This window comes from Streptomyces sp. NPDC054841 (assembly GCF_053611045.1).
Map to the genome: position 1 here is coordinate 1 of NZ_JBSGZO010000030.1, position 41,449 is coordinate 41,449.

Annotated in this window: 28 protein-coding genes; 25 read left to right on the forward strand and 3 right to left on the reverse strand. The window is 71.9% G+C overall.

Annotated features, from left to right (window positions below; genetic code table 11):
• Positions 1–58: 58 nt before the first annotated feature.
• From ACWGI8_RS06955 to ACWGI8_RS06970, 4 genes are all read left to right on the forward strand, one after another.
• The gene (locus ACWGI8_RS06955) at positions 59–1,504 is read left to right on the forward strand and encodes an amino acid permease (RefSeq protein ID WP_453659069.1); all 1,446 of its coding nucleotides are present in this window, start codon (positions 59–61) and stop codon (positions 1,502–1,504) included.
• 58 nt (positions 1,505–1,562) lie between these two features.
• On the forward strand, positions 1,563–5,744 hold the full coding sequence (locus ACWGI8_RS06960) for a trypsin-like peptidase domain-containing protein (protein WP_453659070.1): 4,182 nt from the start codon (positions 1,563–1,565) through the stop codon (positions 5,742–5,744).
• A gap of 319 nt (positions 5,745–6,063) precedes the next feature.
• A complete protein-coding gene (locus tag ACWGI8_RS06965; RefSeq protein ID WP_453659071.1) occupies positions 6,064–6,891 on the forward strand; it encodes an enoyl-CoA hydratase family protein in 828 nt (275 codons plus the stop codon).
• Positions 6,888–9,260, forward strand: a complete 2,373-nt coding sequence (locus ACWGI8_RS06970) for a bifunctional salicylyl-CoA 5-hydroxylase/oxidoreductase (protein WP_453659072.1) — start codon at positions 6,888–6,890, stop codon at positions 9,258–9,260. Before ACWGI8_RS06965 ends, ACWGI8_RS06970 begins: the two co-directional genes overlap by 4 nt.
• On the opposite strand, the gene ACWGI8_RS06975 is transcribed toward ACWGI8_RS06970, so the two are convergent.
• The gene (locus ACWGI8_RS06975) at positions 9,244–10,053 is read right to left on the reverse strand and encodes a PaaX family transcriptional regulator (protein ID WP_453659073.1); all 810 of its coding nucleotides are present in this window, start codon (positions 10,051–10,053) and stop codon (positions 9,244–9,246) included. The two genes, ACWGI8_RS06970 and ACWGI8_RS06975, sit on opposite strands and share 17 nt — an antisense overlap.
• A gap of 4 nt (positions 10,054–10,057) precedes the next feature.
• Complete coding sequence (locus ACWGI8_RS06980; protein ID WP_453659074.1) at positions 10,058–11,683, reverse strand: AMP-binding protein; 1,626 nt, start codon at positions 11,681–11,683, stop codon at positions 10,058–10,060.
• Between the two features lie 154 nt (positions 11,684–11,837).
• Between ACWGI8_RS06980 and ACWGI8_RS06985 the strand changes: the two genes are divergently transcribed.
• Positions 11,838–13,004 (forward strand): acyl-CoA dehydrogenase family protein, encoded by a 1,167-nt coding sequence (locus ACWGI8_RS06985; protein WP_453659075.1) that lies wholly within the window; start codon positions 11,838–11,840, stop codon positions 13,002–13,004.
• Positions 13,001–13,399, forward strand: a complete 399-nt coding sequence (locus ACWGI8_RS06990) for a RidA family protein (protein WP_453659076.1) — start codon at positions 13,001–13,003, stop codon at positions 13,397–13,399. The genes ACWGI8_RS06985 and ACWGI8_RS06990 overlap by 4 nt, the downstream gene beginning before the upstream one ends.
• A gap of 75 nt (positions 13,400–13,474) precedes the next feature.
• Here the strand turns inward: ACWGI8_RS06990 and ACWGI8_RS06995 are convergent, their stop codons facing one another.
• Positions 13,475–14,851, reverse strand: a complete 1,377-nt coding sequence (locus ACWGI8_RS06995) for an aminopeptidase P family protein (protein ID WP_453659077.1) — start codon at positions 14,849–14,851, stop codon at positions 13,475–13,477.
• Between the two features lie 182 nt (positions 14,852–15,033).
• Here ACWGI8_RS06995 and ACWGI8_RS07000 point away from each other — a divergent pair, with 182 nt between their 5' ends.
• The 19 genes from ACWGI8_RS07000 to ACWGI8_RS07090 all read left to right on the forward strand — a co-directional run bounded on the left by ACWGI8_RS07000 (position 15,034) and on the right by ACWGI8_RS07090 (position 41,317).
• Positions 15,034–17,424 (forward strand): collagenase, encoded by a 2,391-nt coding sequence (locus tag ACWGI8_RS07000; protein ID WP_453659078.1) that lies wholly within the window; start codon positions 15,034–15,036, stop codon positions 17,422–17,424.
• A gap of 57 nt (positions 17,425–17,481) precedes the next feature.
• The gene (locus ACWGI8_RS07005) at positions 17,482–18,678 is read left to right on the forward strand and encodes an NAD(P)/FAD-dependent oxidoreductase (RefSeq protein ID WP_453659079.1); all 1,197 of its coding nucleotides are present in this window, start codon (positions 17,482–17,484) and stop codon (positions 18,676–18,678) included.
• Complete coding sequence (locus ACWGI8_RS07010; protein ID WP_453659080.1) at positions 18,675–18,989, forward strand: (2Fe-2S)-binding protein; 315 nt, start codon at positions 18,675–18,677, stop codon at positions 18,987–18,989. The genes ACWGI8_RS07005 and ACWGI8_RS07010 overlap by 4 nt, the downstream gene beginning before the upstream one ends.
• The gene (locus tag ACWGI8_RS07015) at positions 18,970–20,481 is read left to right on the forward strand and encodes an FAD/NAD(P)-dependent oxidoreductase (RefSeq protein ID WP_453659081.1); all 1,512 of its coding nucleotides are present in this window, start codon (positions 18,970–18,972) and stop codon (positions 20,479–20,481) included. The genes ACWGI8_RS07010 and ACWGI8_RS07015 overlap by 20 nt, the downstream gene beginning before the upstream one ends.
• 129 nt (positions 20,482–20,610) lie before the next feature.
• Positions 20,611–21,513 (forward strand): dihydrodipicolinate synthase family protein, encoded by a 903-nt coding sequence (locus ACWGI8_RS07020; protein WP_453659082.1) that lies wholly within the window; start codon positions 20,611–20,613, stop codon positions 21,511–21,513.
• 171 nt (positions 21,514–21,684) lie between these two features.
• A complete protein-coding gene (locus ACWGI8_RS07025) occupies positions 21,685–22,686 on the forward strand; it encodes a proline racemase family protein (RefSeq protein WP_453659083.1) in 1,002 nt (333 codons plus the stop codon).
• Entirely contained in the window at positions 22,683–23,801 is a 1,119-nt protein-coding gene (locus ACWGI8_RS07030; RefSeq protein WP_453659084.1) for a proline racemase family protein, read from the forward strand. Before ACWGI8_RS07025 ends, ACWGI8_RS07030 begins: the two co-directional genes overlap by 4 nt.
• Positions 23,798–24,757 (forward strand): ornithine cyclodeaminase family protein, encoded by a 960-nt coding sequence (locus ACWGI8_RS07035; RefSeq protein WP_453659085.1) that lies wholly within the window; start codon positions 23,798–23,800, stop codon positions 24,755–24,757. Before ACWGI8_RS07030 ends, ACWGI8_RS07035 begins: the two co-directional genes overlap by 4 nt.
• 41 nt (positions 24,758–24,798) lie before the next feature.
• Entirely contained in the window at positions 24,799–25,509 is a 711-nt protein-coding gene (locus ACWGI8_RS07040) for a GntR family transcriptional regulator (RefSeq protein ID WP_453659086.1), read from the forward strand.
• A gap of 237 nt (positions 25,510–25,746) precedes the next feature.
• Positions 25,747–26,613: an alpha/beta fold hydrolase gene (locus ACWGI8_RS07045; protein WP_453659087.1), complete on the forward strand. Its 867-nt coding sequence runs from the start codon at positions 25,747–25,749 to the stop codon at positions 26,611–26,613.
• A 237-nt stretch (positions 26,614–26,850) separates the two neighbouring features.
• Complete coding sequence (locus ACWGI8_RS07050; protein WP_453659088.1) at positions 26,851–28,416, forward strand: MFS transporter; 1,566 nt, start codon at positions 26,851–26,853, stop codon at positions 28,414–28,416.
• Between the two features lie 199 nt (positions 28,417–28,615).
• Positions 28,616–29,599: an SAM-dependent methyltransferase gene (locus tag ACWGI8_RS07055; protein WP_453659089.1), complete on the forward strand. Its 984-nt coding sequence runs from the start codon at positions 28,616–28,618 to the stop codon at positions 29,597–29,599.
• Positions 29,600–29,791: 192 nt separating this feature from the next.
• Entirely contained in the window at positions 29,792–32,194 is a 2,403-nt protein-coding gene (locus ACWGI8_RS07060; protein ID WP_453659090.1) for a SpoIIE family protein phosphatase, read from the forward strand.
• 222 nt (positions 32,195–32,416) lie between these two features.
• On the forward strand, positions 32,417–32,959 hold the full coding sequence (locus ACWGI8_RS07065; protein WP_453659091.1) for a hypothetical protein: 543 nt from the start codon (positions 32,417–32,419) through the stop codon (positions 32,957–32,959).
• A 98-nt stretch (positions 32,960–33,057) separates the two neighbouring features.
• On the forward strand, positions 33,058–36,600 hold the full coding sequence (locus ACWGI8_RS07070; protein ID WP_453659092.1) for a CHAT domain-containing protein: 3,543 nt from the start codon (positions 33,058–33,060) through the stop codon (positions 36,598–36,600).
• A complete protein-coding gene (locus tag ACWGI8_RS07075) occupies positions 36,578–37,270 on the forward strand; it encodes a hypothetical protein (protein ID WP_453659093.1) in 693 nt (230 codons plus the stop codon). Before ACWGI8_RS07070 ends, ACWGI8_RS07075 begins: the two co-directional genes overlap by 23 nt.
• A complete protein-coding gene (locus ACWGI8_RS07080) occupies positions 37,270–37,941 on the forward strand; it encodes an RES family NAD+ phosphorylase (protein WP_453659096.1) in 672 nt (223 codons plus the stop codon). The genes ACWGI8_RS07075 and ACWGI8_RS07080 overlap by 1 nt, the downstream gene beginning before the upstream one ends.
• A gap of 63 nt (positions 37,942–38,004) precedes the next feature.
• Positions 38,005–39,114 carry a macro domain-containing protein gene (locus ACWGI8_RS07085; protein WP_453659094.1) on the forward strand — a complete coding sequence of 370 codons (1,110 nt, stop codon included), beginning with the start codon at positions 38,005–38,007 and terminating at the stop codon, positions 39,112–39,114.
• A gap of 412 nt (positions 39,115–39,526) precedes the next feature.
• Positions 39,527–41,317: a hypothetical protein gene (locus tag ACWGI8_RS07090; RefSeq protein WP_453659095.1), complete on the forward strand. Its 1,791-nt coding sequence runs from the start codon at positions 39,527–39,529 to the stop codon at positions 41,315–41,317.
• The last annotated feature ends 132 nt before the right edge of the window (positions 41,318–41,449 follow it).

Below are 41,449 nucleotides of genomic sequence, written 5' to 3' on the forward strand. Positions count from 1 at the left end.
ACTTCGTTGTGTGCACGACCTGACGAACCTGGCAAGACCCCGGAAAGAGAACCACCCCATGCGCATCAAAAGCCCAGCCCAGCTCGTCGCCGAAGCCGGCGCAGACCGCGAGGGCCACGGCCTCAAACGCACCATGGGCCTCTTCCAGCTGGTCTGCTTCGGCGTCGGCGCCATCGTCGGCACCGGCATCTTCGTCGGCCTCTCCGACAGCGTCGCCGAAGCCGGCCCGGCCGTCGTCGTCTCCTTCGTCCTCGCCGCGATCACCTGCGTCTTCACCGCGTTCTCCTTCGCCGAGCTGGGCAGCGCGATCCCGGTGTCCGGCTCCTCCTACTCCTTCGCCTACGCCACCCTCGGCGAACGCGTCGCCTTCCTCACCGGCTGGTGCCTGCTCCTGGAGTACGGCGTGTCCGTCTCCGCCGTCTCCGTCGGCTGGGGCCAGTACCTGAACGAACTCCTCGGCAGCCTCACCGGCCATCAGCTGCCCGCCGCCCTCTCCAGCCCGCCCGGCGACGGCGGCATCGTCAACATCCCCGCCGTCGTCGTGATCCTGCTCGCCGCCCTGCTGCTCGTCCGCGGCATCCGCGAGTCCGCCCGCGCCACCGCCGTCATGGCCGTCGTCAAACTCGCGGTCCTCGTCCTCTTCTGCGCCGTCGCGTTCACCGCGTACCGGTCGGACAACCTCTCCCCGTTCGCCCCGCACGAGCTGACCGGCATCACCTCCGGCGCCTCCCTCGCCTTCTTCTCCTACATCGGCTTCGACGCCATCACCACCGCCGGCGAAGAGGTGAAGAACCCGCGCCGCACCATCCCCCTCGCGATCATGACCTGCATCGGCATCGTCACCCTGCTCTACTGCACCGTCGCGCTCGCCGCCATCGGCGCCATGTCCGCCGACGACGTCGCCGACCGGCCCGCCGCCCTCTCCCTCATCGTCGACAAGGTCACCGGCTCCGCCGTCGGCGGCGCAGCCATCGCCTTCGGCGCGGTCGTCGCCATCGCCTCGGTCGTCCTCGCCGTGATGTACGGGCAGACCCGGATCCTGATGTCGATGTCCCGCGACGGACTCGTTCCGCGCACCTTCCAGCGGATCTCCCCGCGCACCGCGACCCCCGTCGCCAACACCTGGATCGTCGCCGCCGTCTTCGCCGTCCCGGCCGCCGTCGTCCCCCTCGACGTCGTGATGAACCTGACGACCATCGGCACGCTCGCCGTCATGGCCGTCGTCAACATCGCCGTGATCGCCCTGCGCCGCCGCCACCCCGGTACCAAGACCGCGTTCCGCGTGCCGCTGTTCCCCGTCAGCCCCGTCCTGGGCGTGCTGTTCTGCCTCTACCTGATGTGGGGCACCGGGTGGACGACATGGGTCCAGTTCGCGGTCTTCCTGACCGCCGGCGCGGCCGTGTACGCGCTCTACGGCCGCCGCAATTCGCGCCTCGCGGGCACGGACGGCGCGGGCAGCCCCTCGGACAGCCCCCGCGACACAGCCGCCGAGCTTGTACGCTGACATTTCCTGACGGGCCAAGGCCCTTCGACGGAACTGCCCAGGGGGGAGCAGAGGCGTCATGCACGGCCGGGGTGGTCTGGCCGCCGGACGCGTCGCGGAGATCATCGTGACGCAGCGGACCGGCGGCCGGCGGCGGGGGAGCGGCTACCTCGTGCGTAGCGGAGTCGTCCTCACAGCGGCACACGTCATCGACGAGGCGGCCGACGTCCTCGTACGCTTCGACGCCGACCAGCCGGGCGAGCGGACCCGCACAGCCCGCATCCTCTGGTCCCACACCCCGTCGGACATGGCGCTGCTCGGTGTCGCGGGCGAAGACACCGACGAGACGGTCCTCCTGGGCCGGATCGCGGAGCGCGACGCGGTCCTGCGCTGCACGACACTGGGATTTCCCCGGTTCAAGCTCCGCGACGACACCGACGGCAGCGGCACCACGTACCGCGACACCTGCCACGCCGAGGGCACGGCACCCGTGCTGTCCAACCGGCGCGAGGGCACCCTCGAACTCATCGTGGCGCCACCCGAGCACGAGCAGGACACCGCGCACTCACCGTGGGAGGGCATGTCCGGAGCACCCGTGTGCAGCGGCGGCCGGCTCATCGGCATCGTCGGCCTCCACCACGCCTGCGACGGCCCCGGCCGGCTCGCCGTGCTCCGCGCCGACCGCTGGGCGGACGGGCTCGGCGAGGACGACCTGAACCGGCTCCAGGAGCTGCTGGGGCAGCCCGTCCGCCCCCAGGCCCTCCACGACGTACTCCCCGCAGGCCCGGGCGATGTCGTCCGCAACGCCTACCGGGCGCAGGTCAAGGACATCGCCCCTCCCGAACTCATCGGGAGACAGGACGAGTTCGCCGAGATCGTCGCGTTCTGCGCCGGGGACGACCCCTACCAGTGGTGGCAGGCCCCACCCTGGGCAGGGAAGACCGCACTCGCCGCATGGCTCGCCCTGCATCCTCCGGCCGGCGTCGTCCCCGTGTCGTTCTTCGTCACCCGCCGGCTCGCCGGCCAGGCCGACAGCGACGCCTTCTCCGACGCGCTGATCGACCAGCTGGCGCCGCTGGCCGAATCGCCCGCCACCACCGTCGGCAGCCGTGACACCTATCGCCGCCTGCTGATCGAGGAGGCCGCCCAGCGGCTCGACGAACGCGGCGAGCGGCTGCTGCTCGTCGTCGACGGACTGGACGAGGACGAGTCGGCCTCGACCGGCAGCGGCTGCCCCAGCATCGCCTCACTCCTGCCCCCTCGGCCCCCGGACAACCTCCGCGTACTGCTGACGAGCCGCCCGCACCCCGGAGTGCCGTCCGACGTCCCGGCCTCGCACCCACTGCGCCACTGCACCACCCGCGCCCTGGAGACCAGCGCGTTCGCCCAGCACACGCGCAACGAGGCCCGCGAAGAGCTGTACCGGGCGCTGCGCGGCGGCGACGACGTCCAGCGCGAGATCGTCGGCTTCGTCACGGCCGCGCAGGGCGGTCTGACCCTGCGTGACCTGGAAGAGCTCACCCGACGTCTCCCGTACGAACTGCAGATGTGCCTCGGCGGCACCTTCGGCAGAAGCCTCGCCACCCGGTCCAGAGGTCCGGGCGCCGCCGGCGGATCCGACCGGGACGACCGCGGCTATCTCTTCGCCCACGAGACGCTGCGCGAGGAGGCCGACCAGGCTCTCGGGACGGGAGTCGACGAGTATCTGGAGCGGCTGCACACCTGGGCCGACGGCTACCGCGACCGGGGATGGCCGCGGCAGACCCCCCGGTATCTGCTCCAGGCGTACGGGCGGGTCGTGGAGCAGAAGTGCCCGGGCGCCCGCCGGCATGTGGACCTCGTCGTCGACACCCGGCGCCAGGCACGACTGCGCGAAGCCACCGGCGCCGACGGGGCCGCCCTCAGGGAGATCACCTCGGCCCGTGCCGCGGTGGCCGGCTCGGACCGGGACGACGACCTGTGGTCCGCCGCGCTGCTCGCCTTCTCCGACACCTGCCTGACGGCCCGCAACGCCGCGCTGCCACCCGGATTACCGGTGCTGTGGGCCGCACTGGGCAAGAGCGGCAAGGCCGTCGCGCAGGCCCGGTGCATCCCGGACGACCACGACCGGGGCCGGGCGCTGGCGGGTGTCGCCCGGCACCTGCTGAGTACCGACCTCGATCGCGCGCTCGAACTCGCCGATGAGGCCGGCCGGCTGCTCGGCGAAGCGGACCCGCCCGGCCGCGGATCACCGGCGGAGTACCGGGACCCGGCGGAGTACCGGGACCTGGCGGTGGTCCGGGCCGTCGCCGGTGAGTATGCCCAGGCACTCAACACGGCCCTCGGGATTCTGGACCCCCGTGAACGGGCCGTCGCCCTGATCCAGGCCCTCAGACATGTGCCGTTGGACGAACGAGGCACCTTCGCGGGGGTGGCGGAGCGGCTCGCGGCGGCCCAGACCGGGGACGGAGCCGACCGGGCCGCACTCCTCGCGGTCAGCGGTCTCGCCTGGTGGGGGACCGACCGAGCGCGGTGCGAAGCACTGCTGGGACGGGCGGTCCGGTGGAACGGCCAGGGCGATCCGGCGCTCGCACCCGCCGCGGCCATGGTCGCCCTGCTGCTTGCGAGAGTGCGGCCGAAGTACGCCCGGAACCTGGCGAAGCGTGCGGCAGCCGCGGCGACAACGGGGTGGTTCGCCGCCAGGGACGAACTCATGGCCGCGCAGGCGCTCGCGCGTTGTGGTGACTTCGACGAAGCGTGGGCGGTCGCCAGGCGCATGAACTACTTCACACAGGCGGCAGTGCAGGGGGCGCTGGTCAGGGAGTCGGCGGCGCAAGGCAGAGCATTCCTCGGCCCCGTGACGGCTGCGCTCGCGTACGACGTGATGAACATGGAGCGGACCCGTGGGCTCGTCGAACACGGAAAGCCGGAGGAGGCCCTGGCAGCGCTCGCCGTCCTCCCGCGGCCGCTGCGGCGTGAAGCGGAGGCATTGTGCGGCCTCGCCCTGGTGCACCGGGACCCCGAGGCGGCCGAGGGCATCGCCCTGGAGCTGGAGCGCAGCACATACGCCAGCTCCGACCTGCCGGAGAAGGAGCACGCGGTGGCTGCCATCTCGATGATGCTGGCCGACAGCGGCGACCTGGCCCCGGCGGAGCGGCTCGCTCACTCCCTGCCGGCCAGGGACGCCAAGGCCGCCGTGCTGAACCACCTGGCACTGGCGGTGGCCGGCAACGATCCGCGGCAGGCCGTGGCGCTCGCGCAGGACGCCCGGCGCACGATCGAATACGGCGCAGAGCGCGATGTGGACGGAACGGTCTCGCGCTACGACACGGGGTACTGGCACCGGCTCATCGGGGCCGTCCAGGCGCTGACCTGTGCGGGGGACGTGCAGTCCGCGTGGGACATAGCCCACGACTTCCAGGACAGGAGGCACCGGGCCGACGCGTTCTCCGTGCTGGCGGCGGTGGTGGCCGGCAGCGGGCCGGACGGGCGGCACTGGCATGACCGGGCCATGCTCCAGATCCAGGACCTGGCCGAGGAGATCAAGCGGGACGACGACCCCTGGCTGACGTACCACTACGAGGACCTGGCCGATCTCGGCAGCCCCGACGGGCTGTTCCTCCAGCTCTCGGAGGCGATCGCACACGGTGGGCAACTGCCGGACGGTGAGCGCGAGGCACTGGCGGAGCTCGCCGTACCGCTGGCCGACGAGGGCCTGCTGGAGGCCGAACTCGGGGCCGCGGCTCTGGTGGCTCTGCGAGACGGCGATCCGGGCGCCTCGGCCGGCCTGCAGGCATCCATCGTGAAGTGGGAGGGCGAGTGCGCCGAACTGGCCTGCGCGTTCGCCGCGCTCGGGGATCTCGGTGAAGGCATGCGACTGGCCCGGGGACAGGGCGGGCCGGGGGCTCGTGACGGCAAGCGGCGCAAGGCGGTAGCCCAGGACGAGGCGCTCGCGGTGATCGCCGCGCTCGCCGCGGGAGTCGATCTGTCGAGAACGGAAGTACTCGGCAGCGCTCCGGGCGAGGGGGAACTCCAGGGACTGCGTCGCATTCTGGCCTGCGGGCCGGGCCGGTGGGATCCGCGGCAGACGTGCGCTCAGGACCGTCCCACCGCTCGGGCCGCGGTGCGCGAGGTACTGGGAACCGGCGCCTGGTTCCTCGTCCTGCGCGCCCTGGCCGTACTCGCCCCGGACGGCGCGAGCCGGCTGGGGAGGCTGGCCCTGACCCAGGTGGAGGCCGAGCAGCCCGCCGGCTCCGCGCAGGACGTCGCGCGGGAAGCGTGAACCGGACCGCCTTGCCGTGAGCGGTGGGGCGGTGGGGCGGTGGCCACAAGCGGAGCCGAGGGCGCGGACCAGCAGCGGTCGGTAGCAGTCCGTGCCGTGCTCCCGCCCACGGGTCCGGTGGGCGGTCGCCGGGGGCGGGGGCGGGGGCGGCGGGAAGGGCCCCGTGGGCTCCGGGCACGGCAGGTTCCGTTCTCGCGGGTCCCCCCACAGCGCCCGCACCAGCCAGGCCACCCGTATCGCGCACTCGTGACGGAAGTCACGCACAAGTGATAACTTCGTAAGGGAGGCATTAGCCGGCAGGCTGAAGGAGGCCGCGCCCATGAGCCCCTTTACCAGCTCCGCACCCCACACCGAGCAATGGCGCCACATCCGGCTGACCAGGCAGGACGGCGTCGCCACCGTCACCCTCGACCGGCCGGAGAAACTCAACGCGCTCACCTTCGGCGCCTACGCCGACCTGCGCGACCTGCTCGCCGAACTGTCCCGGGAACGGTCCGTACGGGCACTCGTCCTCGGCGGAGAAGGCCGCGGCTTCTGCTCCGGCGGCGACGTCGACGACATCATCGGCGCCACACTCGCCATGGACACCGCCCAGCTCCTCGACTTCAACCGGATGACCGGACAAGTCGTACGCGCCCTGCGCGAATGCCCCTTCCCGGTGATCGCCGCCGTACACGGCGTCGCCGCCGGAGCAGGCGCCGTACTCGCCCTCGCGGCCGACTTCCGCATCGCCGACCCCTCCGCCCGGTTCGCGTTCCTCTTCACCAAAGTGGGACTCTCCGGCGGCGACATGGGCGCGGCATACCTGCTGCCGCGCGTCGTCGGCCTCGGCCACGCCACCCGGCTGCTCATGCTCGGCGAACCCGTCCGGGCCACCGAAGCCGAACGCATCGGCCTCATCAGCGAACTGACCGAGGAAGGCCAGGCCCACACCGCGGCCGCCGCCCTCGCCCGCCGACTCGCCGCAGGCCCCGCCCTCGCCTACGCCCAGACGAAGGCCCTGCTCACCGCCGAACTGGACATGCCGCTCGCCGCCTCCGTCGAACTCGACGCCGCGACGCAGGCCCTGCTCATGAACGGCGAGGACTACGCGGAGTTCCATGCCGCGTTCACCGAAAAGCGCACCCCGAAATGGCAAGGGCGATGACCATGCCGGCCCACCCCGGGGAGTCTCCCGGCCCCCTCCACCCCCTGCCCGCACAGGCCCCCCGCACCCCCAGCACCGCCCGCGCCCCCCGCACCCCGCTTCGTATTGCCGTCATCGGCGGCGGCCCCGGCGGCCTGTACGCCGCCGCGCTGCTCAAACGGCTCGACCCCACACGTGACATTGCACTGTGGGAGCGCAATGCCCCGGACGACACCTTCGGCTTCGGAGTCGTCCTCTCCGACGAAACCCTCGGCGGCATCGAGCACGCCGACCCCACCGTCTACCGCGCCCTCCAGGACGAGTTCGTCCGCTGGGACGACATCGACATCGTCCACCGCGGCCACACCCTCACCTCCGGCGGCCACGGCTTCGCCGCACTCGGCCGCCGCCGCCTCCTGGAAATCCTCCACGACCGCTGCGCCTCCCTCGGCGTACGGCTCCACTTCCGCACACCGGCCCCGCCCGCAGCCGAACTCAACGCCACCCACGACCTCGTCATCGCCGCCGACGGCGTACACAGCCCCACCCGCGCCGCACACGCCGACGTCTTCGCGCCCCGCATCACCACCCACCGCTGCCGCTACATCTGGCTCGCCGCCGACTTCGCCTTCGACGCCTTCCGCTTCGAGATCGCCGAAACCGAGCACGGTGTGATGCAACTCCACGGCTACCCCTACTCACCCGACGCCTCCACCGTCATCGTCGAGATGCGGGAGGAGGTCTGGCGGGCCGCCGGGCTCGACGAGTGCGACGAACAGCAGTCGGCCGAACGCTGCGCCAAGATCTTCGCCGACGCCCTCGGCGGCCGGCCGCTGCGCGGCAACACCTCCGCCTGGACCGCCTTCCGCACCGTCGTCAACGACCACTGGGCGCACGGAAACACCGTGCTCCTCGGCGACGCCGCGCACACCGCCCACTTCTCCATCGGCTCCGGCACCAAACTCGCCGTCGAGGACGCGCTCGCCCTCGCCGCCTGCATCGAGGAGCAGCCCACGCTCCCCGAGGCCCTCGCGGCGTACGAGACCGAGCGCCGGCCCGTCGTCGAGTCGACGCAGCGCGCGGCCTCCGCCAGCCTGCGCTGGTTCGAAGAGCTGGCCACCTACCTCGACCAGCCCCCACGCCAGTTCGCCTTCAACCTCCTCACCCGCAGCCGCCGTGTCACCCACGACAATCTGCGGCTGCGCGACCCCGCGTTCACCGCGTCCGTCGAACAGGACTTCGGCTGCCCGGCCGGCACCCCGCCGATGTTCACACCCCTGAAGCTGCGCGGACTGACCCTGCGCAACCGCGTCGTCGTCTCACCCATGGACATGTACCGTGCCGACGACGGAATCCCCGGCGACTTCCACCTCGTCCACCTCGGCGCCCGCGCCCTCGGCGGAGCCGGGCTCGTCATGACCGAGATGGTCTGCGTCAGCGCCGAAGGCCGTATCACCCCCGGCTGCACCGGCCTCTACACCACCCAACAGGCCGACGCCTGGCGCCGCATCACCGACTTCGTCCACACCCAGGCACCCGGCACCGCCATAGGCGTCCAACTCGGCCACTCCGGCCGCAAAGGCTCCACCCGCCTCATGTGGGAAGGCATCGACCAGCCCCTGCCCGACGGCAACTGGCCCCTCGTCGCCGCCTCACCACTCCCGTACCGGCCCGGCATCAACCAGATCCCCCACCAACTCGACCAGGCCGGACTCCGCACCATCCGCGAACAGTTCGCCGCCGCGGCACACCGCGCCGTGCACAGCGGATTCGACCTCCTCGAACTCCACTGCGCCCACGGCTACCTCCTCTCCGGCTTCCTCTCCCCCCTCACCAACCACCGCACCGACGCGTACGGAGGCACCCTCGCCGCCCGGCTGCGCTTCCCCCTCGAGGTGTTCGACACCGTCCGCGACATCTGGCCCGCCGACAAGCCGATGACCGTCCGGATCTCCGCCACCGACTGGGCCCCCGGCGGCACCACCGCCGAGGACGCCATCGACATCGCCCGCGCCTTCGCCGCACACGGCGCCGACGCCATCGACGTCTCCACCGGGCAGGTCGTCCCCGACGAACACCCCGAATACGGCCGCTCCTACCAGACCCCCTACGCCGACCGGATCCGCAACACCCTCCACATCCCCGTCATCGCCGTCGGCGCCATCTCCTCCTGGGACGACGTCAACTCCCTGCTCCTCGCGGGCCGCGCCGACCTCTGCGCCCTCGCCCGCCCCCACCTCTACGACCCCCACTGGACCCTCCACGCCGCCGCCGACCAGAACTACACCGGCCCCGCCGCCCCCTGGCCCCCGCCCTACCGCGCCGGCAGCCGCACACCACCCACCGGCCGCACCGACGCACCCCGACCACGGCTCACTCTTCCGTCATGAACCCCGCACCCGCGTCCCGCAGCCGCTTGTGCAGCCCCGCGAACACCGCCGCCGAACGACCACCCGGCCACCCGGCCGGAAGCAGCTCCTGCGGCAGACCCGGATCCGCATACGGCAGCCGCCGCCACGAATCCAGCGCCAGCAGATAGTCACGGTAGGCCTCCTCGGCCGGAGTGCCGGCGCGCGACTCCCACGACCGCAGGACCGGGCCGTGCACGTCCAGGAACTCCTCGTGCTGCTTCGCGATCGCCGCCAGATCCCACCAGCGCGCCACCGCCTCCGCCGTCGCGACGAACCCCAGATGCTCACCCCGGAAAAGATCCACATACGGATCCAGCTGCAGCCGCTGCAACGTATGACGGGTCTCCTCGTAAAAGCGAGCCGGAGCGATCCACACACCGGGCGCGGCCGTACCGAAACCCAGCCGACCCAGCCGCGAGCGCAGCAGATGACGCTTGTGCCGCTCCGCCTCCGGCACCGAGAACACCGCCAGCACCCAGCCGTCCGACAGCCTCGACGCCCGGTGGCCGTAGATACGCTCGTCACCGTCGTCGAGGAGCTGACGCGCATCGGCCGACAGGGCGTAACCCGCCGCCCCCGACGCCGTACGCTCCGGAACCAGCAGCCCACGACGCTTCAGCCGGGAAACCGACGAGCGCACCGACGGCGCGTCCACACCGACCGCACCCAGCAGACGGATCAGCTCCGCCACCGCAAGCGAACCTGCCCTCTCGCGTCCGTACGCGCCGTACAGGGTGACAATCAGGGAACGGGGAGTGTGCTGCTCGGCCACGTGATCACTCTAGGGCCCGCAACCTGAACCGCTGGAGCTTGCCCGTCGGGGTACGGGGCAGCGCGTCGACGAAGACGATCACACGCGGGCACTTGTACGGCACCAGACGCGACGTGACGAAGTCCCGCAGCACCCCGGCCGTCCGCTCACCACGCACCACACCGTCGCGCACCACGACATACGCCGCCACGATCTGGCCACGCAACTCGTCGGGGCGGCCGACCACCGCCGCCTCCATCACATCGGGATGATCCAGCAGCGCGTCCTCCACCTCCGGACCCGCGATGTTGTACCCCGCCGAGATGATCATGTCGTCGGCCCGGGCGACATAACGGAACCACCCGTCCGGCTCGCGTACATACGTGTCACCCGTGAAATTCCAGCCGCCCCGCACATACACGCCCTGCCGCGGATCCGACAGATAGCGACAGCCCACCGGCCCGCGCACAGCCAGCAGCCCCGGCTCACCGTCGGGCACCGGCTCCCCGGACCCCCCGTCGACCACCCGCGCCTCCCACCCCGGCACCGGCACCCCCGTCGTCCCCGGCCGGATCTCCTCATCGGCGGCCGAGATGAAAATGTGCAGCAGCTCCGTCGCGCCGATGCCGTTGATCAGACGCAGCCCGGTCCGCTCGAACCACGCCCGCCAGGTCGCCGCCGGCAGATTCTCCCCCGCCGACACACACCGCCGCAGCGACGTCACGTCGTACCCGGCCACATCGTCCAGCATCACCCGGTACGCCGTCGGCGCGGTGAACAGCACCGACACACGATGCTCGGCGATCGCCGGCAGCAACTGCTTGGGGCCCGCCTGCTCCAGCAGCAGCGCCGACGCGCCCGCCCGCAACGGAAAGATCACCAGCCCGCCCAGCCCGAAAGTGAAACCGAGCGGCGGACTGCCCGCGAAGACATCGTCGGGCGTCGGCCGCAGCACCATCGCCGAGAACGTGTCGGCAACGGCCAGCACGTCCCGGTGGAAATGCATGCACCCCTTGGGCCGCCCCGTCGTACCGCTCGTGAAGGCGATCAGCGCAACATCGTCGGCCGCCGTCTCCACCGCCCGGAACGACGACGGCGCCCCCTCCATGAGCCGCACCAGGTCGTCCGGCGCATCCCCGCCGAACACCGTGATCCGCAGCCCGGCCACCTCCGCCTTCACCAGATCGTCCACCGTGCGGACGTCACACAGAGCATGTGTGACCCGTGCCATGTCACACATGACGGCGAGCTCCCGGGCACGCTGCTGCGCAAGGACGGTCACCGCCACCGCGCCCGCCTTCATCACCGCCAGCCAGCACGCCGCCAGCCATGGCGTGGTCGGCCCACGCAACAGCACCCGATTGCCGGGCACCACACCCAGCTCGCCGGTCAGTACATGCGCGATCCGGTCGACCCGCTCACGCAGCTCGCCGTACGTCCACACGCCACCCGACCCGTCACGGAACGCGGCCCGGTCGGGTCCGTACCGCCCGACCGTCCCGTCCAGCAGCTCCGCCCCGCAGTTGAGCCGCTCCGGATAGCGCAGCCCGGGCAGCCCGGGCACATCGAAAAGCAACTCGGGCCACTGCTCCACGGGCGGCAGATGGTCGCGCGTGAACGTGTCGCGGTGAGCCGAAGGTGTCAGCTCCATGTTCGCCCCCTAGTCGTGGTGGGGTCGCGCATCGAGCGTATCGCCAAGGTGACGACAGTCAACACTCCGCGATACCCTGCCTTCCCGGGGACACCTGCACGTGCGGCTCCTCCGCACGACCCCGAACCCCCGACCGCAGGAAATGGGGGCACGGATGCCCGTATTCTCGCTCGATCCGGCACAAACCGCCTGGTGCTCAGAACTGCGCACCCTGGCCGCCGAACGGCTGCGCCCCCTCGCGGAAAAGGGCGAACCCGGCCGCGTCAACCGCCCCCTCGTCGCCGCCCTCGGCGAACTCGGCCTGCTCAAACGGCTCTTCGACGCCGGAGCGCTCGACCTGTGCCTGCTACGGGAATCCCTCGCCTACGGCTGCACGGAAGCCGAAACCGCACTCGCACTCCAGGGCCTCGGCACCTACCCACTCGTCCAGGCGGGCACCGGCGCACAGCGCACCCGATGGCTCCCCGAAGTCATCACCGGCCGGGCCGTCGCCGCCTTCGCACTCAGCGAGCCCGACGCCGGCTCCGACGCGGCCGCCCTCACCCTCGAAGCCGCACCGGACAGCGACGGCTGGCGCCTCACCGGCGAGAAACGCTGGATCTCCAACGCCCCCGAAGCCGACTTCTGCACCGTCTTCGCCCGAACGGGTGAGGCCCCCGGAGCCCGGGGCATCACCGCCTTCCTCGTCCCCGCCGACCGCCCCGGCCTCACCGGCAGCCCCCTGGAGATGCTCTCCCCGCACCCCATCGGCGCGCTCACCTTCGACGCGGTGCCCGTCACCCGCGACGACGTCCTCGGCGAACCTGGCAGCGGCTTCCGGGTCGCCATGAACACCCTCAACCTCTTCCGCCCCAGCGTCGGCGCCTTCGCCATCGGCATGGCACAGGCCGCACTCGACGCCACACTCGCCCACACGACCCGCCGCACCGCCTTCGGCGGGCCGCTGAAGAACCTCCAGGCCGTCTCCCACCAGGCCGCCGAAATGGCCACCAGGACCGAGGCCGCACGGCTACTCGTCTACGCCGCGGCCTGCGCCTACGACAACGACGCCCCGGACGTGCCGCAACGCTCCGCCATGGCCAAACTGTTCGCCACCGAAACCGCCCAGTACGTCGTCGACACAGCAGTTCAACTGCACGGGGCCCGCGCCCTCCAGCGCGGCCATCTCCTCGAACACCTCTACCGCGAGGTCCGCGCCCCACGCATCTACGAAGGCGCCAGCGAGGTGCAGCGCAGCATCATCGCCAAGGAGCTGTACGCCCGGACCGGCACCGAGACTCAGAAGGACGCCGACATGCGGAAGGACGCCGACACCCGATGAGCCTGGAACGCATCAACCCGCCCGGGCTGTCCCCGGCCAGCGGCTTCTCGCACGCCGTCGCCGCGACCGGATCCAGGCTGGTCTTCCTGGCCGGACAGACCGCGCTCGACGCCGACGGCAAGGTGACCGGGACCGGGCTCGTCGACCAGTTCGAGACAGCCCTCGCCAATCTCCTCGCCGCCCTCGCCGCGACCGGCGGCACCCCCCACGACCTCGCCCGCGTCACCGTCTACGCCACCGACATCGCCGACTACCGGGCCCACACCGCCGAACTCGGCCGCATCTGGCGCCGGCTCGCAGGCCGCGACTACCCCGCGATGGCGGTCATCGGCGCCGTACGCCTCTGGGACGAACAGGCACTCGTCGAACTGGACGGGATCGCCGTACTGCCGTGACACATCTGCACGGACACGTGACATTGCACGCCTGCACGGACACGTGACATTGCACGGGCATGCGGCACTGCACGCTCACCCGTCCAGCAGCGCGCCCATCCACTCCTCGATGGCATCCGGCGTACGCGGCAGCGCATCCGACATCAGCCGCGCGCCGTCCGCCGTGACGACCAGGTCGTCCTCGATCCGTACGCCGATACCGCGCAGCTCCGCGGGGAGCGTCTCGTCGTCGGGCTGGAGGTAGAGGCCCGGCTCGACGGTCAGGACCTGGCCCTCCTCCAGCACACCGTCGAGGTACGTCTCGGCGCGGGCCTTCGAGCAGTCGTGCACGTCGAGGCCGAGCATATGGCCGCTGCTGCACAGGGTGTAGCGGCGGTGGAGGTCGCCCTCGGCGTTCTTGAGGACCCCCCAGCCGGCCAGTCCTTCGGCGATCACCCGCATGCCGGCCCGGTGGAAGTCCCGGAAGCTCGCGCCTGGCCTGAGCGCCGCCATCCCCGCCTCCTGGGCGGCGAGAACGAGTTCGTACACCTGGCGCTGCACGGGGGAGAAGCGGCCGGAGAGCGGCAGGGTGCGGGTGATGTCGGCGGTGTAGAGGGTGTCGGTCTCCACGCCGGCGTCGAGCAGCAGCAGCTCCGACGGGTCGAGGCGGCCGTCGTTGCGTATCCAGTGCAGTACGCAGGCGTGCGCGCCGGACGCGGCGATCGTCTCGTAGCCGGTGCCGTTGCCCTCCAGCCGGGCGCGCAGCCCGAAGACGCCCTCGATGCAGCGCTCGCCGCGCGGGTGGGCGAGGGCGCGGGGGAGAGCGCGTACGACGTCCTCGAAGCCGGCGGTGGTGTGGTCGACGGCGAGCTGCAGCTGCTCGACCTCCCAGGAGTCCTTCACGAGACGCAGCTCGGACAGGGCCGTGGCCAGCTCGGGGTCGGTCGCGGCATTGCGACCCGGCGGCAACCGGCCGAGGTCGTCGAGGTGTGCGCAGCGGATGCCGGTCAGTTGCTCGGCCTCGGCGACATCGGGGCGGCGGCCGACCCAGAACTCGCCGTAGCGACGGTCCCGGTAGAACTCGTCGTCACCGCCGCTGCCACGGACCGACCTCGGCCGTAGATAGAGCACGGGCTCATGGCCGCCCGGCCCCGACGGCTCCAGGACGAGCACATGGCCCGGTTGGTCCTCGCCGGTCAGCCCGGTCAGCCAAGCGTAGGCGCTGTGCGGCCGGAAGCGGTGGTCGCAGTCGTTCGAGCGGACCTTCAACTCCCCGGCGGGGACGAGCAGTCGCTCACCGGGGAAGCGCGCCGACAGACGGGCGCGACGGGCCGGAGTGACGGCATGGGCCGGGACGCGGGCATCGGCGGGCAGGGGAGAGGCCGCCCAGCCGCTGCCCATGAACGCGGCCAGCTCCGCTGAGACGGGGAGGTCATGACTTCCGGTGTTGAGGCGCGGCGGGGTGCCGGACATCGCGACTCCTTGGTGACGGATATGCGTTGAGGGGTTGTCAGTGCAATTTCACATTACTATGTTACGGGTCACATCGCGCCCGCCGATACGGCCAAACGGCCAATCCCCATACACACCACGGCGCTTCGCGATGACCGCACCGCTGCCACACCTCAGCCACCTCCCACACACAGGAGCTTTCGGTGTCCCAGCCCAGATCCGTGCTGTCCAGATCCGCGCGTACACCCCTGCTCGCCGCAGCCGTCGCCGTCACCCTCCTCGCCCCGCTCGGGCAGACCGCCCGGGCGTCCGGTACGCAAGCGACGACGCCCACGTCCTCCACCGTCCCCGCCGCCTTCGCCGCCCGGCCGGGCCAGGCCGCCGCCGCAACCACGGGCGCTCCGCACGCCGAGAATCCCTTCGACGAGGTCGAGCGCCTCGCCAGGGCTCCCAAGCCGACCGCCGGACCGGCCCCGGCCCCCGGCGAGTTGGCCGAAGGCCGTACCCCCGGCCGGCAGGGCCCCAGGAAGAGCGATGCCGCCCGCGATGCCGCTCTTCGCGCCGCCGGAGTCCCCTGCACCCTCGACGGCGTCACCCGTCTCGGCCCGGAGCAGCTCGCCGACTTCCTCGCCGACCCGGCCGTCACCGCCGACGGCTGTCTCAGCGGCCTCATATGGACCTGGGACGCCCGGCTCGCGCCGATCATGTCGGACGACCACGTCCAGGCCGTCGGCCGGCGGATCTCCTCGCTCGCCGCCCGCCACGACGGCCGCAACAGCACGCACCTGCTGGAGATGTTCACCTATCTCCACGCCGTCGCGTACCACGACTTCTCGCGCCCCGAGATCGACATCACCGACGTCCCGACCACCGAGGTACTGCGCCGGGCCATCAACGACTTCGGCACCGCCGCCCGTACCTTCGACGTCACCCGCACCAACGCCGAGACCCTGCGCGAGGCGCTCTACACCGCCAGCGCTCCCGGCCTGCGGCACAGCCAGCTCAGGCTCATCCAGAAGGTCCTGGCCACGATGGACAGGTACCACCCGGGCCAGTACGACAACGCCTCCTGGGGCGGCGCGGCCCTGGCCGCCCTCTCCGTCAACTACCTCGGCATCTACCCCGGCAACCGCGACACCGCGTTCCACAACGTGGTCACGCAGAACGCCTCGTACCGGGCCGCCTTCAGGGCGTTCGCCGGCCACACCCACCTCAAGGGCACCGTCAACGAATGGGTCGTGCGCGACGCGCTCAGCGAGTACGGCCGCTTCGGCCAGGTCGACGCCCTCAAGGCGCAGACCGTGCCTGACCTCGGCGCCCTGCTGCCCGTCACGCGCACCAACTTCGGCAACGGCAGCCGCCCCTGGGCCTCGCTCGTCTCCTGGCTGAACTTCTACGAGGCCTGCAAGCCGTACGCAGTGTGCAAGGACGACATCGAGCGGCAGATCTTCCCGTACATGTACACCTACGACAAGGGCGCCATCAAGGTCCGCACCGCACTGGACCGCGCCACCGTCGACCAGCTCTACTACGCGAGCAAGCAGGTCAAGGCGCAGTTCCACCGGGTACTCGGCGCCGAGCAGCCACTCGCCGGCGACACCAACACCTCACTGAACATCGTGCTGTACGCCTCCCGCGCCGACTACGAGGTCTACCACCCGATCCTCACCGGCATGGGCACCAACAACGGCGGCATCTACATCGAGCGCGGCGCCACCTTCTACACCTATCAGCGCCGCGTTCCGCAGGACTCCTCGCTCACCCTCGAGGAACTCTTCCGGCACGAGTACGTCCACTACCTCAACGGCCGCTGGGCGGTGCCCGGATACTTCGGCGAAGGTCCCTGGTACACCGGCGACCGCACCACCGCGATGGACGAGGGCACCGCGGAGTTCTTCGACGGCGCCACCCGCGACGACGGTATCGCCGTCCGCAAGTCCCTGGTCAAGGGGATCATCAGGGACACCGCGGGCGGCGGTCCGCGGATGACCGTGAACCAGCTGCTGCACGCCACCTATGACGGGGACGGCTTCCGCTTCTACAACTACGCGGGCACGTTCTTCGAGTTCCTGTGGACGCAGCGGCCCTCCCTGCTCCGCGAGATGTACGGCTATCTGCGGGCCGACGACCCGGCGGGCTTCGACGCCTGGCGCAGCCGGCTCGGCGGCGATGCGGGGCTTCAGCGCGCGTACGACACGTTCCTCGACGCGCAGATCGCCAAGGCCGACGAGCTGTTCGTGCCCAACACGACGTACACACCCAACGCCCAGCTCAAGGACGCCTCGCTGGACGCCGTCCGCTCGTCCTTCTTCTCCGCGACGCACTCCGACCCGGCCTGTGCGGAGGGCGGCGAACCGGGCAAGCGGCGTTTCACCTGCACCGGCAGGATCACCGCGAACCTCTCCGACGCCGGCAGCCCGGACCTCGTCTTCAAGGACATGTCCGAGACGGTCGACTACTTCATCCTCGACCGGGCCGGCGCCGCGTCCAACAACCTCGCCGACATGAACTGCTCCTTCGGGCCGGTCGAGATCTGGACCAACGGCCGGGCCGGCACCTCGTCCTACAGCTGTGAGGGACCGCTGCGCAGCTGACTGTGGTTTCCGGCGATTCCCTTCCCCGGACACATGGCAATGTGACATATTACTGCCGTGCCCAACAGACACCCCGTGGATGCCGTCATCGTCGGCGCCGGCGTTGTCGGAGCGGCTTGCGCCTACTACGCGAGCCGGGCCGGACTCGCCGTCGCCGTCGTCGACCGCGGCTCCGTCGCCGGCGGCACCACCGGTGCCGGGGAAGGCAATCTGCTCGTCTCCGACAAGGAGGCGGGGCCCGAGCTCGATCTCGCGCTGCTGTCCACCCGACTCTGGCGCGAACTCGCCCAAGCGCTCCCACCGGAGACCGAGTACGAGCCCAAGGGCGGTCTCGTCGTGGCGCCCGACGAGGCCGCCCTCACCGCACTGCGCGACTTCGCCGCACGGCAGCGGAAAGCGGGCGTCGAGGCGCACGACATCCCCGCCGACCGGCTCCACGACCTCGAACCCCACCTCGCGCACGGCCTCGCCGGCGGCTTCCACTACCCACAGGACGCCCAGGTCCAGCCCGCCCAGGCAGCCGCCCAACTACTACGAGCAGCACAAAGATCGGGCGCCATCGTCAGACTCGGCGAGGAGGTCACCGGCATCCTCACCGCACCGCACGGCGCCATCCGCGGCATCCGCACCCCCCGCGGCGAGCTCCTCGCCCCCGCCGTCGTCAACGCCACCGGCACCTGGGGCGCCGCCCTCGCCCGCCTCGCCGGCACCGAACTGCCCGTCCTCCCGCGCCGCGGCTTCGTCCTGGTCACCGAGCCGCTGCCACGCGTCGTACGCCACAAGGTGTACGCCGCCGACTACATCGCCGACGTCGCCAGCGGCTCCGCCGCCCTCCAGTCCTCCGCCGTCGTCGAGGGCACACCCTCGGGCCCCGTCCTGATCGGCGCGACCCGCGAACGCGTCGGCTTCGACCGGCGCCTGTCCACCGACGCACTGCGCCGGCTCGCCGGCCAGGCCGTCGCCCTCTTCCCCGCCCTGGCGGACGTACGGGTGATGCGCACCTACCACGGCTTCCGGCCCTACCTTCCTGATCACCTTCCCGCCATCGGGCCCGACCCACGAGTCCCCGGGCTCTTCCACGCCTGCGGCCACGAAGGCGCGGGCATCGGACTCGCCCCGGCAACCGGACTGCTGATCGCCGCCGCGCTGTCCGGTCAACAGCCGGCCCTGGACCCGCGGCCGTTCGGACCGGAACGCTTCGACACGCCACGCCCCGGCGTACCAGGCCCCGACGAGGCAGGAGCAGCGCAGTGACGAGAACACCGGCTTCCCTGGTACGGGCGGAGCCCGGCCCCCCGTACGAGATCACCTTCGACGGACGCCCGATCAGCGCGCTGCCCGGACAGAGCATCGCCGCCGCACTCTGGTCCGCGGGCATCCTCGCCTGGCGCACCACCCGCGACACGGGCGAGCCCCGCGGAGCGTTCTGCGGCATCGGAGCCTGCTACGACTGCCTCGCCACCGTCAACGGCCGCCCCAACCAACGCGCCTGTATGGTCCCGGCCCGCCCGGGCGACGCGATCACCACCCAGAAGGGCACCGGTCATGACGAACTCGCCGTCTGACCCTGCGGCGCCGGCCTGCTCCGAGCTGGCCGTCGTCGGGGCCGGCCCCGCCGGGCTCGCGGCCGCCGTCACCGCCGCGGATCTCGGGCTGTATGTGACATTGCTCGACGCGGGGGAGCAGCCCGGCGGACAGTACTACCGGCATCCCGCACCCGGCCTGCGGGCCACGCGCCCCGAAGCCCTGCACCACCGCTGGCGGTCGTTCACCGACCGGGTACGCAGGCTCCGCGCCCATGAGGAGACGGGCCGCATCCGGCACCTGCCCGGGCACCACGTCTGGACGGTCCTGCCGCAGGAGGCGCCCGACGCCCGGGAACCGGACGCCACGCCCGGCTTCCGCCTGCACGCCGTCGCAGGAGCCGACGAGCACGCGGTCACCGTCCGGGCCCGCGCGGTACTCCTGGCCACCGGAGCATACGAGCGCCAACTGCCTTTCCCTGGCTGGACCCTGCCGGGAGTCGTGGGGGCCGGCGGTGCGCAGGCCATGCTCAAGGCCGGTCTCGTGCTCCCCGGCAGCCGAGTCGTCGTCGCGGGCAGCGGCCCCCTGCTGCTCGCCGTCGCCGGATCGCTCGCATCCGCCGGGGCCACGGTGCCCGCAGTCGTCGAAGCCGCTGCCTACACGGCGTACGCACGTCAACTCCAGGCCCTCGTACGCAACCCCGGCAAGCTCACCGAGGGCGCCGTGCACGGCGGCACGCTGCTCAGGCACGGCGTACGGCTGCTCACCCGGCACGCGGTCACCGCAGCCCACGGCGCGAGCCGCGTCGAAGCCGTGACCGTCGCCCGGCTCGACCACGACTGGCGGCCCGTACCCGGCAGCGGGCGGCGCATCCCGTGCGACGCGCTCGCCGTCGGCCACGGACTCGTCCCGCAGCTGGAACTCGCCACCGGCCTCGGCTGCGCCACCCGCCGGTCGTCCGACGGCACCCTCGCCCTCGATCTCGACGGCGAGCAGCGCACCTCCGTCCCCGGTGTCTGGTCGGCGGGGGAGACCGGGGGAATCGGCGGAGCCGAACTCGCTCTGGCGGAAGGCGAACTGGCCGCGGCATCCATCGCGCACACCATCCAGGGCACTGCGCCGCCCCGGCGCCGCACGGGGATGCTGACCGCCCGTCGCGACCGGCTGCGCGCCTTCGCCGACGCGATGGCGGCCGCCCACCGCCCGGGACCGGGCTGGGCCGACTGGCTCGACGACTCCACTCCCGTGTGCCGGTGCGAGGAGGTACCGGCCGGGCGGATCCGGGAGGCTGTCGGCGAGCTCGGCGCGCACGACGCCCGCACCGTCAAGCTGCTGACCCGCGCCGGAATGGGCTGGTGCCAGGGGCGGATGTGCGGGCCCGCCGTGGCATGCCTGGCCGGCGAGGAGCCCGCCCCGGACCGGCGGCCCCTGTCCTGCCCGGTGCCGCTGAACCTCCTCGCCCACCTGCCGGCCCCGGTGCACGGCCCGGCCGGACCGCCCGATTCGACAGGACCGCACGGCCCGGCCGCATAGCCGCCGGCTCGCCGGCCCGCCCGAGCGGTCACCGACGACCCGTCAGGCGCCCGCTCCCGTGGCAAGGTCTGCCCTTGTCGCGACAGCACACCGGCTAGTAAAATGTCACACCGCACTCTAGGAGTCTTTATGGCACCCGCATCCCGCACGCGCCCCTGGCACGGCATCATGGTCGCCACCGCCCTGCCCCTGCGTGACGACCTCTCCATCGACTACGACGCCTATGCCGGCCATGTCGCCTGGCTTATCGAGAACGGCTGCGACGGCGTCGTCCCCAACGGTTCCCTCGGCGAGTACCAGACCCTCACCGACGAAGAGCGCGCCCGCGTCGTCCGTACCGCCGTCGAGGCCGCGGGCGACGGAGACCGGGTGATGCCGGGCGTCGCGGCCTACGGCAGCGCCGATGCCCGCCGCTGGGCCGACCAGGCCGCCGAGGCCGGCGCCGGATCCGTCCTCCTCCTGCCGCCCAACGCCTACCGGGCCGACGACGACACCGTCGCCGCCCATTACGCCGAGGTCGCACGCGCCGGCCTGCCGGTCGTCGCCTACAACAACCCGTACGACACCAAGGTCGACCTCACCCCCGCCCTGCTCGCCCGCCTCCACAGCGAGCACAGCATCGTCGCCGTCAAGGAGTTCAGCGGCGATGTCCGCCGTGCGTACGAGATTGCCGAACTCTCTCCGGGACTGGACCTGCTGATCGGCGCCGACGACGTCCTGCTCGAACTCGCCGTGGCCGGCGCCGTCGGCTGGATCGCCGGCTACCCGAACGCCCTGCCCGAGTCGTGCGTCACGCTCTACCGGGCCGCGGCAGCCGGCGACCTGGAGACCGCGCTGCCGCTCTACAAGTCCCTGCATCCGCTGCTGCGCTGGGACTCGAAGGCCGAGTTCGTGCAGGCCATCAAGCTGTCCATGGACCTGGCCGGCCGCCCCGGCGGTCCGACCCGCCCGCCGCGCTCCCCGCTCACCGCGGCCCAGGAGGCAACCGTGCGCGCCGCCACCGAGAAGGCACTCGCCGACGGCCACAGGTAAGGGGCACACGCAACGACCGCACGAGGCGCGGCACAGCAACGGCCGCACGCAGCGGCCACAGGAAACGGTCACAGGCAACGGTCACAGGAAACGGTCACAAGTGGCGGGCCACACATCACGAGCCACAAGTGGACCGAGGGCACCAAGTACACAGCAGCGAGAAGGGGAATCATGCGTACCCGCCACGTCTACCACGCCGTCGACTCGCACACCGAAGGCATGCCGACCCGAGTCATCACCGGCGGCGTCGGAGTGATTCCCGGTGCCACCATGGCCGAACGCCGGCTGTACTTCATCGAGCACCTCGACCACATCCGGACCCTGCTGATGTACGAGCCGCGTGGCCACTCCGCCATGAGCGGGGCGATCCTTCAACCGCCCACCCGGCCGGACGCCGACTACGGCGTGCTGTACATCGAGGTGTCCGGGCTGCTGCCGATGTGCGGCCACGGCACGATCGGCGTCGCCACCGTGCTCGTCGAGACCGGCATGGTGCCCGTGACCGAACCCGTGACGACGGTCCGGCTCGACACCCCGGCCGGGCTGGTGAGCGTGGACGTCCAGGTCGACGACGGGCAGGCCACGTCCGTCACGCTCACCAACGTCCCGTCCTTCTGCCTCGCGCTGGACCGCAAGGCCGAGGTACCCGGACATGGCACGGTCACCTATGACATGGCATACGGCGGCAACTTCTACGCCATCGTCTCCCTGGACGCCCTCGGCCTGCCCTTCGACCGCGCCCGCAAGGACGACCTGCTCACCGCCGGACTCGCCGTCATGGACGCCGTCAACGCCACCGACCTGCCCGTCCACCCCGAGAACCCCGGCATCCGCGGCTGCAAGCACGTCTACCTCACAGCCCCGGGCTCCGACGCCGTACGCTCCCGGCACGCCATGGCCATCCACCCGGGCTGGTTCGACCGCTCCCCGTGCGGCACGGGCACCAGCGCCCGGATGGCCCAGCTCCACGCCCGCGGCGAACTCCCCGTCGGCCGGGACTTCGTCAACGAGTCCTTCATCGGTACGGAGTTCACCGGCCGGCTCACCGAGGAGACCACGGTCGGCGGACTGCCCGCCGTCGTCCCCACCGTCACCGGCCGCGCCTGGATCACCGGGACCGCGCAGTACTTCCTGGACCCGTCCGACCCGTTCCCCGGAGGCTTCCTCCTATGACTGCCCCGACTCCCCCGAGCCCCCCGAGTCCCCAGACTCCGCCGCCCCCGGCGTCCCTGCCGACACCGCAGGCTCCGCCGGCACCGCCCGCCGACACCCGTATCCACACCGTCGACTACCACACCGCCGGTGAGCCCTTCCGTATCGTCACCGACGGGCTGCCCCCCGTCCCCGGCGACACCGTGGCCGAGCGCTGCGCCAACGCCATCGGCGCGGGAGGCTCCGCCACCGCACCCCGCCCCGGCCCGCTCGACGACATTCGGCGGCTCCTCGTCCAGGAACCGCGCGGACACGCCGGCATGTACGGCGGGTTCGTCGTACCGCCCGACGACGACGGTGCCCACCTCGGTGTCCTGTTCTGGCACAAGGACGGCTACTCCACCGCATGCGGCCACGGCACGCTCGCGCTCGGAGCATGGGCCGTGGACAGCGGCCGCGTCGCCGCGCCCGACGACGGCTCCGTTCAGCTGCGTATCGATGTGCCCTCGGGACGGGTCGCGGCCACGGTCCACCGTGAGCACGGCCGCACCACCGCCGTCACCTTCCGCAATGTCCCGGCCCGCGTGACCGCTCGCAAGATCCCGGTCGCCACCACCTTCGGCACCGCCGACGTCGACGTCGTCCACGCCGGGGCCTGCTACGCATCCGTGCCCGCCGCGCAGCTCGGTCTCGACGTGGACCGCGCCTCACTGCCACAACTCGTGCGCGCGGGGCGGGAGATCCGTGCCGCCCTGGCCGGGCACCCCGCCACCTGGCATCCCGAGAGCCCGCTGCTCTCCGGCGTCTACGGTGTGATCCTGCACGAGGAACTGCCCGACACCGCCACCGGCCCCGCCCAGGCCAATGTGACCGTCTTCGCCGACGGCCAGATCGACCGCTCGCCCTGCGGCTCCGGGACCTCCGCACGCCTCGCCCTGCTCGCCGAGGACGGCAGGCTCGGCCCCGGCGACAGCCTGCACCACGAGTCGGTCGTCGGGACGGTCTTCACCGGCCGCGTCGTCTCCCGTACGGAGGAGGGCACCGTCACAGAGGTCACCGGCACCGCGCACCGCACCGGCGAGCACACCTTCGTACGCGACCCGTACGACACCCTGGCGACAGGCTTTCTGCTGTGACCGCACACCCGAAGGACCTGCTCCACCTGGACGCGGACGACATCGCCCGGCTGCTGACGCCGACCGCCGCGGCCGACGCCGTGGAGGCCGTACTCAGAGCCGGACTCGACCCGGAGACCTGCCCGCCGCGCACCAGCACCGGTGTTCCGGGGGGCCAGTTGCTGCTGATGCCCGCCGCGGCCGGAGCGTACGCCGGAGTCAAGATCGCCGGTGTCGCTCCGGACAACCCCCGGCGCGGTCTGCCCCGGATCACCGGCAGCTATCTGCTCCTCGACGGCGAGACTCTGGTACCGCTCGCACTGCTGGACGGGCCGGCGCTGACCGCCCTGCGCACCCCGGCCGTCTCCGCCGTCGCACTGCGGCAGCTGGCGGCGCGGGATGCCCGGCATCTGGTGCTCTTCGGCGCCGGGCCGCAGGCGTACGGCCATCTGCAGGCGGCCCTCGCGGAACGGGCGTTGACCCGCGTGACGGTCGTCGCGCCCCGTCGCGAACCGGCCGAGGCGCTCGCCGCCCACGCCCGGACGCACGGCCTCGACGCCCGCACCGGCAGCCCCCAGGACGTGGCCGGCGCCGATCTCGTCATCTGCTGCACCACGGCACGCGAGCCGCTGTTCGACGGGCGACTGGTCCCCGGGCACGCGACCGTGATCGCGGTCGGCTCGCACGAACCGGACGCGCGTGAGACCGACACCGCGCTCGTCCGCCGCTCCGCCGTGTACGTCGAGTCGCGGGCGGCGGCGCTGCGCGAGGCGGGAGATCTGCTCGTCCCGGTGGCGGAGGGCGCCATCGGGCCGGGGCACCTCGCGGGTACGCTCGCCGGATTGGTCACCGGGCAGATCTCCGCGACCGCGGGTTGTCCACAACTCTTCAAGAGTGTGGGTATGGCCTGGGAGGATCTCGCTGTGGCGGCGGCTGTCCACAGGGCAGCGACAGGGGAGCCCGGCAGCGCAACGTGACATTGTACGCTGGCCTCCGGCGGATTCACGGAGGAAGTGCCATGGGTGACCTGAAGCAGATCAACCTGATCACGGCCCAGGAGCGGCTGCGCGACCAGGTCGCCCACGCGCTGCGCGCTGCCCTGGTCGCCGGCGAACTGCGCCCCGGCAACGTCTACTCCGCGCCCGGCCTCGCGGCCGACTTCGGGATCTCGGCCACTCCGGTGCGCGAGGCGATGCTCGACCTCGCCCGCGAAGGTCTGGTCGAGCCGGTCCGTAACAAGGGCTTCCGGGTCACCGAGGTCAGCGAGCGGGACCTCGACCAGTACACCGAACTCCGCGCGCTGATCGAGGTGCCGACCATCGGCCGGGTCACACAGATCGCGACGGCGGAGCAGCTGGAGGAGCTCCGGCCGGTCGCCGAGGAGATCGTGGCGCACGCCAGGGACCACAATCTGATCGGCTATCTGGACGCCGACCGCCGTTTCCATCTCGGTCTGCTCGGGCTGGCCGGCAACGACCGGCTCGTCGAGACGGTCGGGGACCTGCGCAAGCGCTCCCGGCTCTACGGCCTGACCAAGCTCGACGAGCGGGGCCAGCTGATCTCGTCCGCGGAGGAGCACCACGAGCTGCTGGATCTGATGGTGGCCGGCGACGAGTCGGGCGCCGAGGCGTGCATGGCCCGCCATCTCGGCCATATCCGCTCTCTGTGGGCGCAGGCCAGGAACGAGCCGGTGGAGCCGCGGCCGAAGCGCACACTCGGCAGCCGCTGAGGGCGCCACGGAGCCACGGAGCCACGGGGCCACGGGACCGCAGGACCACGGGACCAACGGCCGACCGGCCCTGTCCACGCACAGCGTTGCCGTGCGGCCGAGCGGTCCGCCGGCCGTTGCCGCCGTGCAGCACCCCCGCGCCCTGCCGCCCTGCCGTCCTGCAGCGCTGCCGCCCTCCCAAATCGACGTCCTGGCGGGCCCCCGTCCCATAACATCGTTATGACACGAGGAGGCTCCATGCCCGAGATCGAACTCTCCGCCGGGACCATCGCGTACGAGGACACCGGCGGCCCTGGTCCTGTCGTCGTCCTCCTTCACGGACTGGTCCACGACGCGAGCGTGTGGCGCAAGGTCATCGCCGAACTGGCCCCCGGCCACCGCTGCATCGCCCCGACCCTCCCGTACGGCTCGCACCGCATCCCCATGCGCCCGGACGTCCCGCTGGGCCCGGACGCCGTCAACGAGCTCATCGTCGAATTCCTGGACCGGCTCGACCTCCGCGACGTCACCCTCGTCGAGAACGACTGCGGCCGCGCCCAGACCGTCGCCGCGCGCCACCCGGAGCGGCTCGCCCGCCTCGTCCTCATCTCCTGCGAAGCCTTCGACAACTACCCGCCGGGTGTGCCCGGAAAGATGATCCTGCTGTCCTGCCGCATCCCCGGCGCCGTCGCGGTCCTGGCCCGCACGCTCGCGCTCAAGCCCCTGCGCCGGCTGCCCGTCGGTGTCGGTGCGCTCACCAAGTACCCCGTGCCGGACGAGATCGTCGACGCCTGGCTGCATCCGCTCCTCACCGACAAGGCGATCCGCGACGACTTCCGCCGCTACAACCTCGCCGTACGGAAGACCGAACTCCTCGAAGCGGCCGAAGGGCTGCGGAAGTTCGACCGCCCGGCCCTGGTGGTGTGGGCGGTGGAGGACCGGATGATGCCCCGCGACCACGGCCGCCGGCTCGCCGAACTCCTGCCGTTGGGACGGCTCGTGGAGATCGAGGACAGCCGTACCTTGATCGCCGAGGATCAGCCGCAGCGGCTCTCCGCCGTGCTGCGCGACTTCATCGCCGAGCCCGAGCCGGAGCCCGAGCCGGAGCCGGACACCACCGCCTGACCGACGTACACCACCGTCCGGTCGATCGCACACCATCATGCGACCGTCCGCGGCCCACCGTCCGGCCGATCGCACACCGTCATGTGACCGTCCGCAGACCACCGCGTGACCGTCCGCACGCCACCGTCCGATCGACTGGTGACGGCCCCTGTACCCGGCTTACCGTTGAACGGTGGACGGAGCCGTCCACCGACCCTTCGGAGCCGTCCGCCGGTCCTCCGACGGGGGTGCCGCGCCATGACCACGCCCCAGCCGACTCCCGTACCGCATACCGCCGCCCCTCTGCCGGGCGGCGGTCACGGGATGGCGCTCCTGGTCATCGCCTCGTGCCAGCTGATGGTGGTCCTCGACGCCACCATCGTGAACATCGCGCTGCCGCACATCCAGAGGTCGCTCAACTTCTCGACCACGAGCCTCTCCTGGGTGGTCAGCGCATACACCCTCACCTTCGGCGGTCTGCTGCTGCTCGGCGGTCGCGCGGGCGACATCCTGGGCCGGCGCCGGGTGTTCGTCTTCGGCGTCCTGCTGTTCGTCGTCGCCTCACTGCTCGGTGGACTGGCCCAGAACTCGGGACAGCTCCTCGCCGCCCGTGCCCTCCAGGGCGCCGGTGGCGCCGTCGCCTCGCCGACCGCCCTCGCCCTCATCAGCACGACGTTCAGGGAAGGCCCCGAACGAAACCGGGCCTTCGGCGTCTTCGCGGCCGTGTCCGCGGGCGGCGGCGCGATCGGTCTGCTCGCCGGCGGCGTGCTCGTCGAATGGCTCGACTGGCGCTGGGTGTTCTTCGTCAATGTGCCGATCGGGCTGCTCATCGTCCTCGCCGCCCCGCGCCGGATCAAGGAGTCCGAGCGGCACCCCGGACACTTCGACCTCACCGGGGCGCTGACCTCGACGCTCGGCATGGTCCTGCTGGTGTACGGCTTCATCCGGGCCGCGCAGGAGGGCTGGCGCGACGGGCTCACCGTGGCGTCCTTCGCCGCGGCGGCGGTCGTCCTCGCCGTCTTCCTGCTCGTGGAATCCCGCTCCGTACAGCCGATCACGCCGCTGCACATGTTCGGCGACCGCAACCGCGCCGGTACGTACGCGATGATGCTCAGCCTCGCCGCCGCGATGTTCGGCCTGTTCTTCTTCCTGACGCTCTTCGTCCAGAACGTCCTGGACTTCAGCCCGGTGCAGGCCGGCCTCGCGTTCCTGCCCGTCAGCGCGGTCATCGCGGCCGGCGCGGGCCTGGCGTCCCGGCTCCTGCCCAGGTACGGGCCCAAGCCCTTCATGGTGACCGGAGCACTGCTGGCCACCGGGGGCCTGTCCTGGCTGACCCTGACCGATGTCCACTCCACCTATCCGGGCAGCATCCTGGGGCCGATGCTCATGTTCGGCCTCGGCATGGGGATGCAGTTCGTCTCGCTCACCCTGATGGCGCTCTCCCACGTCCCGACCCGTGAATCGGGGGCGGCGTCCGGCCTGCTCAACGTCCACCAGCAGGTCGGCGGCTCGCTCGGACTGTCCATCCTGGTCACGGTGTTCGGCGCGGCCGGCGCCGACGAGGCGGCGAGACAGGTGCCGGACTTCCTCGCCCGGGCGACCCCCCTGGAACGCCTGCGGTTCCGGCACACCGGAGAGCTGCCGCCGCCATGGGCCGACGAGGTGCTCACCGCCGGGGTGTCCACCGCGTTCGTCATGGCCGCGGTCTTCACCGCGATCGCCGCGCTGATCGCCCTCGTCGTCATCCAGGTACGCCCCTCGGACATCGAACGCCTGAAGGGCGGGGCAGGGCCGGGTCGAGCAGGCCCTGAACGGGCCCCCTGAGCGGGCAGCCACTCAGGCCCTGAGCAGGCCCTGAGCAGGCCCTGAGCGGCCCTCATCCCGCCCGCCCGGAGTCTGCTCACGGGCTGTGACCTCGCTGAACGATTGCACCCGGGCTAGCATGAAATGGTTGTTATGCGCTCTTTGCGCTGCCCGGCCGACACCTCGGCCGCCCGCTCCGCGCCGAATCGACAGGCAGGTGATGGTGTTGTCCGGATCGAGGAAATCCTCTGTCTACAAAGGCACGTCGTCCCAGGCGATCCGTCACCAGTACGACTTTCTGGGCGACTTCTACCGGCTGACCCTGGGCCCCGAACTCGTCTACTCCTACGGAATGTGGGAGCCCGGTGACACGCTCGAATCCGCCCAGCTGCGCAAACTCGACCACCACGCCGAGGCGGCGCGGGCCGTGGGCGCGGGGCGTGTCCTCGACGTCGGCTGCGGCTGGGGCAGTCTCATGCAGCGACTGGTGGAGACGCACCACGTCCAGCACGTGGTGGGGATCACCATGAGTCCGGGCCAGGCGGCCTGGGTACGGGATCAGGGCTGGCCGCACTGCGAGATCCGGGCCGAGAACTGGTTCGACCATGAACCGGACGCGCCCTACGACGCCATCATCGCCATCGAGGCCATCGAGCATTTCGCGGGCAACACCATGTGGCGGGCGAAGCGTGTGGCCCGCTACCGCGAGTTCTTCGAGCGCAGCCATTCCTGGCTGGTACCCGGTGGGCGGATGTCCTTGCAGGCCAATGCATGGAACGACCGCGGATGGCTCGCGTCCCTGGTGTTGCCGGCCCGACGGCTGGACCCGCAGAGCGGCACGGACGGCAACGGCAAGGGGGGACGGCTCGGCCTCAAGGAAGACATCTACGACGGTGCGAAGAACATCCGAGAGGGTCTGCACGCATCACGCAAGGTGTTTCCCGAGTGCTTCCTTCCGAACCGCGCCGAGCTGACCGAGGCCGGCCGCGGACTGTTCAAGGTTCTTGACGTGCGCAGCGATCCGGAGGACGGCGTACTGACCGTGCAGAGCTGGCTGGAGCGGGGCCGGGCCCACCGGGCCCGAGGTGCCGAACTCATCGGCGAAGACGCCGTTTCCGACATCATCAGAGAGCAGCGTGCAGCGCTCAAGTTCCTGCGTGAGCGGCGCTCCACCGTTCTCCGGATGGTCCTGGAAAGGGTGTGACCACCCGGTGCCGTGGGCGGCACCGGAGCGGATGAGGGCGATGTTTCAGCTCCTCCGGGGCAGAGGCCCGGCGTGGTCACGCGGGCTTGGGCCATGGTCACGCGGGCTTGGGCGCACGACCGGTCCGATCGGTTGCGCAGGGTCAGTATCAGGCGGATTCTGGACCTGATGAAGCAGGCCGATGAGGGCGCCATGAGCTACGCAAGGGAGGCGACCGGGGACGCCGACTTCCGTGGCCCGCTGGACGTCACGAAAGCGGCCACGCTCGTCCTCGACGCCCAGGACATCGTCATCGGATGGAGTCCTGCGGCCCAGGAGCTCCTCGGCTACCGTCCGGACGAGATCGTCGGACGTCCCGTCGGCACTTTCCTGGTGGCAGCGGCCGAAGCCGCGTCGGCCGGCCGGACCGCCGGGGAGCCGGTCCCGCCCATCCCGGAGCGGGATCTGCAGGCCGCCGTCCACCGGGACGGTCACCTTCTGCAACTTGTCGCTGCGGTCTGTCCCCTCTCCGGTACCGGGCCGGCGGAGCGGGTCCTCGTGGCGGCCGACCGCGAGCAGCTCAGGGACTGGGAATCCCTGCTGGCCATGCTGCACGGTCTGGCCACCCAGTCACCTCTGGGTCTCGCCATCTACGACACCGATCTCCGTCTCGTATGGTGCAACGCCGCGTCCGAGGAGGAGCTCGGGCGGCCGCTCGCGGAAGTCCGGGGCGGGCTCGCCGACGAGCTGTACCCCGAAGGCAGGTTCGTGACACGCGGATATCCGGAGACGCTCGACGGGGTCATGCGCCAGGTGCTGGAGACCGGAGAGCCGATCCTCGACCTGCACTTCCGCGCGGAGCAGCCCAGCGACCCCGGGCGGGTACACCTGTGGTCCTGTTCCTACTACCGGCTGCAGGACGCGGACGGCCACGTGATCGGCCTGTGCGAGGACGCGTTCGACATCTCCGACCGCTACGAGGCGCAGCGGCAGCTCAATCTGCTGGTCGAGGCCGGCCGCCGGGTCGGAACCACACTCGACGTGATCGTCACCGCGGACGAGCTGGCCGAGGTGGCGGTGCCCGGCTTCGCCGACCGCGTCGACGTCGATCTCGCCCCGGCGGTGCTGGAGGGTGAGGTGCCGGGCGTCGCAGGTCGGGCGGGCATCGAGCTGATCCGCGCCTCCTCGCGCTCGGCAGCACCCGGCGGCGCAGCGGACACCGCGGGGGCGCGGGGCCGTCCACCGCGCCCGGTGCAGTACCCGGACGGCTCGCCCCAGCACCGCAGCCTTGCCTCGGGCGGGCTGGTGGTCGAGGACAACACCCTCGTCGCGCCGCTGCGCGCCGGGGGCAGCGCCCTGGGCCTGGTCACCTTCGTACGCGGCAGCGAGTCGGGAGTCTTCGACAGTGGTGCCGTCGCGGTGGCGGACGAGCTGGTCGCCCGCGCCGCGGTGTCCGTCGACAACGCTCGCCGCTTCACCCGCGAACGCGCCGCGGCCCTGGCACTCCAGCGCCAGCTCCTGCCCCAGCACCTGGCGCCGAACTCGGCGGTCGAAGTGGCCCACCGCTATCTGCCCACGGACGATCTGAGCGGCGTCGGCGGCGACTGGTTCGACGTCATCCCGCTGTCCGGGACGCGCGTCGGACTCGTCGTCGGGGACGTGGTGGGCCATGGGCTCCACGCGGCGGCCACCATGGGACGGCTGCGGACGACGGTACGCGCGCTCGCACCCATGGACATCCCTCCCGACGAACTCCTCAAACGGCTCGACGATCTTGTGGGACAGTCGGCGGAGCACGGCGCCGACGCCCTCTGCGTGTGTCCCGGCGACGATGATGTCGCCCTTGGCGCCACCTGCCTCTACGCGGTCTACGACCCCGTGTCGCGAAGCTGCACCGTGGCCCGCGCGGGCCATCTGCCGCCCGCGGTCGTGGCACCCGACCGACGCGTCAGTTTCCCGGATCTGCCGGCCGGCCCACCCCTGGGGCTGGGCGGGCTGCCCTTCGAGTCCCTGGAGCTCGAACTGCCGGTGGGCAGTCTGGTGGCCCTCTTCACGGACGGTCTGGTCGAGGCCCGCGACCGGGACATCGACAAGGGGCTGGAAACCCTGAGGAGGGTCCTCAGCGAGGGCGCGAATTCCCTGGAGGAACTCTGTGACCGTGTCATCCGCGAACTGCTTCCGGGCGGCACGACCACCGATGACACGGCCCTCCTGCTGGTCCGTACCCGCGAGCTCGACAGCCGCAGGGTCGCCGCCTGGGACCTGCCGGCGGAGCCGGTCGCCGCCGGCCGCGCGCGGGAGCTGGTCGCCGGCCGGCTGAGCGACTGGGGCCTGGACGAGCTGGTGTTCTCCACCGAGCTGATCGCCAGCGAGCTGGTCACCAACGCGGTCAGGTACGCCGAGGGGCCGCTGCACCTGAGGCTCATCCACGACCGCACGCTGGTGTGCGAAGTCGCGGACGCCGGACACACCGCCCCTCACCTGCGCCACAGCGGGGAACTCGACGAAGGCGGGCGGGGACTGTTCATCGTGGCCCAGCTCGTCCTGCGCTGGGGGACGCGCTACAGCAGCGGCGGCAAGACCATCTGGACGGAACAGGCGCTGCCCTCGGACTGACGGTGTCGCCGCACCGACGCCGTGCCCGGCGTTCTCGCTGGTATCCCAGATCTTCCGTCGCCCCTGCCCGGTTGGTCGGTGGTGGGCCGAATACCGGGCGATCCTCGGGTGGGGGTTCACGCGACGAGAGGTCCGCTGCTTCGCTGGCGCTGTGACGGAACACGGGCCGGCGCTGTGACGGAACAGGGGCCGGCGTTGTGACCGGACATGGATGGAGGCTGCGTGGACCTCGGTAGCGCGACCGCCCCCCTGGTCGCGGTCGTAGGAGTCGTCGGGACGCTGCTGTCCGCGCTGTTGACCCAGCGCGCGGCGGACCGCAGCCGGCAGCGCGAACAGGAGCGGGCCGAACAGTTGCGGGACCGGCGCAGCGAGGCCCGGGAGCTGCGGTCGTGCTACGTGGCGCTCAACACCTCGGCCCGGCAGTATCTGGCCGCGCTCACCGACCAGTTGCACGCGCTGGGCCGCGACGAGGATCTGCGGTCCGTGCGGCAGCGGCTGACCGAGGCGCGTGACCAGCACCGGGACGTGTACGCGGAGGCCCAGATGCGGGTGCCGGTGCGCGTGCTCGAACTCGCCGGCGACCTCAGTCATGACCTGGGCCTGGTGTACGGCATGGTCCGACGCCTGGACGACGGTGTCCTGAGAGCCGGGGACTCGCCGGACGCCGTGCAGGAGACCATCGACACACTGTGGGGGCGGCTGCGGTTGATGCGGCGCGAGATGAGGGCCGATCTGGGCGCGTCCCGGGCGGATTTCGGGCGTTGAGCACGAGAAGTGCCGGATCTTGTCGCCGTGGGTCCGGCGGATCGGCATAGTGGCGGTGAATCCAAGGGCTGTCGAGGTCCCGGAGGGGCAGGGTGCCGGTGAGCGACGAGGAGAGCGGCGGCGTACAGGGGCTGCGGGCCTGGGCTGCGGACGCTGCGGAGCGGGTCAGGCAGTTGATTCCCGCCATGGGGGCCCGCTCGGTGCCGCCGCGCGCCTACGACGCGCCGGTCGCCGAACTCGACCAGCTGGCAGGGCTGCTGGACCACGACCCCGGCCTGCGCAGTGCGGTGAGCGTATGGCTGGGAGGCGCGCTGGCCCTGCGGCAGGCCGCCGGGGGTGGTGAACCCGCGGACAGGGAGCGGGCGGAGACGCTGCTGCGGGACGCGCGGGACCGCACGACAGCGCTGGGAGCGACGGCGACCGAAGAGGACCGGCGGTGGGCGGCGTTGTTCCTGGTGTCGGCGATCATGCCGACACTGTCGCAGCCGGGCGTATTCCGGGCGGCGGACAACCTCTCCGCCGTGGTCGACTGGGTCACACGGGCGGGACCCGCCGGGATGATGAGCTTCGGGGCGGAGATGGAAGCGCTGACCGCGGAGGTGGTGGAGTTACCGTTGCCGCCGGAGTTCCTCGGGGAGTTGCGGCGGATGCAGGGGCTTTTCTCGACTCCCCCGGGGCCGGAGTTCACCGAGCTGCTCATGAGCTCGATGCCCGCCGGGGATCCTGATGCGGATCTGCTGCGGCAGATGATGGACCAGCTGTGGGGCATGGCCGGGGCCCCCGCCGGCGGGCGCGCCGACCACACCGGACCCCGCAGGAGCCCGGATCCCGAGCCGGCCCCGGAGCCCGACTCGTCCCCGGCCCCCGAACCGTCCGCGGATCCCGAGCCGTCCGCGGCCCCCGACTCGTCCGCGGATCCCGAGCCGCCGTCGGCCCCCGACCCGTCCTCGGACCCGAAATCCGTGCTCACGCCCGACAACATCCGTCGGCTCGCCGCCGCCATGGACGCCGTCAACGCCACCACGCACAGCCTCGACGACGTGCTCAAGAGCGGCGATCCCCAGGCGCTCAACGAACTTCTCCGCCGCCTGCGCTCCGTACAGGACCAGCCGCCCCCCGGGCCGGACCCGACCTCCGCGCTGGAGAGCCTGCGGGCACTCCTGCTCAACGTCAGTCCGGTCGTCGGCGGCACGCTCCAGGACCGGTCGGCCGGCCGTGCCCACATGGAGAGCATCGTCGGATACATCGAGAATCTCGAAGGACCGCTGCCTCCGGGAGCGGGTGATCCTGCCGACTGGGCCGTCTGGGCGCGCACGTTCGCGCTGTACACCCGGGTCCTCGATGCCGGGGAGACGGAGGACGCCCAGGCGCTCCGTGAGCTGGTGGACGAGGCCGAAGCGCTCGAGAGGACCGTTCCCGAAGGCCACTCGTTCCGGTTCATCGTCCTCTCGGCCCTGGGGGCGGCCTACGCCAGGCTCGGCACCGTCACCGGGGACAAGGAGATGATGCTGCGTGGCCTCCCGTACCTGGAGAAGGGGATGTCCGGTGTCCGGGAGAGCGGTCTTCCGTTCGCCGACAAGATTCGCTTGCCGCACGTCCCGGACTTCGATCTGCTCCGCGCCGGCCTCACCGGCGACCCGGTGCCGGTGCACGACCACGTTCCTCCGCCTCCGGGCGCCTCCACGGAGGAGCTGCACGGCTCCGCGCTCTCCGTGGCCATGCGCTACTCGCTCACCCACGACCGCGCGGACCTCGACACGCTGATCGACGAGCTGGAGCGGGTCCGTGACGGCGTCCGGGAGGGGAGGGCGCCGAGGATCGCCGCCGAGGCGCTGTGGCAGCTGGCCATGGCATATCGCGAGCGTGGTGTCTCCAACGACGACGTCAAGGACATCACGGCCCTGGAAGCCGCCAAGGAGGCGCTGACGGCGCTCGCCGCCGACGTCCTCCTCCAGGCCGGTGCGGAGCACGGACTGCTGGCGGCACGTTCCGGGGCGAGCAGGGGGGTGCAGGCCGCGCTGTGGGCGGCCTCGCAGGGGCGGCTGCACGAGGCGGTGGCCGCGCTGGAACTGGGCCGGGCCCTGGTGCTGCACGCGGCGTCCACCTCGTCCGCCGTACCCGAACTCCTCGATGCGGGCGGGCACCACGATCTCGCCGAGGCGTGGCGGGCGGTCGGCGCGGCCCAGGGCCCCGGGGCCGACGACGAGGGCCACGTCCCCGGCGAGCTGCTGAGCACGCTGCGCCGCCAGGCCTTCGAAGCCCTCGGCTACCGGCGGGAGGGCGGCCTGCTCGGCACGCCCACGCTGAGCGAACTCGCGGACGGGGTCGCGGAGAGCGGCGCGGACGCGCTCGTCTATCTGGTTCCCGGCGAGACCGGCGACGCCGGCGTGGTGATCGTGGTGGGTCCCCAGCTCGGCGCCGGGGTGGCGGTACGGCCGCTCCTGTCCGGCGCCGAGAGCGGCCCGTTGGAGCGCTACCTCGACGCCACCGCCGTACGCGATGCCGCGGCAGGCGACGGCGGCCGACGCGATCCGGCTGCCGAACAGGACTGGGAGGAGGCCCTCACGGCGCTCTGCGACTGGGCCTTCCAGGTGCTCGGCCCCGTCCTCGCCGGTGTCGAGGAGCGGCTCGCGGCCGACGGCGACCGGGACGACCGGCCGCTCAGGCTCGTCCTGGTGCCTTGCGGGCGACTCGGCATCGTCCCCTGGCACGCCGCGCGCTTCCCGGACGAAGCGCCCCACGACCACCTCTGCCAGACCGCCGTGATCAGCTACGCGGCGTCCGGCAGCCAGTTCCTGCGCACGCTCCGACGCGCCCCGCGCGAACCGGCGGCCGCCCCCGTCCTGCTGGCCGACCCGGCCATGGACCTGACGCATGCCGAGGTCGAGGTCATGGCCCTGCGGAACGCCTTCTACCGGCAGGCCCGGATGTGCGGGGGCCTCTTCGAGGTGCCCGACGAGGAGCTGGTCCCGGGCACGCCCGACGACGTCCTCGCGTTCCTCGCCGACGGGGCCTCGCTGCTCCATGTGGCCTCGCACGGATCGGCGGGGACGCGTCCCACGGTCTCGGCCCTGCATCTCGCCGCCCCCGAGGGCACCGGGCACTCGCTCGCCGACGACGGCGCACCGGGGGCGGGGCCGGACCCGGGCATGCTGACGGTGACCCGCCTCCTCGACCGGCCGGACGCACACCATGCGGCCGAGGACGGACCGTTGGTCGTGCTCAGTGCCTGCCAGACCGATCTGAGCACCCGCGACCACGACGAGGCGCTGACCCTCACCACGGCGTTCGTCTCCGGCGGAGCGCGGGACGTCGTCGGATCACGGTGGACGACCCAGGACAGCGCGTCGGCGCTGCTGATGGCGGTGTTCCACCACCACCTGACCGTCGAAGGGCTCAGCCCCGTCGACGCGCTCAGGGCCGCGCAGCTGTGGATGCTCGACCCGCACCGCGCGAATCCGGGCTCGCTCCACGGTGAGTTGCTGCGACAGATGGAACGACCCGATCTCGGCCGGATCCCGCTCTGGGCCGCCTTCATCCACCAGGGGCATCCGGGCCCGGGAGAAGCGCGGACCGGAAGCCGGGGAGAAGCACAGACAGGTACCGGAGGGGGAACGCATGAGCGACGGCCGTGCGAGTGACGGCCCCGGCCGTCCGGCGGAGCGGCTGCTCGCCATGGTCGGCGAGCACCGGGACACCATCCGCGAGGCGTTCGACGACGAGCAGTACGCGCTACTGCTCGCCAGGCTGCAAGGCCTCGCCGCCACGGCCCCGGAGAACGTCAGAGCGGTCCGCAGGGCAGTCCATGGCGTCCGCCTGGCCCTGCTGCCGCTGCCGCTGGACCATCCGGTGCGCGTCGCGCTGGACTCCGTACGGCTGGTCGCGGCGCCATCCGGGCCGACGGCCGTGGCGGGGGCACTGGAGCTGGTCGCCCTGCTGGCGAGCTCGTCGGCGTCCCCCGAGACCATCGGCGACACCGCACAGGACGAGCTGCTCCAGGCACCGGCCCTCTCGGCCGACGAGGCGGGGGCCCGCTGCGGGGGCGCGCCGCCCCCCGAGCTGATCAGACTGGCGGATCCCCGGGACGGCGACCGCTATCCGGAGTTCCAGTTCGCCGAAGGCGGCGGCACTCCGCACGAGGTCGTCCTCGAAGTCAACCGGCTGCTCCTCGCGGAGGTCGACCCCTGGGGCGCCGCGGCCTGGTGGCTCAGCGGCAACAGCTGGCTGGGCGGGACACCCGCGTCGCTTCTCGGCAGGCTGCCCGACCATCGGCTGGTCGGCGCGGCCACCGCACTGGTGGAGGGGGAATGATGAGCGACTTCTTCCCCATGATCGAGTTCGAGCTGCGCCCGAACCGTCATGTGATCCCGGCGGGCACGGAGCTGTGGAGGGTGCACCAGTCCAAGTACGCGGCGGATCAGTTCAACCCGAAACTCGCGGACATCCACTTCGACGGGGGCCGCTTCGAGGGCACCCTGCTGGATCCGTACCACAGCCTGTACCTGGCGGACACCTCGATCACGGCCCTCGCGGAGAGCGTGCTGCGCTCCCGGCCCTTCGAGCTGTCGGTCGGCATGCGGCGGATCCCCTACCGCACGGTCTGGCAGCGGTCGCTCAGCGTCCTGCGCACCCGGTGCGAGCTGAACCTGGTCTCCCTGATCGAGGGGAAGGACCTGGCCGCCGTCTGTCAGGACTCCACGCTCCTGGAGGACGAGAGCAACTACGCGAAGGCACGGCGCTGGGCGAGCGAGATCCGGGCGCAGGCTCCGGATGCCATGGGGCTGATCTGGGAGTCCCGGCGGAACCGGTCCCAGCTCGCCCTGGTGCTCTTCCACGATCGCTTCGAGCAGTGCGACGGCACGCCGCTGGAGGTGCTGCCGGACGGAGGGGTCCCGGACCTCGGCTCCCAGGAGGGCATGAAGAAGGCGAACGAGCTCCTCGCACCACTGCGGGCGATGATCTCGGAGCCCGTGTGGCAGTGATGTCCTCGGGGGCCGTCCGGCCCTGGCTTGTCCGCCTGTGAAGAGTGGTGCCATGGTGGTCGCATGGCATCGTCCTTACCTGACCACGCGTCATTTCTGCCTGAACTGAAGGAAGTCAGGCGCGCGGGACTGGTCCGGCTGCGCGGGCGCGCCCTGCCTGCCCTGGAGTCGGCGGCGGAGGCGGTGACCGCGACCGCCGCCCGGACTCCCGGCGCGGCTGTCGAGACGCTGCTGCGACTCGCCGTGTCGCGCCTGGATGCCGGCACCTTGCGCACCGCCGCCGAGTACACCCTCGGGCTGGCGCAGGGCACCCGGGACTGGCCGGCCTCCTCCCGCCGGGCCAGGGCGGCCTCGGTGTACGGGGTGAGCGTCGAGCGGTTCCGCAAGGACCACGAGGTGATGGTCCTGGAGCAGGTCGCCGAGCACATCGTGCGCCTCGCGACGGAGACGGACCGGGCGCCCGGTACTGCCCCCGTGCCCGAGGGGGGTGCCGGCACACACCGGACCGTGCGGGTCAGGGCGGGCGACCGGCCCGTGACGCTCACGCTCCATGTGCACCCCGTGGACCTGTTGCGCGACGTGGACGTGGTGGTCTCCCCGTCCAACGTCCATTTCGCGCTGCCCGAGCGGTACAAGTCGTCGGTCGCCGCGTCGCTGCGCCGGGCGGCCGCCGTGCACGGTGTGACCGGTGACCTTCTGGACGACCCGGTCCACGGCGAGCTGCGCAAGTGGGCGGCCCGGCACGGCACTTCGGGACGCGCCGTGCTGCCCGGCACCATGGCCGTCACCGGTGCGGGGGCCCTGGCCGGCCAGGGCGTACGACGGATCTACCACGCGGCGATCGCCGTTCCGCGGGCCGGGACGAACGACTACGACGTGCTGCCGTCCGACGTCACCCGGGCCGTGTCCCGGGCTCTGGCGGTCCTGGCCGAGGAACACGACCGCTTCGCCCCGCCGCTGCGCTCGGTGTGCTTCCCGCTGCTCGGCTCGGGGCGCGGCGGGCTGCCGTACGAGGTCAGTCTGGCCGCCGTATGGGCCGCCATGGAGGCGGAGTTGGCGCGCGGGGCGCAGTGGGACGTCCACTTCGTGGTGCGAACGCCCGAGGCGGCGGCGCTGGTGGAGCGCATCCCGGCCGGAATGCGCCCCGCTCGCGACCTGCGCTCGACCGGCTGACCCGGTGGAATGGAAGGACGTCCCTCCGCTCCGCGCGAGGAGATGCAAGGGGGCGTGACGGGAGTTGCTGTCGCTCCACAGTGCGAATTGCCGACGGGGATCGGAGGAGGATATTCCGCCGAAGCCGGATGGGCTGGTCAGCGGATTGATTCAACAGTCCGTGAGCCGGGAAGTTGATCATTTCATCGTGTCATCATGATGCATCCATGAATCGGGTGTTGCGTGAGGTGGTCGTCCGGGGCTGTCAGGGCGCCGCAGGGATCGGACCGCGACGGGGAGTTGGGGGAGTGGACAGATGAGGGGGGCCTGTGATCCGCAGGCTGCCTGCCCGGTGTGTGCGACCCCGGATCAGCAGAGCGACTTCTGTACGGTTTGCCGATGGCGTCTCCATGACGACCCGGTACTGGGGGAGTTGACAGCCCGGGACCTGGAGGTCGCCCGGGACGCGCTCCGGGCGGCCGAGCGCGCCTGGGACATCCGGGCGGCGGCGCTGTCGGCCCGGAGCCCGGAGGACGGCCGACGGGTCGCGGAGCTGACCCGGGAAGGTCCACCGGGGCGGGACGAGGACAAGCCGCCTGGAACCGGTCCGGCCGACTGCGCGATTCCGTCCGGGCGCGGCGATCTCCTCGAAGACCTCCACCGCGGACGCTTCAAGGAATTGTCGTTCGTGGAATTCACGGCCGACGGCCTCCATATGATCAAGGCGACCGTCGGAGAGGCCGGAATCCCGCTGCGGAACGACGCGGGAAGCATGACATGGCGTTCCCTCGTTCCGGCGTTCGATTCCGACGAGGATGTACGCCGTTTCCAGCTCGCGGGAGGAATAGGGAAAACCCTGCCGCCCGTGGACCGCGGGGAATTCGACGCCGCTGTGCTGCGGTGGCTCACGGCATGCCTGCCGGCCGTCCCCGACCCCCCGGTCGTCCTGCTGCGGCCCCCGCCCGGATGGGTGCTGCTGGAGCGCGCGGCCGTCGCCGTGTGGGGAGCCTGCGCTCCTCGGGCCGAACTGCACGCGGGAAGTGCGGAGCCGGTGGACGGCATCCCGGCCCGCCGTACGACCGCCGACGCGGTGCGCCATCTCGTGCGTACCCTGCCGCTCCTGGCCGACCACACGCTGCTGCTGGCCCGGGCCGACCGCGACACCGGCGCCGTGCACCCCCACAGCCATGTGCTCTTTCCCGCAGGTACCCGGCTCGGCCCCGGTGAGACCGCGACCACCGAAGTCACCGTGCACGGTGGAGTCACCGGACGCGACGCCCTTCACCTCCCCGTGCTGGCCGGTGTGCCCGCCGCCGACGGGACCGGTGCGCCACCGGTGAGCATGCATCAGGTCGAAGTCGGGGCACTGGAACCGGCGCGGCTGACCTTCGTGTTACGCGGACCGGGGGAGGTGGACCTCGTCGCCCCCGGTGCCCGCACGTCCGGCGGGCGCAGGGATCCCGCCGCCGTCGACGTGCGGGGTCTGCTCGCTGCCCTGCCGTGCCGGATCGTGAGGCCTCCGCGGCTGGAACTGTTCTTCACCGTCGAGCTCAGCGGCGCCGACCCGGGGGAGACCGAGGAACGCCTCACCTTCGTGCGGGACGTAGCCGGCCTGCTGGCCCGGCGGGATCGCGCCGGCACCTCGATCCGTGTCGGAGCCGTCGGCCACTACGACCACACCGTCTATGAGAGCACATGGGCCAAGCAGGGCACTCTGCTGCAGGCACCCCTCTCCGCGCGGCCGCCCGCCGAGCTGCCGGCCGCCCTGGACGGATGGTCGCACGCCCGGCGGCGGCAGGACACGGTGTCGTCCCTGGAGGACGCGCTGCGGGCAGTGGCCCTGCTCGCCTCCGGGCACCCGGGCGCTGCCGACGTGCGGCAGGTGGTCCTGATCGTCGCCCGCCGTCCGCCCGCGCCGCCCCGTCAGCAGGGCATCGTCCCGGCCTGCCCGCACGGCGCGGACTGGCGGACGGCCCTCGCCCGGCTGCGCTCCCGCGGTGTCCGGGTGATGACCCGGGTGGATCCCGCAGCCGGGCCGCCACCGACAGACCTTCCGGGCCATGTGGCCCGGCACTACGCCGACGAGGTCTGGAAAGCCCTCGGCGCCGACGGCGCCTTCCGTCCCGGCGCCGACCCGGCGGCAGCCGTGGCCGAGAGCCTCGCCCCGCCCTGGCGGCTGGAGGGCCCGGACTGCCGTCTCGCCTTCGCCGCCCCGCTCGTGTGACACCGCCCCGCGTCCCCGCCGCCCCGCGTCCCCGGTACGAGGAGAGTTCATGTCCGATCTCTACGACCCGAACAAGAAGGAATCCGGCGGCCCGGCCCCGGCAGGCACGGCCACCTCGCGGGACACGGGCCC

Bases quoted from the DNA above. Each gene is read 5' to 3' on its own strand.
- ACWGI8_RS06995 (WP_453659077.1), bottom strand. From the start codon at position 14,851: ATGTCCGGCACCCCGCCGCGCCTCAACACCGGAAGTCATGACCTCCCC.
- ACWGI8_RS07060 (WP_453659090.1), top strand. From the start codon at position 29,792: ATGAGCTACGCAAGGGAGGCGACCGGGGACGCCGACTTCCGTGGCCCG.
- ACWGI8_RS06990 (WP_453659076.1), top strand. From the start codon at position 13,001: ATGAGCCTGGAACGCATCAACCCGCCCGGGCTGTCCCCGGCCAGCGGC.
- ACWGI8_RS07080 (WP_453659096.1), top strand. From the start codon at position 37,270: ATGAGCGACTTCTTCCCCATGATCGAGTTCGAGCTGCGCCCGAACCGT.
- ACWGI8_RS06960 (WP_453659070.1), top strand. From the start codon at position 1,563: ATGCACGGCCGGGGTGGTCTGGCCGCCGGACGCGTCGCGGAGATCATC.
- ACWGI8_RS07050 (WP_453659088.1), top strand. From the start codon at position 26,851: ATGACCACGCCCCAGCCGACTCCCGTACCGCATACCGCCGCCCCTCTG.
- ACWGI8_RS07045 (WP_453659087.1), top strand. From the start codon at position 25,747: ATGCCCGAGATCGAACTCTCCGCCGGGACCATCGCGTACGAGGACACC.
- ACWGI8_RS07025 (WP_453659083.1), top strand. From the start codon at position 21,685: ATGCGTACCCGCCACGTCTACCACGCCGTCGACTCGCACACCGAAGGC.
- ACWGI8_RS07015 (WP_453659081.1), top strand. From the start codon at position 18,970: ATGACGAACTCGCCGTCTGACCCTGCGGCGCCGGCCTGCTCCGAGCTG.
- ACWGI8_RS07055 (WP_453659089.1), top strand. From the start codon at position 28,616: ATGGTGTTGTCCGGATCGAGGAAATCCTCTGTCTACAAAGGCACGTCG.
- ACWGI8_RS07030 (WP_453659084.1), top strand. From the start codon at position 22,683: ATGACTGCCCCGACTCCCCCGAGCCCCCCGAGTCCCCAGACTCCGCCG.
- ACWGI8_RS07075 (WP_453659093.1), top strand. From the start codon at position 36,578: ATGAGCGACGGCCGTGCGAGTGACGGCCCCGGCCGTCCGGCGGAGCGG.
- ACWGI8_RS06980 (WP_453659074.1), bottom strand. From the start codon at position 11,683: ATGGAGCTGACACCTTCGGCTCACCGCGACACGTTCACGCGCGACCAT.
- ACWGI8_RS06970 (WP_453659072.1), top strand. From the start codon at position 6,888: ATGACCATGCCGGCCCACCCCGGGGAGTCTCCCGGCCCCCTCCACCCC.
- ACWGI8_RS07085 (WP_453659094.1), top strand. From the start codon at position 38,005: ATGGCATCGTCCTTACCTGACCACGCGTCATTTCTGCCTGAACTGAAG.
- ACWGI8_RS06985 (WP_453659075.1), top strand. From the start codon at position 11,838: ATGCCCGTATTCTCGCTCGATCCGGCACAAACCGCCTGGTGCTCAGAA.
- ACWGI8_RS07040 (WP_453659086.1), top strand. From the start codon at position 24,799: ATGGGTGACCTGAAGCAGATCAACCTGATCACGGCCCAGGAGCGGCTG.
- ACWGI8_RS06955 (WP_453659069.1), top strand. From the start codon at position 59: ATGCGCATCAAAAGCCCAGCCCAGCTCGTCGCCGAAGCCGGCGCAGAC.
- ACWGI8_RS07020 (WP_453659082.1), top strand. From the start codon at position 20,611: ATGGCACCCGCATCCCGCACGCGCCCCTGGCACGGCATCATGGTCGCC.
- ACWGI8_RS06965 (WP_453659071.1), top strand. From the start codon at position 6,064: ATGAGCCCCTTTACCAGCTCCGCACCCCACACCGAGCAATGGCGCCAC.